We start from the raw sequence: 57,671 nt of genomic DNA, 5'->3' as shown, positions 1-57,671 counted from the left end.
CGAGTTGCTGAAAGCCGCGCGCATTGATGGCTGCAGCGAACTCGGCATTTACTGGCATATCGCCCTGCCGCTGATGCGGCCGGCCTTGGGCACCCTGGGCCTGATCACCTTCATCGCGTCCTGGAACAACTTCATGGCGCCCCTGGTGGTGCTGCGCAATGCCGACAACTACACCCTGCCGCTGGCCCTGCGCGGCCTGCAAAGCACCGTCAACACCGAGTGGGGCGCCATCATGGCCGGTTCGGCCATTGCGACCCTGCCCCTGATCGTCCTCTTCGTTATTTCATCCCGCCAACTGATCGCCGGTTTGACCGCCGGCGCTGTCAAGTAATGCAAGCCACTCACATGCACCAGCAATTTCCCGCCGACTTCCTGTTTGGCGTCGCCACCAGCAGCTTCCAGATCGAAGGGGCCGTCCATGAGCACGGCCGGGGCGAGTCCATCTGGGATCGCTTTTGCCGCCAGCCCGGCGCCATCGCCGATGCCAGCAATGGCGACATCGCCTGCGACCATGTGCATCGCCTGGAAAGCGACCTCGATCTGATCGCCTCCCTGGGCGTCAACTGCTACCGCTTCTCCATCGCTTGGCCGCGGGTGCAAGCCCTGGGCCAGGGCGCCTTCAGCAGTGAGGGCATGGACTTTTACAAGCGCCTGGTTGACGGCTTGCTCCAGCGCGGCATCAAGCCCGTCGCCACGCTCTACCACTGGGACCTGCCACAAGCGCTGCAAGACCAAGGCGGCTGGGCCAACCGCGAGACGGTGCACCGCTTCGTCGACTACGCACGCCATGTGCAAAAGCAGCTGGGTGACCGCCTGCACATGATCTCCACCCACAACGAACCTTGGTGCGCCGCCACCCTGGGCCATGACATCGGCATCCACGCGCCCGGCATCAAGAACCGCGCGATTGCGGCGCAGGTCTCTCATCACTTGATGCTCAGCCACGGTCTGGCGCTGCAGGCCATGCGCGCCGATGGCGCCACCGCCAATCTGGGCATCGTGCTGAACATGGGCCCCAGCGTGCCCGCCTCGCCCATGCCCGAAGACATCGCCGCCGCCCGCCGCGCCGACGCCCTGAGCCGCCGCTGGTACAGCGATCCCTTGCTGCGCGGCCTGTACCCGCAAGAGATCATCGAGGAACTGGGCGCCGACGCGCCCAAGATCGAAGCCGGTGATATGGCCGCCATCCAGACGCCCATGGACCATATGGGCATCAACTACTACACACGCCATGTGGTGCGCGCCTCGGGTGAACTCTGGAGCGCACGCGCCCACGGCCTGCCCGTCTCCGAGATGGAGTGGGAAATCTACCCCGAAGGCCTGACCGACATCCTCTGCCTGATGAAGGCCGACTACCCGCATCTGCCGCCGGTCTTCATCACTGAGAATGGTGGCGCCTTTCCCGATGCAGCCATCGCCGACGGCCATGTGCAGGACCTGGATCGCAAGCGCTATCTGCAAGAACATATTGCCGCCCTGGCCGTGGCGCGTGAGCGCGGTGTGCGCATCGATGGCTATATGGTCTGGAGCCTGATGGACAACTTTGAATGGGGCTATGGCTATGCCAAACGCTTTGGCATCGTGCATGTCGACTACGACACCCAACAGCGCACACCCAAGGCCAGCGCGCTTTGGTACCGCGACTTTCTGAGCCAATGGCGCGGGCTGAAGCCGCTGAGCGGCCAAGCATGATGCAAGCGTCCCGGCTTCCCTCGCACGCGCCGAGACTGCTGCGCCCGTTGATGCCTGCTGTGCTGGCCGTCTTGGTCGGCTGCGGTGGCGGCAGCGTGGGGGCAACGCCGCAAGGCACTTCTCCAGCCATAAGTCCCGCAACAGCCACTTGGGCCCTGATCTGGTCTGATGAATTCGATGGCCCGGCAGGCAGCGGCCCCAACCCGGCCTTCTGGAGCCATGACCTGGGCAACCAGGAGAACAATGGCTGGGGCAACCACGAACTGCAGTACTACAGCGCCTCGACCCGCAACAGCTTTGTCGATGGCAAAGGCTTTCTGGTTTTGAAGGCCGAGCCCAGTGCCGACGCCGGGCCTTGCTGGAACAGCAAGCCTTGCGCCTACACCTCCGCTCGCATCCAAAGCCAGGGCAAGTTCACTTTTACCAACGGCAAGATCGAGGCCCGCATCAAGGTGCCCAGCGGGCAAGGCCTGTGGCCTGCTTTTTGGAGCCTGGGGGCAGACAAGCTGCCCTGGCCGGAAGTGGGCGAGATCGACATCATGGAGTTTGTCGGCAAGACGCCCAATGCCGCCTACGGCACGGCCCACGGCCCCGGCTACTCGGGCGCCCAAGGCATAGGCAAGCCTTTTGAATTCAAGCAAGCGGTGGCGGAGGACTTCCATGTCTTCAGCATCATCAAGCGGCCGAATGAAATCATCTGGTTGATTGACGGCCAGCAATACCACCGCCTCACCCCCTCGAGCTTGCCGGCCGGTGGCAGCTGGGTGTTCGAGCGCCCCTTCTTCTTGATTCTGAACCTGGCAGTCGGCGGCGACTGGCCGGGCTCGCCCGATGCCAGCACCGTATTCCCCGCTCAGATGAGCGTGGACTGGGTACGCGTCTACAAGGAAAACTGAATGTGCCCCCATATCTTCAGCAGCTTCCCGCATCTCGATAGGGGCAGCAATTGAGCCAAGTTCGCATCCAGAATCTGAACATCAGCTTCGGCGTCCATACCGTCATCCCCAAACTGGACCTTGAGGTGCAAGACGGTGAATTCCTCGTGCTGCTCGGGCCCTCTGGCTGCGGCAAGTCCACGCTGCTGCACAGCATCGCCGGCCTCATCGCCATTACCGGCGGCAGCATTCATATCGACGGCCAAGACATGAGCCACGCCCAGCCCAGCGAACGCGGCCTGGGCATGGTGTTTCAGAGTTATGCGCTCTACCCGCATATGAGCGTGCGCGACAACCTGGCCTTTCCGCTGCGCATGGCCGGCCAGTCCAAAGCCGAGATGGACAGCCGCATCGCCAAGGCCGCCACCATGCTGCAGCTGGAGCCCTTGCTGGATCGGCGACCCGCCCAACTCTCGGGCGGCCAACGCCAGCGCGTGGCCATCGGCCGCGCCGTGGTGCGCGAGGCCGACTTGCTGCTGCTGGACGAGCCCCTGTCCAATCTGGACGCCAAGCTGCGCACCGAGCTGCGCCGCGAGCTCAAGCAGCTGCATGCACGTCTGGGCAATACGATGATTTACGTCACCCACGACCAAGTCGAGGCGATGACGCTGGCCACGCGCATCGTCGTCATGCACCAAGGCGAGATCCTGCAAATTGGCAGCCCGGCCGAGGTCTATGAGCGGCCGCGCAGCCTGCGCGTGGCCAGCTTCGTGGGTTCACCGACCATCAATCAATTCCGGGGTGAGTTGCACCAGGGTCAGTTCAGCGCCGGCCCGCTGCGGCTCGGTGGCCCCAAGGCAGTGGCGGAGTCTGGGCAAATCAGCCTCGCCGTGCGCCCGGAAGATGTCTTGATCGGCGCCGATCAACCCTTCAGCGCCAAGGTCGATCTGGTCGAGCCGCTGGGTAACCAACATCTGCTGTGGATGTCCGCCGGCGAGCTCAGCCTGTGCGCGGTCTTGCCCGGGCAGGCCACCCTGGCCGCCGGAGATGCCGTTCGTTTTGGCTTCGATCCGCAGCGCCTGCATTGGTTTGACAGCCAGGGTCAGCGAATCGGCAATTGAGCGCAGGGCTGGCTGGCAATGACAGCGGTGGCATGATGCGCGGCCCTGCCGCCCACTTCATGCCCCGCTAGCGCCCGATGCCACCCCACGCCAACGCCCTCACCACAGCCCATACGGGCACCCGCCTGCAAGGCCTGGACACCTTGCGTGCCCTGGCCATTTTTCTGGTCTTCGCCGCCCATTACATGAACTTCGTCACCGGCCGGCCGACCTTCGGCTGGGCCAGTGAGGTCGGATGGGTCGGGGTGGATCTTTTCTTTGTCTTGAGTGGCTACTTGATCGCCAACCAGATCTTTGCGGGCCTGGTGCGCGGGCAAAGGCTGTCGCTGAAGAACTTCTACGCGCGCCGCTTTCTGCGCACCTTGCCAGTCTTCTATCTCGTGCTGGCGGCCTACTTTGCCTTCCCCGCCTTCATGGGCGGCAAAACGCCGCCGGACTTGTGGCGCTTCCTCAGCTTCACACAGAACTGGCAGTTGCAGCCCGGCACCGCCTTCTCGCATGCTTGGTCGCTGTGCGTGGAAGAGCAGTTCTATCTGCTGCTGCCCGCCGCCGTTTTGCTGGCACGGCGCTGGGGCAAGGGCCGACTGGGTTTGGCCTGGCTGGCGATTGCGGGCTTGATTGGCCTGGGCATGCTGGCCCGCCACATCTTGTGGGGCCGCTATGGCCTGGAGGCAGGTGGCGCCGTGCAAGGCTACTACCCCAATCTCTACTACGCCACGATCGCGCGAGCCGACGCGCTGCTGCCCGGCGTGGCCGTGGCCCTGCTGAAAAACTACCACCCCGGCGCCTGGGCAGGGGTGCAGGCACGCGGCCAATGGGTGCTGGCGGGCGGCCTGCTGGCCTGCAGCGCGATGACGTATGGGCTCTTGACGGGCTATTACATCGAGGGCTATGGCTACGGCTGGGCCATGAGCACGTTTGGCTATTCACTCAACGCCTGCGCCTTCGCGATTCTGTTGGCCGCTGCCCTCAGCCCCGTCTCCAGCCTGGCGCGCCTGCGGGTGCCGGGGGCGGCGTCCTCGGCGCTGTGGTCCTATTCGATCTACCTCACCCACAAGGCGGTGATGTTTGCCTTGCCCAAGCAGCTGCAACCCTTGGGGCTGGAGCGGCAATCGGGCCTGATGCTGCTGGCGGTTGCGGCCGTTTCGGTGGGCCTGGGCTGGCTTTTGTATCGCTGTGTTGAGCTGCCCTTTATGCAATGGCGTGACCGGCTGGTGCCCAGCAGCTTTGCCGGCCCGCACCTTGATGAGATGACGGGCAGCAGCACCCCACTGAGTCAAAGCCGCATGGCCTGAGTTGGCCCATCCGCACCGGCAACGTTCTATCCGTCCGAAGGTGCAGTTGGTCGCTCAGGCGCTGGCAGATTTGCTCATCACTCGGACACTGGCAGCCTTTCGGGTCGCAAGACCTGACCCCACACTTATCCGAGCGACATCACCATGACTCTTCTGCACCGCGCCACAGCCAAAAAATCGAACACGTCGTCGACTCTGCGCCAAGCCCTCAGCCGACACCTCGCCATCGTCGCAGGCGCCAGCCTGGCCCTGCTGAGCGGCTGCGCCGTGATCGTGGCCCCCGACCATAATGGCAATATGAAGATGCGCCACATCGGCGGCAAGACCAAATTCGAATGCCGCCAAAGCGGCAGCGGCGAGTGCCATTACGCGCTCTACACCAGCCAGTGCAAAACCAGCGAGAGCAATAGCGGCAAGCCGGCCACCACCTGCACGCATCAGATCGTCGAGCAGTTCAAGCTCAGCGAAGGCCAGACGCGTGAATTCAGCGATCTGCCCAGCGGCTATAAGCAGTGCATGAAGACCAGCGAAGCGCCGGACGTGCCTAACTGCAACTGAGGCCAACGAGGCACCTGAGGCACTAAGGCCTCAGGCACGCAGCCTCATTCAATCAATCACCCAGGCCGACGTAGACGTTCTGCACATCGTCGTGCGCGTCGATGGCGGCCAAAAAGGCTTCCACTTCTTCCATTTCCGCCGCACCCAGGCTGAGCGGATTCTTGGGCCGATAGCCCAGCTTGGCGGAATGCACGGTGAAGCCGAAGTTGGGCAGGGCGCGGCTGACCAGATCCAGATCGGTCGGCTCGCTCAGGAACAGGAAGGCACCCTCCTCGGCCGGCTGCACGTCTTGCGCGCCGGCTTCGATGGCAGCCTCTTCCGCGTCCACGCCGGCGCGGCTGGGTTCGGCTTCAATCATCCCCACATGATCGAACTCCCAGGCCACTGAGCCGGATGATCCCAGCTGGCCCTTGCGGAACAGCACGCGGATCTCGGACACGGTGCGGTTGATGTTGTCGGTCAGGCATTCCACGATCACCGGCACGCGGTGGGGGGCATAGCCTTCGTAAGTGACGTGGTCGAAGTGCACCGCCTCACCCAGCAGGCCGGCACCTTTTTTGATCGCCCGCTCCAGCGTTTCACGCGGCATCGAGACCTTGCGGGCCGCTTCCACCACCATGCGCAGACGCGGGTTCATATCGGGGTCGGCGCCGTTACGGGCCGCGACCATCAGCTCCTTGCTGAGCTTGCCGAACAGGCGGCCGCGTGCGTTGGCGGCCAGGTCTTTATGTTTTGCTTTCCACTGTGCGCCCATTTTGGCGACTCCTGCGTCTTGTCATTGAATGGACGCAACTGTAAGTGATGACGCGCGCCCGGGCCTGCCGCTCAGCTGCGCAAGACCTGGGCCTCGCCACGCCAGCGCCCCGGCGCCGCCGGGAACACCTCGGCCAGCGCAGCCTCGCTCAAGCCTAAATGGCTTTGCAGAATCGGCCGCAAGACCTGGCGGAAGTCCACCGCCACGGCCAAGTCGCGCCCGTCCACCAGGGCCGAGCTTTCCAGCCCCGGCCATTCCCCCAACATACGCCCGCCCGCCACCGGGCCACCCAGCAGCCAGATCACATTGCCACGGCCATGGTCGCTGCCCAGGGTGCCGTTTTGATGCACGGTGCGGCCGAACTCGCTCATCACCACGATCACCGTGTCTTGCAAAGCCGGGCCCAGGCCCTGGCTCAGCGCCTGCAGCCCTTCGCCCAAGGCCTTCAGGCGATTGGCCAGCTGGCCTTGCGCAGCACCTTGATTGATATGGGTGTCCCAGCCGCCCACCGAGGTGAAAGCGAGCTGGGTTTGGCCGTCCTTGCGGATCAGCTGCCCGAGCCGGCGCGCATCGGCCGCGAAAGAGCGCGCCGAGGGCGCACCCGCATCGCCGCTGGCGTTCATGGCCGGCTCCCGCTCCCCGGCCATGCTGCGCTGCATTTGCCCGCGGCCCGCCAGCGCGGCCTGAAAGCTGGCACCCAGCTTGGCGTCTCCGGCGTACAGGCGCTCCAGGCCCTGCTGCAGATCGGCTTGGTCAATGGCTTTGCCGGCCAAGGCCTTGGGGCCAAGCCCCAGGCTGGCCACAGCGGCGGGGCCTGCAAAAATGCGCGGCGGCGTCGCACCCATGGCCACGCCACGCGTCGGGCTTGCCGGCCCGGGCAGTTGACCAAGCAGGCGATTCATCCAGCCGCTGGGCGTGCTTTTGAGCCCGGGCGTGCCGGACTCCAGATAGTCTTGCGCGTCGAAGTGCGAGCGCGTGGGGTCAGGCGAGCCGCTGGCGTGTACGAAGGCCAAGCTGCCTTGATCCCAGGCGGGCTTCAAGCTCAGCAAGGCCGGGTGCAACGCGAACAGGCTGTCGAGCTTGAGCGCGGCGCCCTCTGCGCTGCCGGGCGGCGCCAGGGCCAGGTCCGGGCGCGCTGGGGCGTAATTGCGGTCCCCTACCGGCGCTACGACGCTCAGGCCATCCACCGCGCCGCGCAGCATGATCAACACCAGCTTGCGCTGGCTCAGTGGGCTACCGGCCGCAGCGCCAGCCCAGGCCTGGGGCAAGCCGGCCAGGGTCCAGCCGGCGGCCAGGGCGCTGGCTTGCAGAAAACGCCGCCGTGGGCTGGGGGTTGGCGTTTGATCGTTCAAGTCACTCTCCTCGTTCGTCTTTGCCTGTTCGCTGCCTGCAAAGAAATACTCAGCACCGCATGAAGTCGGGGCTGCCCAAGGCCAGGGCCACTTGCATCGCCACAGGCTCTTTGGCGATGGCCGTGCGCGTGCCGGCACTGAGCTGCGCGAACAAGCCGCCATGCGCGGCCAGGCCCGCCGCATCGCCAGATCGGGACAAGCGCTTCGCCAGGTTGCCGGCCAACTGCACCCGCTGGGCCAGGGCGTCGGCATTCATCCAGGCGGCCGCCACGGCCTTGTAGCCGTCCGGCGTCTGCGCGCCGTACAACGGCATGCCCGCCTGCGCCAGCCAGCCCAGCAAGGGCCCGACTTCGGGCGCATTGACACCCAAGGCACGCAAGCTGGACAGCAGGTATTGGTAAGGCGTCTTGAACTTGGCGCCAATGCTGGCGGCGTGCCAGAACTCCTCGGCCTCCACCAAGCTGCGCATCAGGGCGCGCAAATCACCCCGGCTCTCCAGAAAGCGGGCCTGCAGGCGCTGCACCAGGGCGGGCGGCGGCGCATCGGCCACAAAGGCCTGGGCCAGCTTGAAAGCGATATGGCGTGCGGTGGCCGGGTGAGCCGCCAAGACGTCCAGGGCCATCTCGCCTTCCGCCCGGCCAGCGGGCGGCACGCTGCGGCCCAGCAATTGCTTGCTGCCGCCGTCATGGCGGCGCGGGTCGAACTCAAACAGGTCGGCGTCACTGGCGCTACCGCCTCCATTCATCGCCCGGCGGTAGTTCACCGTCCAGCCTGTGAAGATGCGGGCCAGCTCGGTGACATCCCGCTGGCTGTAGCCACCGTCCACGCCCAGCGTGTGCAGCTCCATCAATTCACGGGCGTAGTTTTCGTTCAGGCCGGTGGGGCGGGCGGCAGCAGGGGTGGCTCCGGGGGCGGATTGCAGGGCCCGCGCTGGCGGGCGGTAGCCGGGGGCCACGCTCAGCACATTGTCCAGATAGATCAGCATGGCCGGATGCTTGGCCACCGCCCCCAACATCTGGCGGAAGTTACCCAGCACATGCGGGCGGATGGCCTCGCGCTCGTAGCTGCCCACCAAGACACTCACCGGCCCCTTGCCAACAAAGACATTGAAGTGGTTGAACCAAAAGTCCACCAGCACTTCCTCCAGCTGGGCCGGGCTTTGCAGGGCCCGCCAGATCCGCTGACTGCTGGCCTCCAGCACCACGGGGCGAACGAACTCGCGCCGGGCGTTCTGTGCCTCGGCCGGCTCGGCCTTGTTAGCTTGCTCACCAGCGCCTGGCGCGGCCGCCTGGCGCTTGGCCTCGCGGCCTGCCTTGGCGGCTTGGCGAAAGCGGCCCAGCAGCTCGGCCTGGCTGAGCTGCAAGGTCGGCATGGCGGCCAATTGGCCCTGCAGTGCGGGCGGCAAACTGAGCGCGGAGCCACCCAGTTGTTGGGTGAGGAAGTCTTGCAGCCAGGCCTGCGGGCCCTGGCTAGCGATGGCCGAGACGTCCACGGCTGTTGGGCCGAAGCCCAGGCGATTCAAGGCGTGCAGCGCGCCCTGCTGGCCCGCATGTGCCTGACCGGCGAGCGGCACCGCCGGGTTTGTGAACTTGGCGCCCATGCTGCCCTCGACCCGCAAAGCCAGACTTGGCAGCAGACTCATTCCTGCCAGCGCTTGCAGGCCTTGCCGTCGGTTCAACATCCTGCCTGTCCTTTCATGTGATGGCCCCCAGTTGATGGCACCCAGTTGATGTCCCCATTCGCCCGGCCACCGGGCGGGGTCACGTCATGCTGCGCATCTTGCCGGCCTAAGCTTCACTCAATGTTTCCGAAGCGCAAAGCTTTTCAAACAGAACAAAAGCTGCACGTAAAAACCGCAGCCACACCGCCATGCGCTTGAGGCACACTCATGCCTACAAGGAGACATGAGCGATGACTGATCCACAAGAACTGCTTCAACGCGAACAAATCGACGCCGTCCTGGCGCTGGCCGCCAAACACCCCCACGCGGCCCAGTACAAAGGCATGCTGGAGAGCTTTGGCCGCGAGTATTTCGCCCGCCTCGACCCGGACGATCTGCTCAGCCGCAGCCCGGAAGACCTGCTGGGCGCCCTGCTCTCGCATCTGCAATTTGGCGCGCAGCGCCAAGCGGGCCAAACCCTGGTGCGTGCGATGAGCCCCTCGGTGGCCGAAAACGGCTGGGCCTCGCGGCACACGGTGATCGACATCGTCAACGATGACATGCCCTTCCTGGTCGACACCACGACCATGGAAATCAACCGCCACGGCCTGACCCTGCACCTGATCGTCCACCCCATTTTTGCGGTGGAGCGCGATGACAAGGGCCAGCTGCTGGCCATCCACCCACGCAGCGAGTCCGGCAGCAATGCCGCACTCAAGCGTGAGTCCTGGATGCATATCGAAGTGGACCGCATGGTCGACGCCCAAACGCGCGCCGACCTGGTGGCGGGGATCGAGCGCGTGCTGGCCGATGTGCGCGTTGCCGTGGGCGACTGGCAGGCCATGGTGGCCAAGCTGCGCGCGGTGACCGCCGAGCTGGATCAAAGCCTGCCCACCGTGCCGCCCGAGCAAGTGCAGGAAAGCCGCGCCTTCCTGGAGTGGCTGGCTGACGACCACATGACCCTGTTGGGCTACCGCTGCCACGACCTGATCAGCCACGAAGGCCAAGACGCCCTCAAGCTGCAAGCCGGCAGCGGCCTGGGCCTGCTGCGCGAAACCGCGCAAGAAAAGCTCTCCAGCAGCTTTGCGGCCCTGCCGGTCAATGCCCGCGCCATGGCACGCGCGGCCCAGCCCATGCTCTTGATCACCAAGGCCAATACCCGCTCCACCGTGCACCGGCCGGGATACACCGATTACGTCGGCATCAAGCGTTACGACGCGGCCGGCCAGGTGATCGGCGAACACCGCTTTATCGGCCTGTTCACCTCCACCGCCTACAGCGCCCGCGTCTCCGAGACCCCGCTGCTGCGCGGCCGCACCCAGGCCATCACCGAACGCGCCGGCCTGCCGCCGGGCGGCCACCTGGCCAAGGCTTTGCAGCACATTCTGGAGACCTATCCGCGCGACGACCTCTTCCAGATCTCGGACGACGAGTTGTTCGAGACCTCCCTGGGCATCCTGGCCCTGGGCGAGCGCCAGCGCCTGCGCCTCTTTGTCTGCCATGACCCGTTTGAGCGTTTTGTGTCTTGCCTGGTCTATGTGCCACGCGAGGCCTACTCCACCGATCTGCGCATCAAGTTCCAGGCCATTTTGATGGCGGTGCTCAAGGGCAGCAGCGCCGAGTTCGATGTGCAACTCAGCGACGCCGTGCTGGCCCGCATCCACTTCACCGTGCGCACCACGCCGGGCCAAACGCCCAGCTACGACCGCAAGGAAGTCGAAGCCAAGCTGGCCGCCGCCGCGCGCCGCTGGGATGACGATTTGCGCGACGCGTTGATCGACGCCGAGGGCGAGGCCCGCGGCATCGAGCTGTTCAAACGCTGGGCCGGCGGCTTCCCGCTGGGTTACCGCGAGCGCGTCAGCGCCCGCGCCGCCGTGCCTGATGCGATCAAGATCGCCAGCCTGACGGCTGAGCAACCCCTGGCCCTGGCGCTCTACCGCCCGCTGGGCGCGCAGCCCGGCACCTTGGGTTTCAAGGTCTATCACCGCGGCGCGGCCGTGGTGCTGTCCGACAGCCTGCCCATGCTGGAGCACATGGGCGTGCGGGTGCTGAGCGAGCACAACCACCGCATCAGCAGCGGGGACGAATCCGCCGCGCTGATCTCGGTGCATGACTTTGAGCTCCAAGCCCAGGTCTCGGACGAGATCGAACCCGAAGCCCTGGCACGCCTGTTCGAGGACACCTTCGCCCGCGTCTTCAAGGGCGAGGTGGAGAACGACGACTTCAACCGCCTGGTACTGCGCGCCGGTTTGGCCAGCGACGAGATCGTGGTGCTGCGGGCTTATGCCAAATACCTGCGCCAGATCGGGTTTGCGCTGTCGCAGTCGGCCATCGAAGCCACGCTGGCGGCGCACCCACGCATTGCGCGCATGCTGGTGACGCTGTTCAAGCTGCGCTTTGACCCGCATGCCCAGGATGATCTGGGCGCCACCGCCCAGGTCAACGGCATTGAGCGGGCGCTGGAGAAGGTCAGCAATCTGCAAGAAGACCGGGTGCTGCGCCAACTGCTGGCTTTGATTCAAGCCACGCTGCGCACCAATTTCTGGCGCACCGGGGTGGGCCATAGCGGCGACGCCGGGCCTCGCCGCAGCTTCCTGGCCTTCAAGTTCGACTCCGCCGCCGTGCCGGGCTTGCCGGCGCCGCGTCCGCTGTTCGAGATTTTTGTCTACTCACCGCGCTTCGAAGGCATCCATCTGCGCGGCGGCAAGGTGGCTCGTGGCGGGCTGCGCTGGTCGGACCGGCCGGAAGACTTCCGCACCGAGGTGCTGGGTCTGGTGAAGGCACAGATGGTGAAGAACACCGTCATCGTGCCGGTCGGCAGCAAGGGCGGCTTTGTGCTGAAGAAAGCACCGCCTTCGTCCGACCGCGAAGCCTTCATGAAAGAAGGCGTGGCTTGCTACCAAGACTATCTGCGCGCCCTGCTCGATTTGACCGACAACCTCGCCGGGGGTCAGGTCTTGCCACCGCCGCAGGTGGTGCGCAAGGACCAGGACGACCCCTATCTGGTGGTGGCGGCCGACAAGGGCACGGCTACGTTCTCCGACTTCGCCAACGCCGTCAGCGCCGAATACGGCCACTGGCTGGGCGATGCGTTCGCCTCCGGCGGCAGCGTGGGCTATGACCACAAGGCCATGGGCATCACCGCGCGCGGCGCCTGGGAAAGTGTCAAGCGCCATTTCCGCGAACTCGGCGTGGACACACAAACCACCGACTTCACCGTGGTGGGCGTGGGCGATATGTCGGGCGATGTGTTCGGCAACGGCATGCTGCTGTCCAAGCACATCCGCTTGCTGGCGGCTTTTGACCACCGCCATGTCTTCATCGACCCCAACCCGGATGCAGCGGTTTCCTTTGCCGAGCGGGAGCGCTTGTTCAAGCTGCCGCGCTCAGCCTGGACGGATTACGACGCCAGCCTGATTTCGGACGGCGGCGGTGTCTGGGCGCGTTCGGAAAAGTCGATCCCTATCTCGCCCCAGGCACAAGCCGCCTTGGGCATCAGCGTGGACCGCATGGCGCCCAATGACTTGCTCAGCGCCATCTTGAAGGCGCCCGCCGACCTGCTCTACAACGGCGGCATTGGCACTTACATCAAGTCGGCCAGCGAGGTGCATGCTGAAGTTGGCGACCGCGCCAACGACAGCTTGCGCATCAACGGCGCCGAGCTGCGCTGCAAGGTGGTGGGCGAAGGCGGCAATCTGGGCGCCACCCAGCGCGGCCGCATTGAGGCCGCATTGAACGGTGTGCGCCTGAACACCGACGCCATCGACAACTCGGCCGGTGTGGACACCTCCGACCACGAGGTCAATATCAAGATTTTGCTGGGCATGGCCATGGGCGACGGCGAGATGACGCTCAAGCAGCGCAATACCTTGCTGCCGCAGATGACCGAAGAGGTCGCCAGCCTGGTGCTGCGCGACAACTACTTCCAGACCCAGGCGCTGTCCATCGCGCACCGCCAGGGCGTGCAGATGATCGAGCAGCAGGCCCGCTTCATCCGCTTCCTGGAACGCAAGGGTCAGCTCAACCGCGCCATCGAGTTCCTGCCAACCGATGAGCAGATCGAAGAGCGCAAGGCACGCGGTCAAGGCCTGACCACGCCGGAGCTGGCCGTGCTGCTGGCCTATAGCAAGATGTGGCTGTCGGACGAGTTGATGGCCTCCGATCTGCCCGAAGACGGCTGGATTGGCGCGGCGGTAGAGCGTTACTTCCCCGTGCAGCTGCGCGAGAAGTTCGCCGGCTACATCCCGCGCCACCCGCTCAAGCGCGAGATCATCGTCACCCATGTGCTCAACAGCATGTTGAACCGGGTTGGCTCGACCTTTGTGCACCGTTTGAGTGAATCCACCGGCGCCAAACCGGCGCAAATCGTGCGCGCCTACCTGGCCACCCGCGAGGTGTTTGGCTATGTGCCGCTGTGGATTCAGATCGAGAGCCTGGACAACAAGGTTCCCGACGCGGTGCAGGCCGAGATGATCGAAGAGCTGGGCCGGCTGGGCAGCCATGCCACCACCTGGTTCCTGCGTTCACGCCGCCTGAACGAGCCGATGGAGCAGGTGTTTGCCCGCTTCACCCCGGCCGTGGAAGTGCTGCGCGCCCGCCTGGGTGACAGCGCGGGCCATTCCAGCCGCGCCCAAGCCTGGGTGGAGGCCGGTGTGCCCAGCGCCGTGGCCCAGGCCGTGCTGCAGGCCGAAAGCCTGTTCGCGGCTCTGGACATCGCCGAGATCGCCGACGCCACCGGGCGCCCGCTGCAAGAAGTGGCCGATGTGCACGCCAGCCTGGGCCAACGCCTGGGCCTGGCACGCCTGAGCCAGCAAATCGACGCCCTGCCCACCGCCAGCTACTGGCAGGCGCAGGCCAAGATGGCCCTGGGCGACGACTTGGCCGGTCTGCAGCGCGGCATTGCCAGCGATGTCTTGAACGGCAAGGCGCAGGGCGACGCGGCCTTGCTGCTGGGCGAGTGGGAGCAACGCAGCGGCGACGCTTTGGAGCGCGCCCAACGCCTGCTGAGCGAGCTCAGCGAGGCCAAGGGCGTGGATCTTGCTATGGTGTCGGTTGCCTTGAGAGAACTCAGAAACCTGGCCTAGTCGCGGCGCCCCTTCTTTTTTTAGGGGGGCGTCAAAGCGGGCCCAACTGAAAGCAGCCCGCCATGTCGACGCAAGAACCACGCAGCAGCCTTCCTCCCGATGACCCGCTGCGTGCGCTCTTACACAACGAAGTACACGCACGCCCTTCGGCGCGCATCCGCCTGCCGGCCCTGGTGGTCTGCGTGGCGGTGCTCAACGAGGGCGTGACGCGTGCCGACGAATGGGCCCACCTCAAGCGCCTGCCCGGCCAGCAAGACCTGACCCTCGATGCACTGAACGACAACTTCCTGCGTCTGCGGACCGGCGGCCACACCTTGAAGTGGGAACGCCACAGCGAGTTCACCCGCTATGCCGTGGTGCAAGCCCTGCCCCCACAGGCGGTGCTGGCGGCGCGCGCGGATGAGGTGGAGTGGCTGTCCAGCCTGGTGGTGGACGCCGAGTGGCTGAGCCAGATCCCCGGCCGCACGGTGGCCGCCGTCAAGCTGGTGATGCTGGAGCAAGACATCAGCGTGCCCCAAGCTGCCCTGGACCTGGCCACGGCCTGGTTTGGCGGCCGCACCGTGGTGGCCTCGCTGCTGGGCCACGGCCACTCGATGGTGGTGACCGACCTGGCCCTGCGCCCCAATGGCTTCGAGCGCATGCTGGTGATGGCGCCGCCCGGCACCTCGCCCGCCCGGACCGGCCGCATCTCGCAGCGCCTGCTGGAGTTGGAAATCTACCGCCTGATGGCCTTGCGCGGCCTGCCGGTGGCCAAGGATCTTGGCCCCTTGCTGGCCGAGGCCGAGGCCGGCCTGGCCGAGGTCACGCAAAAACTCGAGGCCCGCAGCGCCTCGGAAGCCGACCTGCTGGACACCCTGATCCATATCGCCGCCGGCGTGGAGCGCGCCACCGCAGAACACGCTTATCGCTTCTCTGCCACGCAGGCCTACAACACCCTGGTGATGCAGCGCCTGGTGGAATTGCGCGAGAAGCCGATTTCTGGGACACAAACCTTGGGTGAGTTCATGCAACGCCGGCAATCCCCCGCGATTGCCACCGTGGCCGCCACCGCGCAGCGTCTGGCCGGCTTGTCACAGCGGATTGAACGCAGCAGCGGCCTGCTGCGCACCCGGGTGGACATCGCCGCCGAGGCCCAGAACCAGCTGCTGCTGGCCAAGCTGACGCGCGGCCAAGAGTTGCAGCTCAGCTTGCAGACCACCGTGGAAGGCCTTTCCATCGCCGCCATCAGCTACTACATGGTCAGCCTGATTCATTACGGCGCCGAGGCCCTGCACAGCGCCGGCCTGCCGGTCAACCCCAACCTCACCGTGGGCCTGGCCATCCCCTTGGTCTTGGTGGGCGTGTGGAAGGCCACGCAACGGGTGCATGCCAAGTTGCACCAGAAGCTGCATTGAGGCCAGCCAGGCTCGCTTCATCATTCAAGCTAGGGATAGAGCGGGCAAGAACTGACCCCGCGAGGCCCTTCGAAGCGCCCGGCAGCGTGGCCGTGGAGCATGCCGTCGGGAGCCACGGCCGCCGAAGTCCCCAGGAAACACGCCAGTTCTCACAGCGCGCACCAGGCTAACCCAGCAGTTTGATGGCAACGCGAAAACCCATCTGCTGCAAACTTTGACAGCTTGACGGGCTAAGGCAAAGGCTTTTACGCTCGCCGCTCTAGCGCTGATGATGCGCTCAGGGGGCGGGGGACTCGATGACAGCTGCATTGCCAAATGCGCAGATGATCAGCGCCAACAGCTCGGGGGCCGCCTTGCTCATGGCGCCTGAGCACGTCCCCCAACTGGCACAAACCTTACACGGTGAACTGGCCCAGCTACTCAGCTTGGCCCTGATTCGGCTACGACTGCTGCGTGAGCAAGCGCCCAACTTCCGCACCGCCAGCGGCGGCCTCGACCAAGTGCAGCATCTGGTCCAACAAGCCCTGCAAACCACACGCAGCCTGCTACAGCGCCTGGAGGACTTGCCCGCACAAGAGCTGCCCCCGGTAGACGACTTGGCGCGTGAGCTTCAGCTCAGCGTGGCGCGGCTCAGCCAGGGCTGCGGCCAGGCCATCCGCTTGACGATTGCCACGCCCCTGGCCCGGCTGCCGCGAGAGGTCAGTCTGGCGCTGCTGGAGGTCGGCCAAGAACTGCTGCTCAACGCCTGCAAGCATGGACACCCCGGTAGCGTCGCGGTCAGCTTGATCGGCCATGGTCCGGGCTTAAGCCTGATGGTCAGCAGCCAGGGTCGGCGCGCCGAGCCTGAGCCGAATGGCTCAGAGTGGCCGCTCGCCAGCGCCCATCGGCCCATGGGCTTGAGCCTGGCGCAAGCGCGTTTGGCAAGCATTGGCGCGCGCCTGCGCTGGCGGCAGGCTGCGGACGGCAGCGTGCAAGCACGCGTCAGCTGGGCGCCTGCGGCTCTGCCAGCGGGCACGCCGCCATGAAGATCCGCGTCATCGTCGCGGACGATCATCACATCGTTCGCGAAGGTCTGATCTCGCTGCTGGAGCGTGAGTCCGATCTCGAGGTGGTGGCCCAGGCGCGCGACGGCATGGAGTTGCTGCGCCTGGCCCGCGAACTCGAACCCGATGTGCTGCTGATCGACATTGCCATGCCCTGCATGAACGGCATCGAGGCGATGCGCCGCATCCGCCAGGAGCAATTGCCTTGCAAGATGCTGTGCCTATCGGTGCACTCACAAATCTCCCAAGTCCGCGCCGCGCTGGACGCAGGGGCCAACGGTTATGTGCTGAAGGAAAACTCCTTCGACGAGCTGGCCCGTGGCATCCGCCGCGTCATGGCGCAGCAGCTTTTCTTGAGTGGCGAGTTGCTGGATGCGGTGCTCAAAAGCCTGCAACAGCCACAGACCCCCGATGATTCGTTGCAGCGCAGCAGCTGCGGCATGCTGACGCCACGCGAGCGCGAGATGGTGCAGCTGCTGTCCGAGGGCTATTCGGCCCAGGAGATCGCCCTGCACCTGCACCTCAGCGCCAAGACGGTGGCCACCCATCGCGAGCATGTCTTCGCCAAGCTCAAAATCCAGGGCATTGCCGAGCTGACGCGCTTTGCGCTGCGTGAAGGCTTGTCCAGCCTGGAAGCGGTGCGGCCGCGCTCGCGCCCGAACTGAGCCGCTACTGAGCCAGCGCCGAGTTCAATTCAGGGTTTACGCGATCAGCAATTTGCTGATGCAAATTCAGCCTGCAGCCGATGGCGGGCGGGACGCACAAGGCCTAGGCTAGTGCCCATCATGATCGATGCCGCACTCGGCCAAATGGCCGGCCAACTCAATCAGCATCTGCGCCTGCGCTACCAGGTGCCGGATGATCTGGCCGTGCTGTCGAATCTGCATGAGCAAAGCGGCGCCTTGGTGCCGCAAGTCGCCAACAAGCTGGTGCTGTTTCTGGCCGGTGTGGAGCGCGACACCATGGCCCACCGCGTTGGGCAGTCGGTCAGCATCAATAGCCAGTTACGGGGTGCCGACCCGGTGTATCTGAATCTGCTGGTGATGTGCGCCGCCAATTTCAGCGGCAACAACTACCCCGAGGCGCTCAAGTTCTTGTCCAGCGCGATCAGCTTTTTTCAGGGCAAACCGGTGATCGACCACCAGAACACGCCCGAGCTGGATGAAAGGCTGGAGCGCCTGGTGCTCAATATCGAAAACCTCAGCAGCTCCGAGATGCACAGCTTGTGGGGCATTCACAGCGGCCGCTATCTGCCTTCGGTGCTGTACCGGGTTCGCATGGTCAGCATGGATTCGCAGCAGATTGAACTGCGCGAAACGCCTATCCACCAAACCCAGACCCGGGGCCTGTCATGAGCGATCTCATCCGCGATCGCATGCTCAGCTACCAGGTGCTGGCCCAGGCGCAAGTGGCCCATCAATACTTCCCCGCCGGCCAGACCCGCGACCTCGAGTTCCGTCCCTGCGAATGCGCCCAGGCCCTGATCACCCGCCACCAGCTGGTGCTGCGCAGCAATGCTCAGTCACTCACGCTGCTGGCCCCCAGCACTAGTTTGCAGGCCATCTGGCAGGAGCGCCCCGCGCATGATTTGTGCTGGACCCTGGCCTCGCGCGACCGCCACTTTTCCAACTACAGCGAAGCCCTGCCCTTGCTGCAACTGCGATTGCCGCTGGTCAAGCCTGGCATCCAAGACTTCGAAGCCTGGCTGCAAAGCCTGGCCGACAACCGCCAGCAAGTCACCATCAAGGCCAGGCGCAGCATCTGGAAGTTCTTGCTCGTGGGCGATTGGAGTGACCACCGGCTGCAGTTGCTGGACGCCGATCAGCGCGTGCGCTTCGAGGCCGGCGCGCCCGAGCGCCTGCCTGATGGCCGACAGGCCCAAGTCTTTCGCTCGCGCAAGCGCTTGCTGATGTGTGAACGCCCGAGCCTGCGGCTCGAGCTACACGATGTCGGCGTGGACCCACCGCGCCGCTTGCTGGCACGCCTGCCCGGTGCCAGCCCACGCACCCTGAGCTATGAGTTCAACCGAGGCCACCGCTGGCCAGTCAGTGAAATCTTTGTACAGCGCTAAACAGTCGCCCGCCCACCGAACCAGGAGATCAAGATGGCTGCAATGAAGACGCCTGGCGTCTATATCGTCGAGAAGAATGCCTTTCCCAACTCCGTGGTCGAAGTGGCCACGGCCGTGCCGGCCTTCATCGGCTACACGGAAAAGGCCGATAACCACAACACGCCCCTGAGCATGAAGCCCTGGCGCATCAGCTCCATGGGCGAGTACGCCCAGTATTTCGGTGGCTCTCCCAAGCCGCTGTTTGAGGTCAAGGCCGTCGCCGCCGGCGAGGACAGCCACTTCAGCGCCGAGACCAGGGCTGACGACCCCAAAAGCGCCGCCGGCTACATGCTCAGCAAGGTCAAGGGCAGCAAGGGCGGGGACTACGGTCTCTACAACGCCCTGCGACACTTCTTCCAGAACAATGGCGGCGCCTGCTACATCGTCTCGGTCGGCAACTACACGCAAGAGCTTGATGCCGATGCCTTCACCGCCGGCATCGACGAGTTGCTCAAGGAGCAAGAGCCCACCATGCTGGTGATCCCCGAGGCGGTGCGCTTCGACCGTGACACCTGCACCGCCATCCAGCAAGCCATGCTCTCGCATTGCGGCGACCGCATGCGCAACCGGGTTGCCATTCTGGATGTCTGGGGCGGTGACAAGGCCCGCAACAGCCCGGAACCCGACGGCGACCCGGTGGCCAAATTCCGCAACAGCTTGGGCATCAACTTCCTCAACTTCGCCTCGGCCTACTACCCCTGGCTCAATACCGGTGTGGTGGGCGAGAAGGAACTCAGCTTTGAGAACATCGCCAACAGCAGCGCCGCCACCGTCAAGCAACTGCTACGCGCCGAGCTGAAACTGCCCGACGCCCGCCCGGACGCCAGCAAGCCGCAGCAGCGCTCGCTGTTTGACGCCATCGAAGGCATCACCGCCGATTTGGCCAAAACCGAACGCGCCGCCCTGCGCTACAAGGCCATCATCGAAAAAGCCAAGGCCGCACAAAAATCGCTGGACGAAGCCAAGGCGGCCCAGGCCGCACTGGCCGCTAAGACCGAACCCGCCCCCACGGCTGAGGAGACGAGTGCCGCCGACACCGCCGTCACCGAGGCCCAAGCCGCCCTCACCGCCGCCGGTGATCCCGAGGCCGCCAAGCTGGCCCTGAGCACGGTGGAGAACACCTTGCAAGACCCGGACCGCCAGGCCGCCATCGACAAGGCCAAAGCCGGCGGCGGCGACGCTGCCGCCCAAGACGCCGCCGCCAAGGCCTGGGACGAGGCCGAAGCCCTGCTGCCCTGTCCCTTGACGACGGCCGAGCTGGCCGCCGCGGTGGAATCGCGCCACGCCCTGCTGAACAAGACTCTGGCCAATGCCAGCGGCGTGTTCAACACCATCCTCACCGAGATCCGCCGCCAGCTCAACATCCTCGCCCCCAGCGCCGCCATGGCCGGGGTCTACACCATGGTGGATAACACCCGCGGTGTGTGGAAGGCACCGGCCAATGTCAGCCTGAACGGCGTGATCTCGCCCACGGTCAGCATCTCGGCGGTGGACCAGGAGGACCTCAACGTCACCGCCCAGGGCAAGTCCATCAATGCCATCCGCAGCTTCATCGGCGAAGGCGTGCTGGTCTGGGGCGGCCGCACCCTGGACGGCAATAGCCTGGACTGGCGCTACATCAATGTGCGCCGCACCATGATCATGTTGGAAGAGTCTTGCCGGCTTGCCGCCAAGGCCATGGTGTTCGAGCCCAATGTGGCCAATACCTGGGTCACCATCAAGAGCATGATCACCAACTTCTTGACCAGCATCTGGAAGCGCGGCGGCTTGATGGGTGCCGTGCCGGAAGACGCCTTCAGCGTGCACGTCGGTCTAGGCGAGACCATGACGCCCGACGATGTGCTGGAAGGCATTTTGCGGGTGACCGTGCTGGTGGCCATGGTGCGACCGGCCGAGTTCATCGAGATCACATTCCAGCAGCAGATGCCCAAGTCCTAAGACCCTGCACGGGCGCATGCGAGCTCATCCAAGGTTTGGCCGCCCGACCTGAGCGCGGCTGAGCAAGACGAGCCGCATAAGCCCCACAGAACAGCATTCAAGAAAACTTCGCGGAGCAAATCATGGCTGATGACGGAAGCAAGCAATCCACCAATGTCTGGCCCCTGCCCAAGTTCTACTTCCAGGTGAAGTGGGATTCAGCGGTGATGTCGTTTGAGGAGGTGTCCGGCCTGGACGCCGAAGCCCAGCCCATCGAATACCGGCATGGCGACAGCCCGGTGTTCTCGGCCATCAAGATGCCGGGGCTGAAGAAGTTCGGCAATGTCACGATGAAGAAGGGCGTGTTCAAGTCCGACAACAAATTCTGGGACTGGTTCAACTCCATCAAGATGAACACCATCAAGCGCGTGCCGGTGACCATCAGCCTGCTCGACGAAGCCGGCGCCCCCACCATGGTCTGGACCCTCAACAATGCCTGGCCCACCAAGGTCACCGGCACCGACTTGAAGGCCGAGGGCAATGAGGTGGCGGTCGAATCCATCGAGATCGCCCATGAAGGCCTGACCATCGCCAACGGCTGAGCCGCGCATGGCCACCAAGCCGTCCGCCGCCAAAGGCAGCGGTCCTGCCGCCTCGCTGCAGGACCTGCCGGTTGCCTTCGCCTTCAAGGTCGAGTTCTTCGGCCTGCCCGAGGCAGGCTCGGCCGTGCAGTCTTCCTTTCAAGAGGTGTCGGGCCTGGAACAAAGCCTGGAGACGGAAGACGTGGCCGAAGGGGGCGAGAACCGCTTCATCCATCAGCTGCCCACCGCCCCCAAAGCGCGCCGCCTCAAGCTCAAGCGTGGCCTGATCGACCGCCAGTCCCCCTTCGTCAAATGGTGCCGCAAGGTGCTCGAAGGCGGTTTGAACGAGCCGATCAAGCTGGCCAGCGTGAAGGTGCAATTGATCAACGCCGCCGGCGACCCGCTGCTGGTGTGGTGGTGCCGCAATGCCTACCCGGTGCGCTGGGACATCGACCCCTTCAACTCGACCAGCAATGAGGCCGCCATCGAGCAGATCGAACTGGCCTACCAGTACTGCAGCTCGACCTAAACCGCGTCACCGCGCAAGAGAAACCTTAGCAATTTCAAAGCCATGCCCATCGAAGTCCGCCAACTGCTGCTCAAGGCTCGCGTTGAAGCCCCGCAAGACTCGGGGGATGAGGCTGCGCCCAAGTCAGGCAGCTGCGCCGGGCAGGACACGCAAGGCTGCGACGAACGCGAACAACTCAAGCAAGAAATCCTGGCCGAATGCCGGCGCTGGCTGAGCAGCCATTTGCAAGAGCTGCGGGAGCGTTGAGCCCATGGCCGCCACCGCCCTGCCCGCCTCGGGAGCCAAGCAACCCCTGTCCATCACGCGGTGTTCGGTGGGCAAGGACGGCAAGGTCTATGTCGAAGACAAGAAGTTTTACAAGCTGGTGATCAACCCGGCCGAATTCACCCACCAGCGCAGCATTTGCTACAACACCACGCGCACGCCGGGCCAGGTGGGCAACCCCGGCCGCTTCAATGCGGTCAACCCCGACACCATCAGCTTCCAAGTGGTTTTCGACGGCACCGGCGTGGTGCCGCATCCGCAAGGCAGCGATGTGCCCAAAGATGTGGCCGGGCAGATCGAGGCCATGTCCCGCATCATCTACAACTACAACGGCGAGTTCCACGAACCCAACCATGTGCAGCTGCTCTGGGGCACGCTGATTTTCTACGGTCGCCTGCAGTCCATCAGCACCCAGTACACCTTGTTCAGCCCCGGCGGCGCGCCGCTGCGGGCCAGAGCGCAGCTGGCTTTTCTGGGCTTTGTCTCGGCAGCCGAAGGGCAGCTGCGCGCCAACCGCTCCAGCCCCGACCTCAGCCACGCGGTGGAAGTGGTGGAAGGCGATACGCTGCCCTTGCTGTGCCTGCGCATCTACGGCGACAGCCGCTACTACCCGGAAGTGGCCCGCTTCAACGGCCTGCGTGAGTTCCGCCGCATCGCCCCGGGCACCCGGCTGCACTTTCCGCCGCTGGCCTGAAGCAAAAGCCCGAGCCCCAGCATGAGCGCGCCCTCGCCCCTCCTCGATGCCGAAGGTCCTCTGCGCATCAGCGTCAGCTGCGCAGGAAAAGCGCAGCAAGACCTGGCCCTGATTTCTTTGAGCGTGCGCCATGCCCTCAATGCCCTGCCCTGGGCGCGCCTGGTGCTGGCCGACGGCGATATGGCCAAGAACGAAAGCCCGCTCAGCGATGGCGAGCTGTTCAAGCCGGGCACGGCCATCCAGATCAGCTGCGGCTATGGCGACCAGGAAGCCTCCATCTTCAGCGGCATCGTGGTGCGCCACGGCCTCAAGATCAGCAGCAGCAACGACTGCCGCCTGGTGGTTGAATGCCGCGACGCCGCTTGCAAGATGAGCCTGGACCGCCGCAGTGCCAACTATGTGGAGCAAAGCGACGCCGACATCTTGCAAAGCCTGATCAGCAATGCCGGCCTGCAAGCCGATGTCAGCAGCAGCGCGATCACCCACAAAGAGATCGTGCAATACCACTGCAGCGACTGGGACTTCATGCTGGCCCGCGCCGATGCCCTGGGTTGGCTGGTCAATGTGCAGGCCGGCAAGGTCAAGGTGGCGCCGCCCGACACCAGCAGCGCGCCGGTGATGTGCCTGACCTGGGGCCAAGACCTGATGGAGCTGGACGCCGACATCGACGCCCGCCGCCAATGGAGCGCCGTACAGTGCAGCGCCTGGGACCCCAAGGCGCAAGCCCTGGTGCAAAGCGATGATGCCAAGCCCCAAGCCCTCAATGCCCAGGGCGATCTGGACAGCAAGACCCTGGCCAAGGTGGCCTCCCCAGCCACGCTGGCGCTGCAGAGTTGCGCACCGCGTAGCCAGGACGAATTGAATGCCTGGAGCAAGGCGGTGCAGAGCAAGGCGGGTCTGGCCCGCATCTGCGGCCAGATGCGTTTTCAGGGCAGCGCCCTGGCCGTGCCAGGCAGCTTGATCACCCTGGCGGGCGTTGGCGCGCGCTTCAATGGCGATGTCTTCGTCAGCGCGGTGCAGCATGACTTGAGTGATGGCAACTGGATCAGCAGCGCCGAGTTCGGCCTGGCGCCCACCTGGCATGCCAGCCGCCCCGATGTGATGGACATGCCCAATGCCGGCCTGCTGCCCGGCGTCAGCGGCTTGCAAACCGGCGTGGTACTCAAGCTCGACGGCGACCCGGAAGGCGAGAACAAGATCCAGGTCAAGCTGCCCACCCTGCAAGCCAGCACCGAAGGCGTGTGGGCGCGGCTGCTGCAGTTCCATGCCTCCAGCGGCTTCGGCAGCTTTTTCTTGCCCGAGGTGGGCGACGAGGTGGTGCTGGCCCACTTCAACAATGACCCCAGCCACCCCGTGGTGCTGGGCAGCCTCTACAGCAGCAAGCACGCCCCGCCCTACGCCCTGGCCGCTGAGAACAATACCAAGGCCTTGGTGACCCGCTGCAAGCACAAGTTCGAATTCAATGAGGAAGACAAGATCATCACCCTCAGCACCCCGGGCGGCAACCAGATGGTGCTGGACGACAAGGACAAAAGCATTCTGCTCAAAGACCAGAACGGCAATACCGTCAAGCTCTCCAGCGCCGGCATCGCGCTCGACAGCCCCAAGGACATCACCCTCAAGGCCACGGGCAATATTCAGCTCACGGCCACCCAAGGCGTCAGCATCAAGGCGGACATGGACGTCAAGCTGGCCGGCATGAATATCAGCGCCGAAGCCCAGGTGGGCGCCACCCTCAAGGGCACGGCCACCGCCGAGCTATCGGCCAGCGGCCAGACCACCGTCAAGGGTGCCATGGTGATGATCAACTGACCCACGATGGAGCCAAGCCAAACCATGCCACCCGCCGCCCGCCTCACCGATATGCATGTCTGCCCCATGCAGACGCCTGGCCTGCCGCCGATTCCGCATGTCGGCGGGCCGGTCATCGGGCCCGGCGTGCCCACCGTGCTGATCGGCAAATTGCCGGCGGCAGTGGTCGGCGACAACGCGGTTTGCGTGGGCCCACCGGACAGCATCGTGATGGGTTCCACCACGGTCATGATCGGCTCCAAGCCGGCCGCCCGGGTCGGCGACCCCACGGCCCATGGCGGCAATGTGGCGCTGGGTTGCTTCACCGTCATGATTGGAGGTTAGTGATGTCGTTTCTAGGCCGCGGATGGAGCTTCCCGCCACGCTTTGACGCCAAGCGAGCGGTGCTGATGGTGGAAGACCTGGCAGACATTCAGGAAAGCCTGCGCATCCTGCTCGCCACCCGCTGCGGCGAGCGCGTCATGCAGCCCAGCTACGGCACCTATCTGCACCGCCTGGTGTTTGCCGAACTCAATGAGCAGACCCTCACCGAAGCCAAAGACATGCTGCAAAAAGCCGTGATGTTTTTCGAGCCCCGGGTCGAGCTGGAGCAGATCGACGCCCATATCTCCGAGCAGGACTGGGCCTGCCTGCAGCTGCAGCTGATCTACCGGGTGCGCAGCACCAACACCCGCCACAACCTGGTCTACCCGCTCTATCTGGACCAGGCCTCCAACCCGGTGCGGGCGGTCTAAGCCGCCAGCACGCACAGCATGCGCGCGGGCACCCAACAAGACGAGCGGCTCAGCCCCGCACTGCTGCCCGGCTATTTCCGCCCGGATGAGTGGCCGCTGGCGCTGCGCTTGCGACTGGCTTTGCTGCAGGCCGGGCAGCTCGCCTTTGCCGATGGCCGTGGCCATCTCGGCGGCAGCTGGGCCGAGGCGCTGGCGCAGGACAGCAGCTTCATCCTGGCCGAGATTGCCGCCTTTCAGATCGAGCGCCTGGAGGCCCGCGTGCTGGCCGACTTCGCCTGGATCGCACCGGCCCAGCAGTGGCAGCATTGCCTGAGCCTGATCCAGCAAATCAACCGTTGGTGCCACAGCCTGCAAACGCAAGCGCCCGAACTGGCGCTCAACCAGGCCATGCAGCTGCGCATCAGCGTGGACCTCGGGCCCTTGCTGGCCGCGGCCCTGGCGCACACCGAGTTGCAGCAAGCGCCTGGGGGCGAGGCCGAGTCCGCGCTGCTTGCGCTCCACCCCAGCTGGCAACGCAACTGGCCCGCCATCAGCAAGCCGCCGGCCAACGCTAGCAGCAGCGCCAGTTCAGCGCAGCGCGATCTGCGCCAGCTCTGGCTGGGCTTGTGCCGGGCGCTGCGCCAGTTCGCCCGCCTGGCCGAGGCCGCCCTGCCCGCCAGCTTGTGCAGCGGCCGACATGAGCCCGCCATGGGCTTGCTGCTGGCGCATCTGCAACTGATCCAACGCAGCCGCGCGCCGCTCAATCGCTTTGGAGAGCGGCTGACCGATTTCTACTACCGCGAGCGCCTGGGCTTTGCGCTGCGCCCGGCCGAGCCCGACCGGGTGCACCTGATCCTGAGCCGTGACCCGCGCTTCGCCAAGCCGGTGGAGATCACGCCGGACACGCTCTTCGTCGCCGCCAAGAACGCCGCCGGCCAGGCCCCGCTCTTCCGGGCCGAGCAAGCCCTGGAGTTGAGCAATCTGCAAGTGGCGCGCCTGCTGACGCTGCGGCTGGAGAGCAGCCCCATGATCTCGCCCGAGCTGGAGTTCGGCTACGCCACCCGCGCGGTGGCCACCGACATCCCACCGCCTAGCCCCAGTGATGCCGCGCAGCCGCGCGCGCCAAGCTGGCCGGTGCTGGGCGGCGCCAAGGGGCCGGGCGCGGCTGATGCCCGCCAAGGTTTGGCGATTGCTTCGCCCTTGCTGGCCCTGAGCGAAGGGCAGCGTGACATCGAAGTGCGCTTGCGCCTGCGCCACCCGGCGCAAAGCGAGGGCGGACTCGCCGCGCTGCTGGCGCGCTGCCATGCGTGCGAGCAAGCGCCCGAGCTATACCAAGCGCTGGGCCGCTTGCTGGCCGCCTGGCTATGCGACCCGGGCATGGCGCTGGCAGGCACGGACTTGAGCGAGCTGCAAGCGCATGTGCGCAAGGTCTTGGCGCAAAGTGCGCGCGCCGAGGTGGATGTGGACGATCCGCTTTCGCTGCTTTTCCCCTTGCGCACGCGCGGCGCCGGGGCGCCAGGGGATTCTGCTGAAACGCCATCTGGCGCTAGCGCGCTGGCGCCAGCACCGCAGCGCGAACTGATCTTTGAGCGTCTGCTGCGCGGCATGTGGCAAGCCCAGGTCAGCGTGCCCGAGGGCTGGCTGCGCATCGATGACGAGTTCTTCGTCGGCCTGCAGCCCGCCGAACACAAGAAGCCGGAGGGGGAAGCGAAAGCAAAGACGACAAGGCCCCAGCAGCCGCCAGGCGCGGGCCAAATCTGCTTCACCCTGAGCTTGCGCCCCGATCAGCCGCCGCTGTGCGCCTGCGTGCCCGAGCAGCATGGCGCCGGCTGGCCCACACTGCCGGTGCTGCAGCTGCGCTTGCAAAACCAGAGCCGCATGTTCGGCGCCAGCCTGATGCAGCAGTTGCAGCTGGACTTGGTGGACTTGCAGGTGCAGGCCAGCGAGCTGCGCAATTTGCAGCTGCACAACCAGCTCGGCCGGCTGGACCCCAGCAAACCCTTCCAACCCTTCGGGCCCTTGCCCAAGCACAGCGACTATCTGGTTTTCATCCACCGCGAACTGCTCAGCAAGCCCCTCGACAGCCTGACACTGAAACTGCACTGGAGCGGTCTGCCCAGCGTCGGCAATCGGCTGGATCTGGCCGCGCACTACCAAGGCTATCCCGAAGGGCCTTGGGATGCGGAGCGCTTCAAATGCCAGCTCAGCGTACTCTCAGGTGGGCGCTGGCGAGAGGCGCTGAGCCCGCCGCAATGTCTTTTTGGCCCGACGAGCAATGCAAGCCTGGCAGACAGTTCGGGCAACGCCGCCAACCTCGACTTTGCCGGCGCAGATCTCATGCTGGCCAAGGCCGATCTGCTGCGCCTGCATCGCCCGCATCCGCTGGCCGCGGGCCAGGAGTTCGTCTACAAGCTCTCCAGCCAGCAAGGCTTTTTCCGCCTGAGTCTGGCCGAGCCGCCGCAAGCCTTCGGGCACGCCCTTTACCCCCGCCTGCTGACCGAGGTGCTGAGCCAGAATGCCCGCGCCAAGCTGGGCCGCGGCCTGCAGCCGGCGGCCCTGCCGGCCGAGCCTTACACGCCTTGCCTGGACGGCTTCAGCCTGAGCTATCGCGCCTGCGAAACCATCAACCCCGCCGCGGCCAATAGCGAGCTGATCCACCTCACCCCCTTCGGCATGAGCCCGCTGCGCCTCGGACTAGGTGGAAGCAAGGGCGGCAGCCCGGTGCTGCAACGCTGGGCCCACGCCGGGCAGCTGTTGATCGGCCTGGCCGCGCCGGCACTGGAGGGCGCTGCGCCCGAAGCCAGCGGCGTGCTGAGCCTGCTGTTCCAGCTGCAAGCCACCGCCGCGCAAGACAGCCCCGGCGAGCTGGCCGCGCCGCGCCAATTCAGCTGGGCCGCCTGGTGCAGCGAAGGCTGGCGCGAGCTGGAGCCGCACCGGGTTTTGCTGGACAGCACGCTGGGCCTGCTGCGCACCGGCCTGGTGATGCTGGATCTGCCCAGCGGCCTGAGCCAAGGCTGCCCCGATCTGCCGCCCGGCTTGTTCTGGCTGCGCCTGGGGGCCGACAGCCAGCTGGACCGCCTGGCCCCGTTGCAAGGCCTGTGGGCCCAAGCCATCAGCGCCCGCCGTGTTGTGCCGACACGGGACGGCCTTGCTGCAGCTGCATCCGCAGACAAGCCAGCCAGCGCTGAAGACACCAGCCTGCCCCCCGGCAGCATCAAAGCCAGCCAAGCGCCACTGCCCGGCCTGCAAAGCATCCAGCAGCCACTGGCCTCTTTCGGCGCCCGCCCGGCGGAAGACCTCAGCCAGCTGCGTACCCGGGCCGCTGAACGCCTGCGCCACCGCGGCCGCGCCAGCACGCCTTGGGATGTCGAGCGCCTGGTGCTGCAAGCCTTTCCCGAGGTCTTCAAGCTGCGCTGCCAGCCCCAGGGCCAGGCCGGCGCAGGCGCGGAGGCAGCGGGCTGCATCGTCGTCACCGTGGTGCCCGCGGCCATCGTCAACCTTGGCAGCGCTGCCGAGGACGGCACCGAAGCGCGCCGCCTCGACGCCGCCACCCTCACCCGTATCCAGCAATTCCTGGCCCAGCGCTGCGCGCCCGGCGCGCGCATCATCGTGCGCAATGCCAGTTACGAACGCATCCAAGTACGTTGCGCCCTGCGCCTGAAACGCGGCGTGCAAGCCGGGGACCGCTTGCGGCAGCTGAATCAAATCTTGCGCGACTACCTTTCGCCCTGGCGGCCCAGCGGCATCACCGCCCGCTTCGACTGGAGCTTGCGCAGCGATGAGGTGGAAGCCCATCTGCGCGCACAAGACGCGGTCGACACGGTGGGCCAGGTCTCGCTGCTGCAAATCGTGCGTGACGACAACGGCCGCTACCAGTTGCGTGACACCGCCGCGCAAGCCGCGAACCAGGTCGTCAGGCCTTTCAGAGACTGCAGCCTGGCCCTGCCCACCCGAGGCCACCAGCTCGATCTTGAGCCCGAGCCCGGCCACCGCGGCCCGCAAGTCAGCGGCCTGGGCCGGCTCAGCCTGGGTGGCAGCTTCATCATCGGGAGGGCCGGTGCATGAAAGGCAAGAACCGCGAGACCCTGAAGAACTACTTCTCGGACGGCAAGCTGCCGACGCAGGAGCATTTCGCCGAGCTGATCGACTCGATGCTGAATATGAGCGACGAGGGCTTCAGCAAATCCGTCAAGAACGGCGATGAGATCTACGCGCCCTACGGCTACCACCACCTACAAAGCTTCTACCGCGAGCAAGACCCCGCCATGCCCCGCTGGCGCGTCAGCCTGAGCAAAGATGCCGACCAGTTGCTGCTGCACAGCGGCAATGAAGAGCAACCCCAGCTCTGCCTCAACCGCGAGCAAGGTGTTGGCATCGGCACCCTGCAGCCCCAGGCCGCCCTGGATGTGCAGGGCGCCGTGCGCAGCAGCGGGCGGGTCGGCAGTTACGCGGTCAAAACAGCGCTTGCCAATGGCAAATGGCAGCCTTTGACCGAAGAACTCGAAGGCTGCCAGGGCTTTGAAGTGGTGGCCGGCGCCGGCCTCTTGGGCAGTGGTCATTTCGGCCTGCTGCACGCCATCGCGCTGAACGCCTTCAACCCCGGTGGTGGCTGGTTTGGCGGCCGCTTTGACGAGTTTTTCGACTGGCTGCGCGGCCGCTTCCAATGCCGGCGCGGCATCCGCCAGACCCAGGCCTGGTGGGGCCGGCGCTGCGACCGGCTGGAAGTGCGCTGGAAAGGCACGAGTGGTGAGAATGCCCGCTACCGGCTGGAAATCCGCAGCGCCTGCAACTTCGGCAAGGGCCGCCAGATCAAAGTGCAGCTGACCCAGCTTTGGTTCGACCCGCTGATGGGCGGCAAAGCGCCCGACGCGCCTGCAGGGCAAGCAAGCGCGGCAGAAGCAGGCCAGCACGGAGCCACGCCATGACGCGCAGCCTCAGCAGTATCGCCAGGCTGGCGCCATGGTCACGCCAGACCGAAGCGCCGCTGGGCGAGCTGGCTGCCAATTTCGCCTCGACCCCAAGCCCCGCCGACACCACTGACCCCAGCGCGCTGAGCTTCGATGGGCTGCGCCAGCAAGCCATTGCCCATGCGCAGGCCGCCAGCGGCGAGCTGTGGACCGATTACAACCTTCACGATCCCGGCGTTAGCCTGCTGGAAGTGATGTGCTATGCGCTGACCGAAGACATCTACAGCAATGAGCGCAGTGTGCCCGAACTGCTGGGCTTGGATCAGGCCGCCAGCGCCCAAGACTGGCAAGACTACGCCCTGCACCCGGCGCCTGCCGTGCTGCATTGCCGCCCCTGCAGCGAAGACGACTACCAGCGCAGCCTGCATGAGATGTTGCCCGGCGCCCGCCAGCTCAATATCCGCGCCCTGCGTGACGCCAGCGGCACCGGCCTGGGCCTGTGGCGCTTGAGCTTGCTGGGCAGCGCGGCGCCCAAACCTTCAAGCCCAGGCGCAGCCATGCCCACTGCGCCCGACCAAGCCCATGCCCAAGCCAGAAGCCTGGCGCGCGCCTATTGGTCGCAACGCAATCTGGGCGAAGATCTGCAAGGCATGCCGCAAGCCCTGCGCCCGCGCTGGCTGGAAATCGACCTGCAGATCCAGGTGCAAGGCAGCCGCGACCTGCTGGATCTGCTGGGCGAAGCCATGCTGCGCTGCGACGACCTCATCGCCGCCCGCCCGCAGCGCCAAGCTGTCAACGCAAGCAAGGGCTTGCGGGATCCCGATGACGAGGGCGGCCCACCGCAAAGCCTGGGTCGCATCGACGATGCCACGCTGCAGCAAGGCCGCGCCCCTCAGCTCTACCTCAGCGATCTGGCACGCCGGCTCAGCGCCCTGGAAGGCGTGGCGGGCCTGCCCCGCCTGAGCCTGCGGGTGGACGGCGCTACGGTGACAGACGCCATGCTGGACTGGCGCGGCAGCGACTGGGCCCTGGCCCTGCGCTGGCCCAGCAGCCCGGCCGATCTGCAAGGCTGGCGCGTCTATCGCCAAGGCAGCGCATCCAGCGCAGGCAGTCCCGGCAGCGATCAGTCCTATTTGCGCGAAGAGAACCGCGTCCAAATCCCGGTCGACGCCTTGCTGCGGCATCTGCGCGATGTGCAAACGGCGCGCCGGCCGCTGCAAGCGCTGCAGCCGCTGGCTGCGCAGATAGCCGGGCCTAGCGCGACGCCCCCATCGGCATTGCGCGCGCAAGCCCATGCCAGCTACTACCCGGCCAGCCAGCAGCTGCCCTATATCTACCAACAGCAAGGCCCGGGCCGGCTGCAGTGGACGGGTTATCTGGCCTTGCTGGAGCAATGGCTGGCGCAGGCCAAAGCGCAGGCCGAGCACCTGCCGCAGCTCTACGCCATCAGCGCCGCGACCGACAAGGAGAAGTCGGCCAAGCACGGCGGACACAGCCACATGAGCGGGGCGCAGCCCAGCTACTGGTGGGCGCTGCTGCGCGATGCAGAGTTGCCGGGCATGGATTCGCTCTACCTCGACTCGCCCGAGGCGCTGGAAGCGCAGCTCAGCGCGGCGGCTGACGACAAACATGAGCGCCAGATGCGGGTACTGAATCATCTGCTGGCCCTGCACGGCGAGGCCCTGGATTTCAGCGAGTTGCAAGGCCTGCCCTGCTACTTCGGCCCCGAGGCCTGGGCCGCCCATCTGCTGAGCCGCAAGCAAGAGATGGCCGCCCATGTGCTGCGCTTCACTGCCAGCCGGCATGCGGCCTTCGACTATAGCCGCCGCTCCATCGCCCAGGGCACTGACAGCAACACCAGCAGCAATACCAGTGTCTTGCAGCAACGCCTGAGCCTGCAGCTGGCCTTCGCCCACAGCCACAGCCGCCCTTTGTGCGGCGCGCTGGCGCCGCTGGAGGCCCTGGGCCTGGATTTCAATGAGGCCGCCGCCACCCTCACCCTCAAGCTAAACCGTCAGCGCCCCACGGCCAGCAGCACGCGCAGTCATCACGGCCCCCAGTTGCGCGCGCAAGATCTGCGCCTGAGCCAAGCGCCCGACTGGCCCGCCCTGATTCAGCACATCCCGGCCTTGCGTGGCCCCCAGTTGCCCGCCGTCTTGCGCGCCGCCGTGTGGCCCGAACACTTTGAGTTTGCGAGCACGGACCAGGGTGCTATCAGCCTGCTGCTGCAATTGCCCGATGAACAGCTGACGCTGGCCCAGGCCAAGGACCTGGCAGCCGCGCAGGACCTGGCCCTGCAACTACATTCCGCCGACTGCCAGCTGCAGCGGGACTGCGAGGGCCTGCATCTGGTCGAGCATGTGCTTTTGCGCCCCGAGCAAGACGCTGAGCTCGACAAGCTGCCACCCTTCTTCAGCCACCAAATCAGCCTGGTCTTCCCGGCCTGGACGGCGCGCTGCGCCGATGCACGCTTCCGCGCCCTGGCTCGCCAACTGGCGATGCAAGCCGCCCCTGCGCATTTGCATTGCCGCCTGCTGTGGCTGAGCCTGGCGCAGATGAAGCAGTTCGAGCGCCTCTACCAAACCTGGCTGATCGCCAAGATCGACCACTGCCAGGCGGCGCTGGCCAGCAGCGAAGACCCTGCCAGGCAAGCCACCGCCAGCGTCCGCCTGAATCAACGCGCCCAAGCATTGGCGGAGTTCCTGCAAACTTGCGAGGCGGCGCCATGAGGGCATCCACGCATCGCATCGAAACCCTGTGCTGGGAGGCTGACTTTGCCAGTGCCCGCTCGGCCTGGGCCGAGCAAGATCGCCTGGCCCGCTTCCTCAAGACCGACGCATTGGCGCAAATCAGCCACGCCTTCGACCGCTGCCTGGGCCAACACGGCCAGCCGGGCCAGGTCTGGCACATCGACAAGCTGGCACTCGATCTCGGCACCCTGCGCTTGCAAGACGAAGAATCGCAATGGGCCCAGCAGTTGCAGCAGGCCCTGGACTTGGCGCTGGACCGCTGCCGCCTGGCAGAGCCGGGCCAGGCTGGGCTCAGCACCCACAGCGCGCCGGCCCATGAGTTGGCGCAGTTCCTGCATTTTGTTCAGCATGGCCATGCCCACTGGGCAATGAGCGGCCAGGCCGCGCGCAGCCTGAACGACACCGTCTTGCATCTGGTGCGCAGCCAAGGCCAGCAGTTCTGGACTGCCTTGCAGGCACTGCCTGAGGCCGCGGCGGTGCAGGCCCGGCTAGCCAGCATTGCGCCGCTGAGCGGCTTGCAAGCCCTGTTGGCACAGCGCGACCCGCAACTGGCCCATAGCTTGCTGCTGCTAGACCAACACTGGCTAGCGCCCTTGCATGCCAGCGGCAAGCTCAGCAGGGGCCAGCAGCGCCGCTTGCAACAAGCCAGCCGGGTAGCCGCCTTGCAAGCGCTGTGGGGCAGCAGCGGCGGCGGCCTCAAAGCCAGCCGCCGGCGCGCCTTGCTAGCAGCCTTGCGACAAGCGCAAGCCCAGGGGCTGGGTGATAGCGCGCCCGCCGGGCCAACAGCAGCAGCCGAGCCCGGTCGGGTCCGCCAGGACAGCGCGCGAATGGCCAGTTCGGCGCCAGATTCGGCCCTTGCCCTGCAGGATCAGCCGCTGGCCCGCTACCTCTTGCAAGGCCTGCAGCAAGGACCGGGCCGAGACAGCGACGGCCAAGCCCGCCCGCTTGCGCCCGACCCAAGCGCCGCACCGCCCCACACCTGGGACGCCGCCCTGGCACGGCTGCGCTTGGGCCTGTCACGCGCGCGCAGCCACCCGGCGGAGCAAGCGCGCATGCGCGGCCTGCTAATGCCCCTGCTGCGCATCCGCCCGCAGGCCTTGCGCCAGGCAATGCAAAGCTGGGCCCAGCAAAGACAGAGCCGCCGCCAATGGAGCCTGGCCCTGGACGCGCCGACGCTGTGGGAAGTGATGGCCTTGTTGGCCCAAGCCGACACAGGCCCAGCGCGCACAGCCAAGAGCATCAGCCCAGCCTCCGTCCCGCAGCCCGCGCCACCGCAATGGGCCGACTCCTTGCGCCAGACAGCCTTGCGCATGCTCAGTCAATGCCCCGCTGCCGGGCGCCCGGGCCTGAGCCAGTTGCAGGCCTTGCTGCTGGAAGCCAGCCTGGCCCATGTGGCCAGCGGCCGCCGTATGCCGGACTCGCACAGCGGCTGGCAAGCCCTGTGGCAATCCGCCTGGCAGGCCTGGCAAGGCGAGGACGCGCCGAGCCAGCCATCAGGCGCAGCGCCCACCGCAGTGCCAGTAACCGCGCAAGCCAGCGCAAACTCAGCCAAGGCTGCCGCCAGAAAGAACGCCACCGCGCCCCCGGTGCCTGCACCACCGCCCCAGTCCGCGGCACAAGGCAAGCGCCCGCGCAACAGCACCGACACCATCCTGCAAGACCTGGCCCAACGCCTGCAGCACCAGCGCTGGGGCTGGTGTGAACGCCTGCGCCTGGCACGGCTGCTGGAAACCCGGCCGGCCTGCGAGCGCTGGTTGCAGCTTTTTGACGAGCCACAACGCTGGCGCTTCCTACAAGCCCAGTTCGGCCCCGCGGCGCAAAGCCTGCGGCAACGCTCGACCCGCTTGCTGCAAGTACTCAGCCACAAGCTGCAAGCCCCCGTGCGCGCCCTGCAAAGCCATTGGCAAACACTCTGCAAGGCCTTGTTCATCGACGGTCTGGGCGCCGACCGGGCGATGCTGCGCAAACACCAGGCTTTGCTGCTGGCCGAAGCCGGGGCGGCTGGCACTGCGCCGCCACCCGCCAGCTCACCCACATTCGCGCCAAGCCGCCAGCGCCAAGACAAAGCCGGCGGCAATAGCCAGGAAAGCGAAGTCATCTGGGTGCGCGACGGGGGTCAGGTCTTGCTGGCCGTCTACGCCGAGCGCCTGTTCGGCCACTTGGGGCTGACGCAAGCCCGGCAATTCATCGACGAAGCCGCACGAGCACGAGCGGTACTTTGCCTGCAGGCCCTGGTGCATGGCCCGGGGCAGAGCGAGGAACCCGATTGGGTGCTGTCCAAACTGTTGTGCGGCGCGGCGCCGGGGAGCTTGTTGCCGCTGTGCGAACCCATCGATGCGGCGCAGGAAGAGCTGCTGAACGGTTTGCTGGGTTCGGTGATTGAGCATTGGAAGGCGCTGGGCAAGACCTCGGTGCAAGGCTTGCGTGACAGCTTTTTGCTGCGCGAAGCGCGGCTGCAAAGGCTCAAGCCCGCCGAAGGCGATGAAGCAAACCCCAGCCTTGGCGCGGGGCAAGCATGGCGGCTCAGCGTTGAGCCCCGTGCCTACGACATGCTGCTGGACCGCCTGCCCTGGAGTTTTTCCCTCATCAAGCTGCCCTGGATGGGCGGCGCCTTGCATGTGGACTGGCGCTGATGGCCATGGACAGCAATCCCATCCACGCCCAGGCCTTGAGCCAGGAACTCGACTGGTTCGGCCAGGTGCTGACTCTGCGTCTTGAGCAGCATTTTCAGCAAAGCGGCGCCGGTTTGGCCCAGGCGCCCGAGCCCCCGCAGCTGGACCCTGCCAGCCAGCTGGCCCAGCTGATCACACAACTGGCGCTGGACAAGGCCGAGCGGGCGCTGCTGGCCCTGGCTCTGTGCCCCCATCTGCGCCCCGCCGCGCTGGACCTGCTTTTCATGCGCAACCAAAACCTGGACCGCGGCTTCACCGAGTTTGGCGGGCAAAAGGCCCTGGGCCATGGCGGCTTTTTGCCGACCGGCGAAACAGCGGCTTTTGTCATCGCCGGCGAAGACCTGGCCGCGCGCTTGGCGCTGCTGAACCTGTTCGACCCACAGCACGCCTTTGCCCGCCATAACGTGCTGCAGCTGCTGACCCCGGCGCCCGCCGAGCCACAGCTCAGCGGCGCGCTAGCGCTCAGCGCCGAGACTCTGCAGCTGCTTTGCACCGGCCACAAAGACAAACCAGACTTCAACGCCCAGTTTCCCGCCAAGCTCATCACCAGCCCACTGACTTGGGATGATCTGGTGCTGGCCCCCGAGGTGATGGACGAAGTCTTGCAGCTGACGGCCTGGATGAATTGGGGCAGCAGCTTGATGCAGGACTGGGGCCTGGCGCGCAGCCTCAAGCCCGGCTACCGCGCGCTGTTCTACGGCCCACCTGGCACCGGCAAAACGCTGACCGCCACCTTGATCGGGCAGAAGTGCGCGGCGGATGTTTACCGGATTGATCTGTCCATGGTGGTGTCCAAATTCATCGGTGAGACGGAGAAGAACTTGGCCCGCGTGTTCGACCAAGCCGAGAGCCGCAACTGGATTCTGTTCTTCGATGAGGCCGATGCCTTGTTCGGCAAGCGCAGCGCCGCCAACACCGCCAACGAGCACCATGCCAACCAGGAGATTGCCTATCTCTTGCAACGCATCGAGGACTTCCCCGGCATCGTCATACTGGCCAGTAATTTGCGCGGCAATCTGGACGAAGCCTTCTCGCGCCGCTTCCAAAGCATGGTGTACTTCCCCCTGCCCGATGCGCCACAGCGCCTGCGCCTGTGGCGCAATATGCTGGCGGCGGACTACCTCAGCCCCGAGTTGGATCTGAAGCAGGTGACGGAACAGTACGAAATCTCGGGCGGGGCAATTGCCAATGTGATTCGCCATGCCGCCCTGAGCGCTAGGCGCCAACAACGCAACAAGATCTTGCCGGCTGAATTGCGCGCCAGCTTGGCCAAAGAACTGCGCAAGGAAGGCAAGACCTTATGAACCACCGGCTGCCTCGACCCATGGCCGCCCTGCTGGGCCTGGCGCTGGGATTGCTTGGACTGCCCTTGGTGCCCGCTTCCACGCCAGTGCCTGCGCCAGTGTCCTCGCCAGCATCCACCGCGACATCCGCGCCGGCAACTGCCGGCACGGCCTCGTCTGCCGTGGCCTCGACCAGCACTAAGCCGGCAAGCCTTGCGCCCGCATTGCCAGCCTGTAGCAGCGACGCCTCAGCCTCCGCTGCAAGCTCGGCCAAACCCGCCACAGCCAACTGCCTGCCCAACCCCACCTTCAATTTAGACATCAGCACGGCACGCCTGCCCTCGGCCCTGGTGGGGCGCCAGTATCTGCACCAAATCCTGGCCCTGGGCGGACAAGCACCGCTGAGCTTTGCCCTCGCCCAGGGGCAGTTGCCGTTAGGCCTGAGCTTGAGCGAGACCGGCGCCATCTTCGGCAAGCCCAGCCAACCCGAAACCCAGGCCTTTGAGGTCAGGCTCAGCGACGCTGATGGGCGCAGCGTGACCCAAGCCTACACACTCAAGGTCAGTGGCGCACCTGGCGCCACCAAACCCTCAGCAGCGGCAAGCAGCGCGTCCGCGCCCAAGCCAGCACCGCCGCTGAAAACGCTCAGCGCGGCGGACGCCCAAGGCCTGACGCCGGAGCCGCCGCACACAGCCATCACCACCTACCAGCTGCCCGCCAATTTTGTCGAGCAGTTGACGGCAGCCGCCGAAGCTGCTCAAGCGGCGGAGGCCGCGGCTGCCGCCGAAGCGGCGCAGCAAGCCGCCCAGCAAGGGACTGAGCCCCTACCCAGTAGCGAACCCAGCGTTTCCGCAGCATCAACAGCAGGCAATGCGGCCACCGCCCGCCCCGCAGCCGGTGCGGCAAGTGCAAGCCCCTCCTCCTCCACCGCAGCCACCGCCGCCGCAGAGGACATGCCTGTGCTGCCCGCCGCGCAGCTCAAGCAGATTGAGAAAATCCTGCAGCCGCTTTTGGGCGTCGAATACCCGACCCGCCATCTCTTCGAGGCCGCGCTGGACGCACAGCTATGCCAATTCAGCCGTGCTTTGCTGAACAGCAGCGCCGCCAAAGAAGGCAAAACGCCTCCCAGCGACAGCGAATTCGCCCGCGCCTGCCCGCCCGACTGGGCCGCACTGGCGCGAAAGCCCCCAGCACCGGCCCAGGCCAACAAACCCCTGGCTTGGCAAGACCTGGCCCCCAGCATCTTGCCGCCGGACTTGCGGCGCACCGTGATCAACTTGGCCGCGGCCAAGCCGGCACACCCGGTCGGCATTCAAACACCCATCGTGCTGGACGGTGCCGACTGCGCCTGCCTGCGCGATGACCTGACCCAGCCGATCATCGCCTTCTACCCCGCCTGGCTGGCGCCCGCACCGGATGCGAACAAGCTCGACTTCAGCATGATCAACCGCATCAACTTCTTCGCCCTGGGCTTCGCTGGCGAAAGCCTGGCCGATGCCCGGCCGCAAGACTGGCCGGAATCTCACACCCAGTTCATTCGTGAGGCCCGGCGCCACGGCAGCAAGATTGACTTCACCATCTACCGCAATGACTGGCAATTTCTGGCCACCGAGCCCGCCGGAGAGCGCGCGGCTTTGACGCAAAGGATGCTCGACCAAATCCCGCCGCAGGCGCGCGCCTTGATCGACACCGCGATGCAAGACCTCGCCTCCCGCGCCAAAGCCGCCATGCCGGGCTTTGGCGAGGTACAGACCTTGGGCGACGGCATCACCCTATTCTTTGATGAAGCGCCCGCCGGAACTGATCCCTTGCGCCCGCGCTTCGAGGACTTCTTCCACCGCTTCGTACTGGCCATGGCGGCGGAACTCAAAAAGGGCGGCCGGCCCTATGCGCTCAACATCGTCGTGCCGGATCATCTATTGGGCCTCACTGGCAGTTATGACATCGCTCGCCTGTTCGACTTCATCAAGGCGGTGGAAGAGCCGCGCATGGAAGAAGACCGCATCGCCGAATCGAAAACTCCCAGCGGCTACGAGCCCAGCAGCCAGGTCACGCTGCGTTTCATCGTGCTGCTCTCAGAACCCAGCAAGCTGAACAAAAAGAGCCTGCGCGCCCTGATCGAGAACGCGCCCGAACTGCACGGCAATAACCGCCGCATCTTCTTGCGCAAGATCGTTCCCCTGCTGTCGCTGCCACAAGCCGATGAGCAGCAACTCGACGATGACCTGATTTACGCCGAAGACAATTTCGGCGGCATCGCCTTCTGGCCCTTGCCGCTGGCAGGCCAGTACTGGTCACCCGAGGCGGCCAAGAGCTTGCTGGCGGTATTCAGCAGCCAAGCCGGCAATAGCCTGGACAGCGCCATCTGCAGCTTCGTCTGCATCCAGCGCTGGTGGGTGCGCCTGGCCTTTGAGGTTTTGCTGCTGATCGGCCTGCTGAGCGTGCTGCTCTTGCAACTCAGCTGCGAACTGCGCGCCAAATACGGGCGTTACGCCCTGCTGGGGGGCGTCCCCACGCTGATCGTCGGCGCCATGCTGCTGCACTGCGACCCGGCGCTGGCCCGAGTCCGTGAAGGCAGCGGGCAGACCATTGTCATGCTGGGCCTGCTCTTGGCGCTGGCCTTGTGGACCCTGTTCAAGCCCAAGGTGAAGCCGCCATGAAGCAAAGACAAAACGCCCCAGTCAACCACGCCGAGCGAGAGCCCTTGCAAGCCGCAGCCTTGAGCAGCGCAGCCTCGGTGCGAAGCGAGAGTTTTGGCGCCAGCACAGAGGCCAACAACAGCCCCCGCCAGCTGGCTCAAGGCGCCTTGATGACCCAGCTGATGGCCGGCCCATCCCCTGCTAGCACCGCGCCAGCTGCCGCGGCGGGTCCGGGCGCCACCGTTCAACTCAAAGGCCGCATTGACCTGAGCAAGATTGACGACGAAGAGAAGCGAAAACGCATCGAGGTGCTGATCAAGCAAGCCCGCGAACAACGCATCGCGGACAAGCAAGTCGCCAGGCAGACTTGGCTGCCTGATCGCCACAAGGACCAGGCCGACACCATGGACAGCGCCTACAACAGCAGCATGGAGGCCGCCCGCAAGAAATACGGTCTGACGATACGCGGACTCAAGGAGAAGGAGGGACTCAGCGATGAGCAATACCTGGATGGCGAACGCTATTACGGGGCGGAAGAAGACGGCGTCTTCAAGCGACCGGACAATGGCAAGCATTACGTCAAGGGCCACAATGGTGTCTTCATGTCGCGCTTTGTGCGGCGCGAACTCAATCAATACGACATTGCCGCCTTGGGGCCGGACGACGCCCGCAAAGATCTGAGCTCCACGGGCATCAGCACGCACTCACAGGTTGACATCGGCCGCAAGAAGCCGCGCCTTTACGGCGATGGCGGCAAGCTGGGGCAGGACCTCGGCACGCCGGAGCGCGAGTTCCTGCAGCAAAGCTATGGCGGCGGCGGCAATCAGTTCGCCTTCAGCCACACGGCCACCCAGCACCCGATTCTGAGCAATGACCATCTCAATTTCGGTGTCAAAGGCAGAAAGGACACCAACACCACGCCTCATGCCCGCATCGTCACCGATCTCTCCAAACTCAATCCGGAGCACCGCCGCGCGCAGTGGGCCATGGCGCCGGAGGAAGAAGGCGGTCACATCATCCGCCGCCCCGAGACTGACTTCGACGAAGAGTGGATGAAAGCCCGGCGTAGCAAGGTCATCCAAAGCGGCTACCGCAACAAGGAAGTGTTGAGTTCCACCATTCCGGCAGAGGCCGTGGTGGCGATTGAGAATGGCTGGGAAACAGGCGATTACACGGGCGGGGTGTCTGCCGCCGGGCAGTGGTTTGGCGGTATCAAGAAGGACAAGGAAAAAGGAATCTGATTCTTTGACTCTCGGGAGCAGCAGCATGAAAGCACGCGTCAAGCATGAACTTCCTCACCAGCACAGCCAGGAGAGCGCGCCAACCGCACGCGGCCCGGCCCTGGCTAGCGAAGCCGTCGACCGCAGTTCACGGCAAAGCACCCAGCGCCAGACGATGGCGCAACTCAAGGCCGCCGCGCCTGCCGGCCATGGCAGCGCGTTGCCAGCCCCGCTGGCCAGTGGCATCAGCCAGTTGAGTGGCGTGGATCTGGGTGGCGTCAAAGTGCATCGAAATTCCGCCAAGCCGGCGCAGCTCAATGCACTGGCCTATGCCCAGGGACAGGACATTCACCTGGGACCCGGCCAAGAGCAGCACTTGCCTCATGAAGCCTGGCACTTGGTGCAGCAAGCACAAGGCCGAGTGAGCTCAACCCGGCAGCTCAAGGGCACCAACATCAACGACGATGAGGCACTGGAGCGCGAAGCTGATCAAATGGGCGAACGCGCCTTGCAGCAGGCCAGCGGCGCCCACGAAAGCGGCTGCGCTTGCGGCAGCTGCCTAAGCCCGAACTTCAGCGCATTGGCGTCCGCCCCGCCGCAGCAGGAAGCAGCGCAGCTGATGTGCGACCGGGGGCATGCTTTCCACAAAAACGGCCCTTGCCCTGATGGAAAAATACTGGATCGCACTCAAGCGCTAGGCGTCAAGCTAGGCGACAAGCACAAAGAAACATCAGCCCACCCGACTTCCAGCAAGTCCACTGCCAAAGTCGAGGAACGGCTCGAACGCCAAATCAACGCAGCAGCCCAGAACCAGCCTTCCAAAGCGACTTATCAAGGAAGAAACGGGAATAACCTCGTCTGGAATGTCGAGCGTGCGACTGCTGAAAAGCAAAAACGTAAAGGCTCACGGCGTGTGTTTCAGCATTCCGGAGGCGGCGGCCAGGGTGATGCGCTGGACTTCTTTGAAGACGGGCTTGGCAACCACTCGGACACAGACGACTCCGACACCGACTAAGCTTCACGCAGACCCGAAATGGTCAACGCGAAGCGCCGCCTGCGCTTTATGACTTCGCCAACTTCACCGGCTCAGCCAACGCATCCAAGCTCTGCCCCTGCGCCGCCAGCAACTTCTCCAGCGCCGGCAGCAAAGGACCCAGCTTTTCTTCCAGCGCATCCCGCACCGTGTCCACAAAGACCTGGGTTTGGCGCTCGATCTCGATATTGAGCGCTGCGCCCTCGGCCTTCTCGCCGAAGGTGGTGGCGCGCAGGGTTTCGGGGATCAGCCAGACTTCGAACCAGCCGGCCTTGCGGTCGGCCTCGGCCACCGTCAGGCTGGCGCCGTTGATGGCGATATAGCCCTTGCTGAAGATGTAGCGCATCCAGGGTGCGGGCACTTGAATGCGCAGCACATGGTTGTTCTCGGGGCGGCGGATGCTGGCCAGCGTGGCCATGAAGTCCACATGGCCCGACAAGGGGTGGCCACCGATTTCGGCGCCGTCGCGGGCGGCGCGCTCCACATTGATGCGGCTACCGAGTTGCAAGCCGGCCAAGGTGGTGAGGGCCAGGCTTTGCTGCATCACGTCGAACTCGGCCTGGTTGGCGTCAACAAGCCGGGTAACCGTCAGGCAAACGCCGTCGCAAGCCACGCTGGCGCCGATTTCCAGCCCCTCGCAGAAGCCCGGCGCGAAGGCCAGGGTGAAGCTGCGCAGACCGGGTCGGTCAGTGAGGGCCGCGACCTGCGCGATGCCTTGAACAATGCCTGTGAACATGGGAAGAACGATGCCAGAACGAAAACAAGGCGCTGAGCTTACCAGCTGACCTCACGCTCGGGCGTGGCGCCGATCTTGTGGATGGACAGGTCGGCACCGTCGAACTCTTCTTCCTGGCTCAGGCGGATACCGACAAAGTGCTTCAAAGCCCCGTAAACCAGCAAGCCGCCGAGCGCGGCCCACACCACGCCCATCAAGGTGCCGATCAACTGCGCCATCAGGCTGACGCCACCGATGCCGCCCGCCCAGCTGCTGCCGAAGATGCCGCAGGCAATGCCGCCCCAGGCGCCGCACAAGCCATGCAGCGGCCACACGCCCAGCACATCATCGATCTTCCAACGGTTCTGGGTCAGGGTGAACATCTGCACAAAGATGATGCCCGCCACCGCGCCCACCACCAGGGCGCCCACCGGATGCATCAGGTCGGAACCCGCGCACACCGCCACTAGGCCGGCCAAGGGGCCGTTGTAGGCGAATCCGGGATCGTTACGGCCGGCCCAGGTGGCCGCCAACGTGCCGCCCACCATGGCCATCAAGCTGTTCACCGCCACCAGGCCGGAGATCTTGTCCAGGGTCTGGGCGCTCATCACATTGAAGCCGAACCAGCCCACCGCCAGCACCCAGGCGCCCAGGGCCAGGAAGGGAATGCTGCTGGGCGGATGCGCACTGATGGCACCATCTTTTTTGTAGCGATTCATGCGCGGGCCCAGCAGCATCACGGCCGCCAGGCCGATCCAGCCGCCCACGGCGTGCACCACCACGCTGCCGGCGAAATCGTGGAACTCTGCGCCAAAGCTGGCTTTGAGCCAGGCTTGCACGCCAAACGCCTGGTTCCAGGCCACGCTCTCGAACAAGGGGTAGATCAGGCCGACGATGACCGCCGTGGCGACCAGCTGCGGGCCGAAACGGGCGCGCTCCGCAATGCCACCGGACACGATGGCCGGGATGGCCGCCGCAAAGGTCAGCAGGAAGAAGAACTTCACCAGCTCATAGCCGTTCTTGGCCGCCAGGCTCTCGGCGCCGGTGAAGAAATGCGTGCCGTAAGCCACCCCGTAGCCAACCAGGAAATACGCCACGGTTGAGACCGAAAAGTCCACCAAGATTTTCACCAGGGCATTGACCTGGTTCTTCTTGCGCACGGTGCCCAGCTCCAAAAAGGCGAAGCCTGCGTGCATGGCCAGCACCATGATGGCGCCGAGCAAAATAAATAGCGCATTCGCGCCTTGACTGAGGGTCTCCATGAAGCTGCGTGGCCTTTTCTCTCGTCTGGCTGAAGGGGAAAGACCCCGAGCCGGCGCGGCAAGCTGGACAAGAACTGCCGCAACCACGCACCAAGGACGGGATCCACCGCACCGAAACAGCAAGAACGATGCCCACATTGGCGCAGCGAAGGACCGCAAGCCAGGGCGCTATTCGCACCAATACACAGCACAACGCACAAAAACAGTGCCGCTACGCCTCAGAGTGGCGCAATGCGACGCTCAGTCTGAGGCGGCCCGCTCAGAGGCTCAGAGATACTGCGCGAACAACTCCGGCTTGAAGCTCAGGCTGAGGTGCCCGTCGGCCCATTCCACGATGGGGCGTTTGATCACACTGGGCTGGGCCAGCATCAAGGCCAGGGCGCTGGCGGCGTCCACCACACCGGCCTTGTCAGCCTCATCCAGCTTGCGCCAGGTGGTGCCGGCGCGGTTGATGACCGACTCCCAACCCAGCTCGGCCAGCCAGCGCTGCGCCTGCTCGGCCGGCACGCCGGCTTTCTTGAAATCGTGGAATTCATAGGCCTGACCATGCTCGGTCAGCCAAGTACGCGCCCGCTTGACGGTGTCGCAGTTCGGAATGCCGTAAACAATAATTGTCTTCATGCTGCCAGTTTAGGGCAGGCCCTTGCCACGGCCGGCCGCCAGCCCACCGCCAACCGCTACCATGCAGGCAAGATGATTGACTGGCTTGACGACTCCACCCTAACCTTCCCGCCCAGCAGCCGCGCGCTGGGGCCGGATTCCGACGCGCCGGGCCTGCTGGCCGCTGGCGGCGACCTCCGCCCCGCGCGCCTGCGTGCGGCCTACTCACAAGGCATCTTCCCCTGGTATGGGCCGGGCCAGCCGCCGCTGTGGTGGGCGCCAGATCCGCGCATGGTTTTGCAGACGGCCAACTTCAAACTCTCACGCTCGCTGCGCAAGACGCTGAGCCACTTCGTGCGCTCGGCCGATTGTGAGATTCGCGTCGACAGCGCCCTGCCCGAGGTGCTGGCCGCCTGCGCCGAGGCGCCGCGCGAGGGCCAGTCTGGCACCTGGATCCTGCCCGAAATGCAGGCCGCCTACCTGGCCTGGGCCCAGCAAGACGGCTGTGTGCACAGCATTGAAACCTGGATGAACGGCGAATTGGCGGGTGGGCTGTACGGCGTCAACCTGGGCCGCATGTTCTTCGGCGAATCGATGTTCATGCGGCGCAGCGATGCCTCAAAAATCGCTCTGGCCGCGCTGATCTGCCTGTGCCGCTCGCATGGCATTACATGGATTGACTGCCAGCAAAACACCCGCCACCTCGCCTCCATGGGCGCGGCCGAGGTGCCGCGCACGGCCTTCGAAGCCCATCTGGCACAGGCCTGCCCACAAGCTGCGCCGGCGGCATGGCACTATCATCCGGCCCTGTGGACCCAGCTCGGCGGCAGCTTTGCCGACGAGTGCTAAGGCCCAAACCCCACTGACCCGCCACGCCGTGACCTACCCCAAGGATCTCCCGCTCGCCAAGCTGCAGTTTTATGCGACTGCAACCTATCCCTGCAGCTATCTGCCGGGGAGGCAAGCGCGCTCGCAAGTGGCAACACCCAGCCATCTGATCCACGCCGATGCCTACTCGGGCCTGGTTTCTGCCGGCTTTCGGCGCAGCGGCCTGTTCACCTACCGGCCGCATTGCGATGGTTGCAAGGCCTGCGTGCCGATGCGCATCCCGGTGCAAGAGTTCCGCGCCACGCGCAGCCAGCGGCGCGCCTGGACCCAGCATCAAAACCTGCAAGCCCGGGTGCTGCGCTTGGGCTATAGCCAGGAGCATTACGAGCTCTATCTGCGCTACCAGACCGGCCGCCATTCAGGCGGCGGCATGGACAACGACAGCGTTGACCAATACACCCAGTTCCTGCTGCAAAGCCGCATCAATTCGCGCCTGGTGGAATTCCGCGAGCAGCAGGCAGACGGCAGCAGCACGCTCAAGATGGTGTCGATTCTGGACATCCTGAGCGACGGCTTGTCGGCCGTCTACACCTTCTACGAGCCCGATGAAAATGCCAGTTACGGCACTTACAACGTGATGTGGCAGATCCGCCAGGCCAAGGACTTGCAGCTCTCCCACCTCTACCTGGGCTATTGGATCGCCGAAAGCCCCAAGATGGCTTACAAGGCCAAGTACCGCCCGCACCAGCTGCGCCTGGATGGGCAGTGGGTACAGCAGGACTGAATCTAGCGGCGCCGATGGGCGCCTCGCTCAGTCCCGCCGTCGATCAAAGGTATTTGAAAGCGGCAGCCGCCACCAAGGTCGGCAGCAAGGCCGCCATCAACAAGCCCAGGGGATTGACGGCCTGGTGGTCGAAATGCGGCCGCAGAATCGCAATGCCCGCCGGGTTGGGTGCGTTGGCAATGATGGTCAAGCCACCACCCGTCACGGCACCCGCCACCAACGCGTACTTAAAGCCTTCTGAAAGCCCCTCAACCAGAGAACCCAGATAGGTCAGCGCCGCGTTATCGGTCAACGCGGTCAAGAGCGTGGCGCCAAAAAACACGGCCTCGCTGCTCATGCTCATCAAAACCGGCTGCAACCACCATTGCTGCTGCCCGCCCAGCACCACCAAGCCAGCCAGGAAGAAGGCCACCAACAAACCCTCACGCAGGATCAGCCGATCCTGATGCCGCTGATAGGCCGTGGCCACGCCGAGGAAGAACAAGAACAAGCCCATGAACACCGCCGGATGGTGGGCAAACAGCACCACGCCGGCCAAGAACATCAGGTGCACCAGCACCAGGGCCTTGGGCACCGGCGGCGCATCGGTGGCCGCCGCCTCTTGCAAGGGCAAGCGCGCCAACTCCTTGCCGAATATCAGGGCCACACCGGCGGTGTTCACCGCAATTGCCACCGCCGCCTTCCAACCGAAGGTGGCCAGCATGAAGCTGCTGTCCCAGCCCCATTTCGCGGCCACCATCAAGACCGGCGGCGCGGCAAATGAGGTCAGCGTGCCGCCGATGGAGATGTTCACGAACAGCACGCCCAGCGTGGCGTATTTCAAGCGTGTTGAGATTGGCCGGGCGAAGAAGTTCTCCGCCAGCATCAAGGCGGCCAGCGTCATGGCCGCCGGCTCGGTAATGAAGGAGCCCAGCAAGGGCACCAGCACCAAAACCAGCACATACATGCCCACACTGCCCGGCAGGGGCAGGAAGCGCGCAATCATGCGCACGGCCGCCATGGCGGATTGAAGAATCGGCCGCGTGCCTGCGATCACCATGATGGCGAACACAAACATCGGCTCGGTGAAATTGCGGCTTTCGAGGTAGGTGATGGCCTGATGCTCGCCCTGCACGGCAAACATGAACAGCATCAGCACCATGGCCCAGAAGCCAAACACCACCTCGACCTCGCCCAGCAAATGCCACAGCCCCGCATGGCGGGGGCGGCTGTGCGCGAGGTTCTCGAAAAACTTGGTGGAAAAAGTGTGAATCAGCGCGACGCCGAACACGAGGGCAGCAAACACCTCGGTGGCGTGGCTGGCAATAGCGGGAGGGATCTGGAACATGCTCGCACAAAATTGGCGAGGCGGCCCGACCTTCGCTGTTCACCTGCCGAGCCGCCCATTGCGGCCCAAGCACCCAGAGGCATTTTACCTGCCGGGTATCAAGGCAAGGTCAAAACAAGGCGCCGAGCTCCAGCCCGGTCCAGCGGGTCAGGAACGCCAGTCCGCGCTGCGCCACATCCACCAGCACATGGCCCATCATCAGCGCAAAGGCAAACGCGCCCGAGCCCACCACCGCCGCTGCCAGCAAGGCCAGACCATCGCGGAACATCCAACCCAGGCTCAACAGCACCAGGCTGATGCTGGGCAGCACATTGCCAAAAGGCACCGGCAGCAAGATCAGCAAGCCCATCAGGGCGATCCACAGGCGCCAACCCTTGTGGGTGCGGCGATGGCTGGCCCAGTGCCAGCGCGCCTTCATCAAGCGATCCGACAAGCCATACATCCAGGCCAGGAATTTCAGGCAGCGGCGTGACCACTGGGCATTCAAGCGCACCCGGCTGAGCCGCTCGGGCACGATGCGCTCATCCAGCGCCGTGCTCCAGCGCCACGCCAGGGCGAAGATCACAAAACTCAGCAGCGTGCCCACCCCGGCCAGGGGCATCACACTCAGCACCGCCATCAGCAGCAAGAGCACGGCGGCCGAGGCCTCACCGTGCAAGCGCAGCAGATCGGGCAAGGACAGATCGCGCACGCCGCCCAAGACCTTGGCCTCGGCAGGCGCTGCCGCCGCGTGATCGTGAAGATGCTCCTGCGCGGCGCGGCGAAAGGACTCGGCCAGTTGCTTGGACATGGGCTAACTAATTCTTCGCGTGGATCAGATGCCGGCCTGCTGGCGCAGCTGCTGCACGCTGGGCACACGACCCAGCAGCAAATGGGCAGCGCCCGCCAAGACCAACATCACCACCAGGCCGAAGAGCCACAGCAGCCAAATCACAGGCTCCAACCAACCCATGGCCGAGCCCAGCAGCGGCAGCACATCGCGCGCGCTGTTGAGCAACCACAGCACACCGTCCTGCGCCAATTTGACAGTGGCCGGATCAATCCACAGCGCCAGGGCCGGTGGCAAAGGCATGGTGGCTGCGGCCGTACCCAGTTGCTCCGCTTGACCCGAGGCCAGCAGGCCGGCTGCCCATTCGCTGACCGTCACAAACAACAGGGCAGCACCGGTCCACAGCGCGGCCAGCAGGGCGAAAACAATCCAAACGGCAATCTTCATCGGGTAACTTTGTGCTGCGTCTGCAGCGTTGGCAAGCGTCAAGGGTGGCGAAGCAAAGTCGAGCAGGGCCGCTTCGAACAGGCTTGCAGGATAGGTTTCGGCCGGGCTCTTGCAAACCATGCCGAGGCTGAATGACGCTGCGCTTTTTTCGAACAGTCCGCAAGCAAGCCCATAGCATTTGCATTGATTGGCGCGCTCAGCGCACAAAAGCGCATCGCGCAGATTCGCTCAAGGCGCACGCCCGAACCGGCGGCAGCCCATATGCGGCCAGGGCATGAGCATGTGCGAACGCATTCCTTGGCCCGCGCGCAGGCCCTCCTTAAGCTGGCGGCACGCAATCAGAGGAGGCTCCATGAGCATCACCGCCATCAATGTCCGCAACCAGTTTCGCGGCGTCATTAAGGAAGTCATCGAAGGCCCAGTCGTGTCCGAGGTCGATGTGCAGACGTCCAGCGGGCAGATCGTCACCTCGGTCATCACCACCCGCTCGGTGAAGGAGTTAGGCCTGGTGGTGGGCCGCGAGGTGGTGGCGCTGGTGAAGTCCACCGAAGTGTCGATCGCCACACTCTGAAGTCCAAGAAGGAGCGCCCGCCATGCTGAGCAATCCCTACCGCAGCCCACGCTTATTGATCGTCCCTGGCTTGCACGACAGCGGCCACGGCCACTGGCAAACCTGGCTGCAACAGCAGTTCCGCGACTCACGCCGGGTGCAGCAGCGCGATTTCAGCCAGCCCGATCTGCAACGCTGGGCCGACCGCATCAAGACCACGCTGGACGCCGCCGGCCCCGGCGAATGGATTGCGGTGGCCCATAGCTTTGGCGCCTTGGCCTTGGTGCGCCATTTAGCGGACCATGCCGACAGCCCCATCCGCCAAGTGCTGCTGGTGGCCCCGGCCGAGCCCGACAAGTTCGGCCTGGCCGAGTCTTTGCCGCATCACCGCCTGCCGGTGCCCAGCAGCTTGATTGCCAGCCAGAACGACCCCTGGATGAGTGCCGCCTCGGCCCTGCGCTGGGCCTCGCGTTGGGGATCGAGCTTCAGCAACCTTGGCGCGGTCGGGCATATCAACACCGAATCCGGCTTTGGCCCCTTCCCTTTGGCCAAGCGCTGGGTGGAGGCCGCCAAGGCCCGCTCGGCGCGGGAGCATCGACCCAGCCATGCGAACTTCAGCGAATGGTCGTTCGCGGTTTGAGGCCTCGCGGTCTCCATGCTGCAGGCACCAAGAAACCTAACCCTCATTTCACCTGCACCCAAAAAAGGAAATACAAGCATGCCAAGCCTGCGCCTGGGCGACCTCGCCCCTGACTTTGAACAAGCTTCCACCGAAGGCCCGATCAGCTTCCACCAATGGCTGGGCGATAGCTGGGGCGTGTTGTTCTCGCACCCGGCCGATTTCACGCCGGTCTGCACGACAGAGTTGGGCCGCACAGCCAAGCTCAAGGACGAGTTCTCGCGCCGCAATGTGAAGGCCATCGCCCTGTCGGTGGACCCGCTGGACAAGCATCTGGCCTGGATCACCGACATCAACGACACCCAGGGCACCGAGGTGAACTTCCCCATCCTGGCCGATGCCGACCGCCGCGTCAGCGAGCTTTACGACCTGATTCACCCGAATGCCTCGGCCACGCTGACCGTGCGCTCACTCTTCATCATTGACCCGGCCAAAAAGGTGCGGCTGATCATCACCTACCCGGCATCCACCGGCCGCAACTTCAACGAGATCCTGCGCGTCATCGACTCGCTGCAGTTGACCGAGTACCAAAGCGTGGCCACGCCGGCCGATTGGCAGGACGGCGACGACGTCGTGATCGTGCCTTCGCTGCAAGACCCGGAACTGCTCAAACAGAAGTTCCCGCAGGGATTTGAAGCCGTGCGCCCTTATCTGCGCTACACCACCCTGCCCAAACGAGCCGCTTGATCCTTGTGAGGGCGGCATTGCCGCAATTGCTCATATCGTTAGCAGAAATGCTTGGAGGACAAGCGCAGCCTCTTTCTCTAACAATGGAAATCAAATAGCGACTGAGGCTGAGCGTGAATTTCCAACAATTGAGATCCGTCCGAGAAGCGCAGCGCCGCGGCTTCAACCTCACCGAAGTGGCCCTGGCGCTGCACACCTCGCAGCCGGGCGTCAGCCGCCAAATCAGGGAGCTGGAAGACGAGCTGGGCATTGAGATTTTTCACCGCGCCGGCAAGCGCCTGACCGGCCTGACCGAACCGGGCCGCAATGTGCTGCCCATCGTCGAGCGTTTGCTTCACGAAGCCGACAACCTCAAACGCGCCGGTGATGACTACGCCCAGGCCGGCAGCGGCACGCTGCGCATCGCCGCCACGCACAGCCAGGCTCGCTACGCCTTGCCGCCGGTGGTGCGCGACTTCCGCGCCGCCCATCCCGATGTCACCTTGCACCTGCAACAAGGCTCGCCGCAGCAAGTGGCGCGCCTGCTGCTGGACGGCGAGGCCGATGTGGGCATTGCCACCGAAGCATTGACCCAGTACACCGAACTGGTCGCCCTGCCCTGCTACCGCTGGACCCACAACATCATCGTCCCGCTGGGCCACCCCTTGGCGGCAGAGGCCGAGGCACTGGCCGCCGAGGGTCAGGTCTTGAGTCTGGCCCGCTTGGCGCAGTTCCCCATCGTCACGTATGAGAGCGGCTACACCGGCCGCGCCCACATCGACGATGCTTTCAGCAAGGCCGGGCTGGAGCTCAATGTGGTGCTCGCCGCCATGGACGCCGATGTGATCAAGACCTATGTGGATCTGGGCTTGGGTGTGGGCATCGTCGCGGCCATTGCCTACGACGAGCAACGCGACCAGCATCTGAGCGCCATCGATGCACGCCATCTGTTTACCGACAACTTGACCCGCTTGGCCGTGCGCCGTGACGCCTATCTGCGCGACTACATCTACGCCTTCATCGCCACCTTTGCCGCGCCACTGGACCGCGCCACCGTAGATCAGGCGCGCAGCGGGCACGGCGACTGAGAGTCCGGAGGCCGCGCCAGACCAAGCCTTGCGCGGCCAAAACCGCTCGCATTCAACTCGGGTACCTTGCGTCTGCATGACTTCCCGCCCGTGTTGGGCTAGCGATTAGCATCATGGCTTCCAAACCGATTGGGGCCATCACCATGCACCGTCAGCTTGTACTCGTCACTGCGCTCGTCACCGCCCTGCACGCCTTGAACGCTCAGGCCGACAACACGCCGGCCGGCCACACTTACACGCCGCCGGATGCATTCACGGTGAGCCAGACCGGGCCGCAGCTGCGCCTGACCGCGCCCGAGGGTGATGCCAGCATCGTCATGGTGGAACTGGCTGCCGCCAAAGATGCCAAGGACGCGGTGGCGCAGGCCTGGGCCCAGGCGCAACCCGATTTCAAGCGCAGCCTGCGCATTGCCACCCCGCGGCCAGCACGCAATGGCTGGGTCGACCAGCAGGTGTTCGAGTACGAAACCTCGCCGAATGAAAAGCTGGTGCTACAAGCCATCGCCCGCCGCGCCAGCACAGGTGCCGGCTGGGTGGTGCTTCTGCTGCAAGCCTCCGAGGCCACGCTGGAAAAGCGCAGCAGCCCGATCGGCAAATTCTTCAGCAGCCTGCGGCCCCAGGGCTATGAGCGCGAGAGCTTCGCAGGCCGTACCCCTAAGCCGCTGACGCCCGAAGTCGTCGAGAAACTCAAGGCCTTTGTCGCCGATGGCATGAAGCAGCTCGATGTGCCCGGCGTGGGCCTGAGCTTCATCAGCGAAGGCAAACTGGTCTGGGCCGGTGGCTTGGGCGTGCGCCAGTTGGGCAAGCCAGCCCCGGTTGACGCCGACACACTCTTCATGGCCGCCTCCAACACCAAGGCCATGACCACCGCCTTGATGGCGCGCGCGGTTGACGCAGGCAAGCTGAGTTGGGATCAGCCGGCCAACCAAGCTTATCCAGGCTTCAGACTAGCCGAGCCCGAGGTCAGCAATAGCGTGCGGGTCAAGCACCTCGTCTGCGCCTGCACCGGCATGCCGCGCCAGGACTTGGAGTGGCTGTTTGCAGACGGCAAAGCGCCCGCCAAAATCACCTTTGATCAACTCAGCGTGATGAAGCCGACCAGCCAGTTCGGTGAGGTGTTTCAGTACAGCAATTTGATGGTCAGCGCCGGCGGCTATATCGCAGCCCATGCGCTCAAGCCCAATCAGGAAGTGGGCGCCGCTTACGACAGCGCCATGCAAGAACTGCTGTTCCGCCCGCTGGGCATGACGCGCACCACGTTCGACTACAAACAAGCACAGAGTGGCAACCATGCCAGCCCGCACGGTGATGCCTTGGACGGCAGCACCCGCCAAGCCGCCATGGATCTGAACTACACCATCATTCCCGGCCGCCCGGCAGGTGCTGTGTGGACCAGCCCACGCGACTTCAGCCGCTGGGTGTTGATGGAGCTGGGCAAAGGCAAAACACCTGAGGGCCAGCCGCTGATTTCAGAAGCCAACTGGGCTGCCCGTTATGCCCCGCAGGTGATGGTGGGCGAAGACATCAGCTATGGGCTGGGCCTTTTCGTCGACAAGCAATACGGCATCACCGTGGCCTCGCATGGCGGCGATATGTTGGGCTACCACTCCAATATGATTTGGCTGCCCGAATCCGGCATGGGCGTGACGATTCTGACCAACTCCGATGCCGGCGTGCTGCTTCGCGGGCCGCTGCAACGCAAGCTGCTGGAACTGGTGTTCGACGGTCGGCCCGAGGCCGACGAACGGCTGCAAGTCGCCATCGCCAACCGCAAAGCCGAAGCCGCCAAGACCCGCGAATTGCTGACCCTGCCGGTGCCCGCCGAGGCGATCAACAAGCTGGCCGCCCGCTACCACAGCCCGCAGCTGGGCCACATCAAGGTCAGCCGCAAAGCCGGCAAAGTGGAGTTCCAGTTTGATCACTGGCGCAGCGAAGTTGCGCTTCGCAAGAACGAAGACGGCACGCAGAGCTACATCACCATCTCGCCCGGCATCAGCGGCATCGAGTTTGTGCGCGACGACAAGGCCGGCAAGCCCACGCTGATCCTGCGCGATGCGCAGCACGAATACCGCTTCGAACAGGCGCGCAAGTCCTGAGGGCAGACGGGTCTAGCGAGGTCTACCGAGGTCTAACGGGGTCCAACAGGGTCTAACGCTTAGCGGAATTTGGCAAGGGCGGAAGGCCTGGGCGATTGCGCCTCAACTTCCGCCGCATTGAAAAGCCCTCAGCGCTCAGGCTTGGGCGTCCCCGCTGCCTTGCGCATTGAACTCGCCGCTCAGCAACTCCGGCAAGCGGGCCACGTCCATCCTGAATCCACAGGCTTGAGCATGGCCACCGCCGCCCAGGCTCTCGGCCAAGGGGATGCAATCGAAATTGCGCTGCGAACGCAGCCCGCATTTCACCGCGCCACCGCTGCCGGCACTCCACATCAAAGCAAAAGTGCCGGACTTGGCCGACAACAAATCGCCGACAAGGCTATGGAACATGCCCGGTGCATTGACCATCAAACCGGTGATGCCGTTAAAGGTCAGCGGCTGCGCGCCCTCTGCCAGGTCGGCGCATAGCTTGCGATACTTCTCGTCCATCGCCGAGCCACGCGCCATGAAAGCTGCCGTTTCGTCCGGGCTGAAGGCGGCGATTTCTTGCCAACGAGCAAACTCCTTGGCTTCCATGTCCAGCGCCGACAAGTAGGCGCCGCTTTCGGGGTATTGCCAGGCCCAGATGTCGCGGTCTTCGATGAAGCGCACCAGATCGGGCAAAGGCTGCTCGGGCAGGAAGAACTCCCAAGCCAAGCGCGCGCCGGACTTGCTCATATCGAAATGCACCACACCACAGCGGCATTGGAAGCCGCCGAGCTTTTCAGCCGCGCTCTTGTGATGATCCAACATCACCAACTTGGCCGCTGCCGAATCGATGGCGCTGAGGATCTCCGCCGGAAACGAGAAGTCGAGGATGTAGACCGCACGCCCGTCGACCGGCGGCAGATCGGCCAGGCTCTGCACCTGCCCATGATCGAGCCCCAGGAACTCGGCTTGGCCGCCATAAAACAGCCAGGCCGCCAGCGCCGCAGCAAATCCGTCAGGACAGCCCTTGCCGTGATATAGCACCAGTGGGTTTGGATCCTCAAGCGAGGGGGCAAGCAAAAGTTGCAAAGGGAGAATGGATTTCATAGGGATCGAATTGTCCCCGCACTTTTCTGCCCCGTCCGATGTCATCTCGAAATAAGAACCTGAAGGGTGCCAGTGCTGTCCCCCGAAAAGGCGTCGCGCAAAAATGCCATTTGGCGCCATCAAATGACAAAAAAGGCCTGAGTCATTGATGACTCAGGCCTTTTTGCCTTCATAAAAATGGTGGAGCCGGCGGGAATTGAACCCGCGTCCGCAAACCATCACCGGGCAGTTCTACATACTTAGCCTTCTGATTTGAATCTCACGGGCCAGAACGCGCAGGGGCACGCTTTCTTTCCCGCCAGTCACTAAATCTCGTTCTGTACCGAGTAACCCGATCCAAAACCAGCCCATGTGAATGACTTCTCAGCCTGTTGTCTTGCGACTTGGGCCCGGCCCATGGGCCAACCGTTGAGAAGCTCACGCGCAATTAAGCGGCGAGTGCGAACGTAGAGTCGTTTGCAGTTACTTTGTTTCCAGTGGTTTTACGAGCGAACTGGTGCTCGGTATGCCCTACTCCGGATCCGCATCCACGTCGAAACCTGGTCGGCCCCAGAACTTTGTATTTTAGGCCAGTCCGAGCACTTGCAAGAGCTCCGCAGGGCTAGAAAGCACAATATCTGCCCCCCAAGCGCTCACTGGCAGCCCATTTCCCAGATATCCCCAGGCCGCAGCGGCAGTTTGCATGCCGGCGGCGCGCCCCGCGACGATGTCGCGCTCATCGTCACCGACGTAAATGCAATGCTCGGGCAGCACGCCGGCACGCCTAGCCGCCTCCAGCAAAGGGGCCGGGTGCGGCTTGGCGTGCGGCGTGGTGTCACCACCCACCACCGCCTTGGCAGCGGCGCGCAGACCCAACGCTTCGGTCAAGGGCAAGGCAAAACGCTCGGCTTTGTTGGTCACCACACCCCAGCCTAAGCCAGCAGCATCCAAGCCCAGCAATAGCTGCTGGACCTGATCGAAGAGGGTCGTTTCTTGTGCCAGCCTAAGTTCGTAGCGATCCAGGAACTCGGTCTTCAAGGCCTCGTAGTCGGGGTGATGGGGGGCAATATCCAAGGCAGCACCCAACATGCCACGGGCACCCGCGCCAACCAAGGGCCGCAACACGGCCAAAGCCAAAGGCGGCAGGCCCCGGTCGTGGCGCATCTCATTGGCCGCACCCGCCAGATCGGGCGCGCTATCCACCAAGGTGCCGTCCAAGTCGAACAGCACCGTGGTCACCCGGCTAGGGCTAGGTAGACGCAGCTTTTCAGTCAGTACGGCGCTCATGCGGGCTTGCGGCAAGCCAGCAGATAGTTGACGTCGGTGTCGCTACCTAGGCTGTAGCGCTGGGTCAAAGGGTTGTACGTCAGGCCGCGGCTGGCCTGCAATTCCAAGCCGGCGTTGCGGCAAAACTGAGCCAATTCGGACGGGCGCAGAAAGCGCGCATATTCATGCGTGCCAGCCGGCAGCATCTTGAGGATGTATTCCGCACCAACAATGGCCAAGGCAAATGATTTGGCATTGCGATTGAGCGTGGACAAGAACACCCAACCACCCGGTTTCACCAGATCGGCACAGGCTTGCACCACAGAGCCTGGGTCCGGCACATGCTCGAGCATTTCCATGCAGGTCACGGCATCAAAGCTGGCGGGACGCTCTGCGGCCAGGGCCTCGACGGCAATCTCGCGGTATTCCACGTTCTCGGTACCTGCCTCCATCGCATGCAACTGAGCGACGCGAAGAGGTTTGGTCGACAAATCAATGCCCAGGGCGTTGGCGCCGCGGCGGGCCAAAGAATCGGTCAGGATGCCACCACCACAGCCCACATCAAGGACAGTCTTGCCTGCCAAGGGGCAATAGCTGGCGATCCAATCAAGCCGCAGCGGATTGATTTGGTGCAGCGGCTTGAATTCGCTCTCAACATCCCACCAACGATGGGCCAGGTCGCCAAATTTGGCTAGTTCTTGGGGGTCTGCATTGATCATGGCTGGAATGGTAATAGCTACTGACAAACAGGGGCGAAAACAGGGACGAAAAAAAGCCCCGCACAGGCGGGGCCTTCTCGCACAAAGCGCCCGAGGGCGCTTGGCAATTACTTAGCGCGGGTACCGACGACTTCGATTTCCACGCGGCGGTTCTTGGCGCGGCCTTCGGCAGTCTTGTTGTCAGCAACAGGAGCCTTCTCGCCCTTGCCTTCGGTGTAAACGCGGTTCTTCTCAGCACCGGCGCCAACCAAATAGGCCTTGACGGCTTCAGCACGCTTGACCGACAGCTTCTGGTTGTAAGCATCGGTACCAACGCTGTCGGTGTGACCGACGGCGATGATGACTTCCAGGTTGATACCCTTGGTCTTGGCCAGCAGGTCATCCAACTTGGCCTTGGCTTCAGGCTTCAGAGTTGCCTTGTCAAAGTCAAAGAAGGCATCAGCAGCGAAGGTGACCTTCTCGCTGACCGGAGCCGGGACGGGCTTCGGAGCAGGAGGAGCAGGAGGCACCACCACAGGAGGAGCAACGGGAGCTGGAGCCGAAGCCTTGGGGGCCGGCTTCAGTGCGCCATCGCATTCGGCCGCGGCAGTTGCCGGGGTCCAGTTGGCATCGCGCCAGCAATATTCATTGGTGCCGTTCTTCCAAACGGTGCCATCAGTTGCACGCCAGTTGTCGACCGTCTGCGCGAAAGCGCCGGACGATGCGAAGGCAGCGACCACAGCGACGGACATCAGCGACGCCACTCGATTCAATTTCTTCATGATTCTCCTCTCAAGGAATGCCGCAGTTGCCCTGCGAGTGCCCAGTAAGTGCTTGAACAAAACCTTAGATAGATCCCCGAATGCGGGTTTCTCCTAGGGACTCATCGAT

At 64.7% G+C, this 57,671-nt stretch carries 48 protein-coding genes and 1 other RNA gene (1 of these 49 cut by a window edge); 35 read left to right on the top strand and 14 right to left on the bottom strand.

What is annotated here, in order from left to right; genetic code table 11:
- The 6 genes from AABB87_RS08465 to AABB87_RS08440 form a co-directional block, all read left to right on the top strand.
- Nucleotides 1-331 carry the end of a carbohydrate ABC transporter permease gene (locus tag AABB87_RS08465; RefSeq protein WP_058719380.1) on the top strand. Its footprint begins 491 nt before the window's first position, so only the last 331 of its 822 coding nucleotides appear in the window; its start codon lies beyond the left edge, outside the window; its stop codon occupies nucleotides 329-331.
- A gap of 14 nt (nucleotides 332-345) precedes the next feature.
- The gene (locus tag AABB87_RS08460; RefSeq protein WP_341970824.1) at nucleotides 346-1,692 is read left to right on the top strand and encodes a GH1 family beta-glucosidase; all 1,347 of its coding nucleotides are present in this window, start codon (nucleotides 346-348) and stop codon (nucleotides 1,690-1,692) included.
- A gap of 50 nt (nucleotides 1,693-1,742) precedes the next feature.
- Nucleotides 1,743-2,588 (top strand): glycoside hydrolase family 16 protein, encoded by an 846-nt coding sequence (locus AABB87_RS08455; protein WP_341970823.1) that lies wholly within the window; start codon nucleotides 1,743-1,745, stop codon nucleotides 2,586-2,588.
- Between the two features lie 50 nt (nucleotides 2,589-2,638).
- Entirely contained in the window at nucleotides 2,639-3,688 is a 1,050-nt protein-coding gene (locus AABB87_RS08450; protein ID WP_341970822.1) for an ABC transporter ATP-binding protein, read from the top strand.
- 77 nt (nucleotides 3,689-3,765) lie between these two features.
- Entirely contained in the window at nucleotides 3,766-4,983 is a 1,218-nt protein-coding gene (locus tag AABB87_RS08445; protein WP_341970821.1) for an acyltransferase family protein, read from the top strand.
- Between the two features lie 144 nt (nucleotides 4,984-5,127).
- The gene (locus AABB87_RS08440) at nucleotides 5,128-5,541 is read left to right on the top strand and encodes a hypothetical protein (protein WP_341970820.1); all 414 of its coding nucleotides are present in this window, start codon (nucleotides 5,128-5,130) and stop codon (nucleotides 5,539-5,541) included.
- A gap of 52 nt (nucleotides 5,542-5,593) precedes the next feature.
- On the opposite strand, the gene AABB87_RS08435 is transcribed toward AABB87_RS08440, so the two are convergent.
- The 3 genes from AABB87_RS08435 to AABB87_RS08425 all read right to left on the bottom strand — a co-directional run bounded on the left by AABB87_RS08435 (nucleotide 5,594) and on the right by AABB87_RS08425 (nucleotide 9,328).
- Nucleotides 5,594-6,295, bottom strand: coding sequence for a YebC/PmpR family DNA-binding transcriptional regulator (locus tag AABB87_RS08435; protein WP_058719375.1), 702 nt, complete (start codon nucleotides 6,293-6,295; stop codon nucleotides 5,594-5,596).
- Between the two features lie 71 nt (nucleotides 6,296-6,366).
- A complete protein-coding gene (locus AABB87_RS08430) occupies nucleotides 6,367-7,647 on the bottom strand; it encodes a DUF1501 domain-containing protein (RefSeq protein ID WP_341970819.1) in 1,281 nt (426 codons plus the stop codon).
- Between the two features lie 49 nt (nucleotides 7,648-7,696).
- Entirely contained in the window at nucleotides 7,697-9,328 is a 1,632-nt protein-coding gene (locus tag AABB87_RS08425; RefSeq protein WP_341970818.1) for a DUF1800 domain-containing protein, read from the bottom strand.
- A 230-nt stretch (nucleotides 9,329-9,558) separates the two neighbouring features.
- Here AABB87_RS08425 and AABB87_RS08420 point away from each other — a divergent pair, with 230 nt between their 5' ends.
- The 22 genes from AABB87_RS08420 (at nucleotide 9,559) to AABB87_RS08315 (ending at nucleotide 41,934) form a co-directional block, all read left to right on the top strand.
- Complete coding sequence (locus AABB87_RS08420; RefSeq protein ID WP_341970817.1) at nucleotides 9,559-14,391, top strand: NAD-glutamate dehydrogenase; 4,833 nt, start codon at nucleotides 9,559-9,561, stop codon at nucleotides 14,389-14,391.
- Between the two features lie 62 nt (nucleotides 14,392-14,453).
- Nucleotides 14,454-15,785: a DUF3422 family protein gene (locus tag AABB87_RS08415; RefSeq protein ID WP_341970816.1), complete on the top strand. Its 1,332-nt coding sequence runs from the start codon at nucleotides 14,454-14,456 to the stop codon at nucleotides 15,783-15,785.
- Between the two features lie 323 nt (nucleotides 15,786-16,108).
- On the top strand, nucleotides 16,109-16,810 hold the full coding sequence (locus AABB87_RS08410) for a sensor histidine kinase (RefSeq protein ID WP_341970815.1): 702 nt from the start codon (nucleotides 16,109-16,111) through the stop codon (nucleotides 16,808-16,810).
- Entirely contained in the window at nucleotides 16,807-17,493 is a 687-nt protein-coding gene (locus AABB87_RS08405; RefSeq protein ID WP_341970814.1) for a response regulator transcription factor, read from the top strand. The genes AABB87_RS08410 and AABB87_RS08405 overlap by 4 nt, the downstream gene beginning before the upstream one ends.
- Before the next feature lie 120 nt (nucleotides 17,494-17,613).
- The gene (locus AABB87_RS08400; RefSeq protein ID WP_058719368.1) at nucleotides 17,614-18,183 is read left to right on the top strand and encodes a DUF4255 domain-containing protein; all 570 of its coding nucleotides are present in this window, start codon (nucleotides 17,614-17,616) and stop codon (nucleotides 18,181-18,183) included.
- Complete coding sequence (locus AABB87_RS08395) at nucleotides 18,180-18,899, top strand: hypothetical protein (protein ID WP_341970813.1); 720 nt, start codon at nucleotides 18,180-18,182, stop codon at nucleotides 18,897-18,899. Before AABB87_RS08400 ends, AABB87_RS08395 begins: the two co-directional genes overlap by 4 nt.
- Nucleotides 18,900-18,932: 33 nt before the next feature.
- Nucleotides 18,933-20,876 carry a phage tail sheath C-terminal domain-containing protein gene (locus AABB87_RS08390; RefSeq protein ID WP_341970812.1) on the top strand — a complete coding sequence of 648 codons (1,944 nt, stop codon included), beginning with the start codon at nucleotides 18,933-18,935 and terminating at the stop codon, nucleotides 20,874-20,876.
- Between the two features lie 122 nt (nucleotides 20,877-20,998).
- The gene (locus tag AABB87_RS08385) at nucleotides 20,999-21,457 is read left to right on the top strand and encodes a phage tail protein (RefSeq protein ID WP_058719365.1); all 459 of its coding nucleotides are present in this window, start codon (nucleotides 20,999-21,001) and stop codon (nucleotides 21,455-21,457) included.
- A gap of 7 nt (nucleotides 21,458-21,464) precedes the next feature.
- Nucleotides 21,465-21,965, top strand: a complete 501-nt coding sequence (locus AABB87_RS08380) for a phage tail protein (protein ID WP_341970811.1) — start codon at nucleotides 21,465-21,467, stop codon at nucleotides 21,963-21,965.
- Nucleotides 21,966-22,007: 42 nt separating this feature from the next.
- The gene (locus tag AABB87_RS08375) at nucleotides 22,008-22,211 is read left to right on the top strand and encodes a DUF5908 family protein (RefSeq protein WP_341970810.1); all 204 of its coding nucleotides are present in this window, start codon (nucleotides 22,008-22,010) and stop codon (nucleotides 22,209-22,211) included.
- A 4-nt stretch (nucleotides 22,212-22,215) separates the two neighbouring features.
- A complete protein-coding gene (locus tag AABB87_RS08370) occupies nucleotides 22,216-22,923 on the top strand; it encodes a CIS tube protein (protein ID WP_341970809.1) in 708 nt (235 codons plus the stop codon).
- A gap of 21 nt (nucleotides 22,924-22,944) precedes the next feature.
- Nucleotides 22,945-24,735 (top strand): type VI secretion system tip protein VgrG, encoded by a 1,791-nt coding sequence (vgrG, locus tag AABB87_RS08365; RefSeq protein WP_341970808.1) that lies wholly within the window; start codon nucleotides 22,945-22,947, stop codon nucleotides 24,733-24,735.
- 24 nt (nucleotides 24,736-24,759) lie between these two features.
- Nucleotides 24,760-25,059, top strand: a complete 300-nt coding sequence (locus AABB87_RS08360) for a PAAR domain-containing protein (protein WP_295076437.1) — start codon at nucleotides 24,760-24,762, stop codon at nucleotides 25,057-25,059.
- Between the two features lie 2 nt (nucleotides 25,060-25,061).
- On the top strand, nucleotides 25,062-25,469 hold the full coding sequence (locus tag AABB87_RS08355) for a GPW/gp25 family protein (protein ID WP_341970807.1): 408 nt from the start codon (nucleotides 25,062-25,064) through the stop codon (nucleotides 25,467-25,469).
- 18 nt (nucleotides 25,470-25,487) lie between these two features.
- Nucleotides 25,488-29,513: a hypothetical protein gene (locus AABB87_RS08350; RefSeq protein ID WP_341970806.1), complete on the top strand. Its 4,026-nt coding sequence runs from the start codon at nucleotides 25,488-25,490 to the stop codon at nucleotides 29,511-29,513.
- On the top strand, nucleotides 29,510-30,373 hold the full coding sequence (locus AABB87_RS08345) for a hypothetical protein (protein WP_341970805.1): 864 nt from the start codon (nucleotides 29,510-29,512) through the stop codon (nucleotides 30,371-30,373). The genes AABB87_RS08350 and AABB87_RS08345 overlap by 4 nt, the downstream gene beginning before the upstream one ends.
- Nucleotides 30,370-33,084, top strand: a complete 2,715-nt coding sequence (locus AABB87_RS08340; RefSeq protein WP_341970804.1) for a hypothetical protein — start codon at nucleotides 30,370-30,372, stop codon at nucleotides 33,082-33,084. Before AABB87_RS08345 ends, AABB87_RS08340 begins: the two co-directional genes overlap by 4 nt.
- Nucleotides 33,081-35,738 carry a contractile injection system tape measure protein gene (locus AABB87_RS08335; protein WP_341970803.1) on the top strand — a complete coding sequence of 886 codons (2,658 nt, stop codon included), beginning with the start codon at nucleotides 33,081-33,083 and terminating at the stop codon, nucleotides 35,736-35,738. Before AABB87_RS08340 ends, AABB87_RS08335 begins: the two co-directional genes overlap by 4 nt.
- Nucleotides 35,739-35,743: 5 nt before the next feature.
- The gene (locus AABB87_RS08330; RefSeq protein WP_341970802.1) at nucleotides 35,744-37,081 is read left to right on the top strand and encodes an ATP-binding protein; all 1,338 of its coding nucleotides are present in this window, start codon (nucleotides 35,744-35,746) and stop codon (nucleotides 37,079-37,081) included.
- Nucleotides 37,078-39,720, top strand: coding sequence for an Ig domain-containing protein (locus tag AABB87_RS08325; RefSeq protein ID WP_341970801.1), 2,643 nt, complete (start codon nucleotides 37,078-37,080; stop codon nucleotides 39,718-39,720). The genes AABB87_RS08330 and AABB87_RS08325 overlap by 4 nt, the downstream gene beginning before the upstream one ends.
- Nucleotides 39,717-40,940: a hypothetical protein gene (locus tag AABB87_RS08320; RefSeq protein WP_341970800.1), complete on the top strand. Its 1,224-nt coding sequence runs from the start codon at nucleotides 39,717-39,719 to the stop codon at nucleotides 40,938-40,940. Before AABB87_RS08325 ends, AABB87_RS08320 begins: the two co-directional genes overlap by 4 nt.
- Nucleotides 40,903-41,934, top strand: coding sequence for an eCIS core domain-containing protein (locus tag AABB87_RS08315; protein WP_341970799.1), 1,032 nt, complete (start codon nucleotides 40,903-40,905; stop codon nucleotides 41,932-41,934). The genes AABB87_RS08320 and AABB87_RS08315 overlap by 38 nt, the downstream gene beginning before the upstream one ends.
- Nucleotides 41,935-41,980: 46 nt before the next feature.
- Here AABB87_RS08315 and AABB87_RS08310 read toward each other — a convergent pair whose 3' ends face one another.
- From AABB87_RS08310 to AABB87_RS08300, 3 genes are all read right to left on the bottom strand, one after another.
- A complete protein-coding gene (locus AABB87_RS08310) occupies nucleotides 41,981-42,688 on the bottom strand; it encodes a riboflavin synthase subunit alpha (protein ID WP_341970798.1) in 708 nt (235 codons plus the stop codon).
- 38 nt (nucleotides 42,689-42,726) lie between these two features.
- Nucleotides 42,727-43,929: an ammonium transporter gene (locus tag AABB87_RS08305; protein WP_341970797.1), complete on the bottom strand. Its 1,203-nt coding sequence runs from the start codon at nucleotides 43,927-43,929 to the stop codon at nucleotides 42,727-42,729.
- Between the two features lie 267 nt (nucleotides 43,930-44,196).
- Nucleotides 44,197-44,550 carry an ArsC family reductase gene (locus AABB87_RS08300; RefSeq protein ID WP_341970796.1) on the bottom strand — a complete coding sequence of 118 codons (354 nt, stop codon included), beginning with the start codon at nucleotides 44,548-44,550 and terminating at the stop codon, nucleotides 44,197-44,199.
- A gap of 72 nt (nucleotides 44,551-44,622) precedes the next feature.
- Here AABB87_RS08300 and aat point away from each other — a divergent pair, with 72 nt between their 5' ends.
- Nucleotides 44,623-45,378, top strand: coding sequence for a leucyl/phenylalanyl-tRNA--protein transferase (aat, locus tag AABB87_RS08295; RefSeq protein WP_341970795.1), 756 nt, complete (start codon nucleotides 44,623-44,625; stop codon nucleotides 45,376-45,378).
- Nucleotides 45,379-45,406: 28 nt separating this feature from the next.
- Nucleotides 45,407-46,141: an arginyltransferase gene (locus AABB87_RS08290; RefSeq protein WP_341970794.1), complete on the top strand. Its 735-nt coding sequence runs from the start codon at nucleotides 45,407-45,409 to the stop codon at nucleotides 46,139-46,141.
- Between the two features lie 43 nt (nucleotides 46,142-46,184).
- Here AABB87_RS08290 and AABB87_RS08285 read toward each other — a convergent pair whose 3' ends face one another.
- The 3 genes from AABB87_RS08285 to AABB87_RS08275 form a co-directional block, all read right to left on the bottom strand.
- Nucleotides 46,185-47,468 (bottom strand): putative Na+/H+ antiporter, encoded by a 1,284-nt coding sequence (locus tag AABB87_RS08285; RefSeq protein WP_341970793.1) that lies wholly within the window; start codon nucleotides 47,466-47,468, stop codon nucleotides 46,185-46,187.
- Between the two features lie 109 nt (nucleotides 47,469-47,577).
- Nucleotides 47,578-48,258, bottom strand: a complete 681-nt coding sequence (locus tag AABB87_RS08280) for an exopolysaccharide biosynthesis protein (protein ID WP_341970792.1) — start codon at nucleotides 48,256-48,258, stop codon at nucleotides 47,578-47,580.
- A 24-nt stretch (nucleotides 48,259-48,282) separates the two neighbouring features.
- Complete coding sequence (locus tag AABB87_RS08275; RefSeq protein ID WP_341970791.1) at nucleotides 48,283-48,684, bottom strand: hypothetical protein; 402 nt, start codon at nucleotides 48,682-48,684, stop codon at nucleotides 48,283-48,285.
- 352 nt (nucleotides 48,685-49,036) lie between these two features.
- Here AABB87_RS08275 and AABB87_RS08270 point away from each other — a divergent pair, with 352 nt between their 5' ends.
- The 5 genes from AABB87_RS08270 (at nucleotide 49,037) to AABB87_RS08250 (ending at nucleotide 53,763) form a co-directional block, all read left to right on the top strand.
- Complete coding sequence (locus AABB87_RS08270; RefSeq protein ID WP_341970790.1) at nucleotides 49,037-49,255, top strand: TOBE domain-containing protein; 219 nt, start codon at nucleotides 49,037-49,039, stop codon at nucleotides 49,253-49,255.
- A gap of 22 nt (nucleotides 49,256-49,277) precedes the next feature.
- Entirely contained in the window at nucleotides 49,278-49,874 is a 597-nt protein-coding gene (locus tag AABB87_RS08265) for an RBBP9/YdeN family alpha/beta hydrolase (protein ID WP_341970789.1), read from the top strand.
- A gap of 78 nt (nucleotides 49,875-49,952) precedes the next feature.
- Nucleotides 49,953-50,600, top strand: coding sequence for a peroxiredoxin (locus AABB87_RS08260; protein WP_058719342.1), 648 nt, complete (start codon nucleotides 49,953-49,955; stop codon nucleotides 50,598-50,600).
- A 113-nt stretch (nucleotides 50,601-50,713) separates the two neighbouring features.
- A complete protein-coding gene (locus AABB87_RS08255; protein WP_341970788.1) occupies nucleotides 50,714-51,667 on the top strand; it encodes a CysB family HTH-type transcriptional regulator in 954 nt (317 codons plus the stop codon).
- 113 nt (nucleotides 51,668-51,780) lie between these two features.
- Complete coding sequence (locus AABB87_RS08250) at nucleotides 51,781-53,763, top strand: serine hydrolase domain-containing protein (RefSeq protein WP_341970787.1); 1,983 nt, start codon at nucleotides 51,781-51,783, stop codon at nucleotides 53,761-53,763.
- Between the two features lie 135 nt (nucleotides 53,764-53,898).
- On the opposite strand, the gene AABB87_RS08245 is transcribed toward AABB87_RS08250, so the two are convergent.
- From AABB87_RS08245 to ompA, 5 genes are all read right to left on the bottom strand, one after another.
- Complete coding sequence (locus AABB87_RS08245; RefSeq protein ID WP_341970786.1) at nucleotides 53,899-54,837, bottom strand: DHH family phosphoesterase; 939 nt, start codon at nucleotides 54,835-54,837, stop codon at nucleotides 53,899-53,901.
- A 178-nt stretch (nucleotides 54,838-55,015) separates the two neighbouring features.
- Nucleotides 55,016-55,388: a transfer-messenger RNA gene (gene ssrA / locus AABB87_RS08240) on the bottom strand.
- A 13-nt stretch (nucleotides 55,389-55,401) separates the two neighbouring features.
- A complete protein-coding gene (gph, locus tag AABB87_RS08235) occupies nucleotides 55,402-56,103 on the bottom strand; it encodes a phosphoglycolate phosphatase (RefSeq protein ID WP_341970785.1) in 702 nt (233 codons plus the stop codon).
- Nucleotides 56,100-56,801 carry a bifunctional 2-polyprenyl-6-hydroxyphenol methylase/3-demethylubiquinol 3-O-methyltransferase UbiG gene (gene ubiG / locus AABB87_RS08230; RefSeq protein ID WP_445944848.1) on the bottom strand — a complete coding sequence of 234 codons (702 nt, stop codon included), beginning with the start codon at nucleotides 56,799-56,801 and terminating at the stop codon, nucleotides 56,100-56,102. Before ubiG ends, gph begins: the two co-directional genes overlap by 4 nt.
- Nucleotides 56,802-56,908: 107 nt before the next feature.
- Nucleotides 56,909-57,562, bottom strand: coding sequence for an outer membrane protein OmpA (ompA, locus tag AABB87_RS08225; protein ID WP_341970962.1), 654 nt, complete (start codon nucleotides 57,560-57,562; stop codon nucleotides 56,909-56,911).
- Between the last annotated feature and the right edge of the window lie 109 nt (nucleotides 57,563-57,671).

Source organism: Roseateles sp. PN1 (assembly GCF_038419725.1).
Taxonomy (GTDB): Bacteria; Pseudomonadota; Gammaproteobacteria; order Burkholderiales; family Burkholderiaceae_C; genus Paucibacter_A.
This window is presented reverse-complemented; position numbering and strand designations above follow the sequence as displayed.

Bases quoted from the DNA above. Each gene is read 5' to 3' on its own strand.
- AABB87_RS08390 (WP_341970812.1), top strand. From the start codon at position 18,933: ATGGCTGCAATGAAGACGCCTGGCGTCTATATCGTCGAGAAGAATGCC.
- AABB87_RS08460 (WP_341970824.1), top strand. From the start codon at position 346: ATGCACCAGCAATTTCCCGCCGACTTCCTGTTTGGCGTCGCCACCAGC.
- AABB87_RS08360 (WP_295076437.1), top strand. From the start codon at position 24,760: ATGCCACCCGCCGCCCGCCTCACCGATATGCATGTCTGCCCCATGCAG.
- AABB87_RS08330 (WP_341970802.1), top strand. From the start codon at position 35,744: ATGGACAGCAATCCCATCCACGCCCAGGCCTTGAGCCAGGAACTCGAC.
- vgrG (WP_341970808.1), top strand. From the start codon at position 22,945: ATGAGCGCGCCCTCGCCCCTCCTCGATGCCGAAGGTCCTCTGCGCATC.
- AABB87_RS08350 (WP_341970806.1), top strand. From the start codon at position 25,488: ATGCGCGCGGGCACCCAACAAGACGAGCGGCTCAGCCCCGCACTGCTG.
- AABB87_RS08415 (WP_341970816.1), top strand. From the start codon at position 14,454: ATGTCGACGCAAGAACCACGCAGCAGCCTTCCTCCCGATGACCCGCTG.
- AABB87_RS08410 (WP_341970815.1), top strand. From the start codon at position 16,109: ATGATCAGCGCCAACAGCTCGGGGGCCGCCTTGCTCATGGCGCCTGAG.
- AABB87_RS08260 (WP_058719342.1), top strand. From the start codon at position 49,953: ATGCCAAGCCTGCGCCTGGGCGACCTCGCCCCTGACTTTGAACAAGCT.
- AABB87_RS08245 (WP_341970786.1), bottom strand. From the start codon at position 54,837: ATGAAATCCATTCTCCCTTTGCAACTTTTGCTTGCCCCCTCGCTTGAG.
- AABB87_RS08435 (WP_058719375.1), bottom strand. From the start codon at position 6,295: ATGGGCGCACAGTGGAAAGCAAAACATAAAGACCTGGCCGCCAACGCA.
- AABB87_RS08280 (WP_341970792.1), bottom strand. From the start codon at position 48,258: ATGTCCAAGCAACTGGCCGAGTCCTTTCGCCGCGCCGCGCAGGAGCAT.
- AABB87_RS08305 (WP_341970797.1), bottom strand. From the start codon at position 43,929: ATGGAGACCCTCAGTCAAGGCGCGAATGCGCTATTTATTTTGCTCGGC.
- AABB87_RS08270 (WP_341970790.1), top strand. From the start codon at position 49,037: ATGAGCATCACCGCCATCAATGTCCGCAACCAGTTTCGCGGCGTCATT.
- AABB87_RS08310 (WP_341970798.1), bottom strand. From the start codon at position 42,688: ATGTTCACAGGCATTGTTCAAGGCATCGCGCAGGTCGCGGCCCTCACT.
- AABB87_RS08285 (WP_341970793.1), bottom strand. From the start codon at position 47,468: ATGTTCCAGATCCCTCCCGCTATTGCCAGCCACGCCACCGAGGTGTTT.
- gph (WP_341970785.1), bottom strand. From the start codon at position 56,103: ATGAGCGCCGTACTGACTGAAAAGCTGCGTCTACCTAGCCCTAGCCGG.
- AABB87_RS08445 (WP_341970821.1), top strand. From the start codon at position 3,766: ATGCCACCCCACGCCAACGCCCTCACCACAGCCCATACGGGCACCCGC.
- AABB87_RS08400 (WP_058719368.1), top strand. From the start codon at position 17,614: ATGATCGATGCCGCACTCGGCCAAATGGCCGGCCAACTCAATCAGCAT.
- AABB87_RS08375 (WP_341970810.1), top strand. From the start codon at position 22,008: ATGCCCATCGAAGTCCGCCAACTGCTGCTCAAGGCTCGCGTTGAAGCC.
- AABB87_RS08275 (WP_341970791.1), bottom strand. From the start codon at position 48,684: ATGAAGATTGCCGTTTGGATTGTTTTCGCCCTGCTGGCCGCGCTGTGG.
- ubiG (WP_445944848.1), bottom strand. From the start codon at position 56,801: ATGATCAATGCAGACCCCCAAGAACTAGCCAAATTTGGCGACCTGGCC.
- AABB87_RS08320 (WP_341970800.1), top strand. From the start codon at position 39,717: ATGAAGCAAAGACAAAACGCCCCAGTCAACCACGCCGAGCGAGAGCCC.
- AABB87_RS08370 (WP_341970809.1), top strand. From the start codon at position 22,216: ATGGCCGCCACCGCCCTGCCCGCCTCGGGAGCCAAGCAACCCCTGTCC.
- AABB87_RS08250 (WP_341970787.1), top strand. From the start codon at position 51,781: ATGGCTTCCAAACCGATTGGGGCCATCACCATGCACCGTCAGCTTGTA.
- AABB87_RS08265 (WP_341970789.1), top strand. From the start codon at position 49,278: ATGCTGAGCAATCCCTACCGCAGCCCACGCTTATTGATCGTCCCTGGC.
- AABB87_RS08405 (WP_341970814.1), top strand. From the start codon at position 16,807: ATGAAGATCCGCGTCATCGTCGCGGACGATCATCACATCGTTCGCGAA.
- aat (WP_341970795.1), top strand. From the start codon at position 44,623: ATGATTGACTGGCTTGACGACTCCACCCTAACCTTCCCGCCCAGCAGC.
- AABB87_RS08325 (WP_341970801.1), top strand. From the start codon at position 37,078: ATGAACCACCGGCTGCCTCGACCCATGGCCGCCCTGCTGGGCCTGGCG.
- AABB87_RS08455 (WP_341970823.1), top strand. From the start codon at position 1,743: ATGCCTGCTGTGCTGGCCGTCTTGGTCGGCTGCGGTGGCGGCAGCGTG.
- AABB87_RS08345 (WP_341970805.1), top strand. From the start codon at position 29,510: ATGAAAGGCAAGAACCGCGAGACCCTGAAGAACTACTTCTCGGACGGC.
- AABB87_RS08425 (WP_341970818.1), bottom strand. From the start codon at position 9,328: ATGTTGAACCGACGGCAAGGCCTGCAAGCGCTGGCAGGAATGAGTCTG.
- AABB87_RS08300 (WP_341970796.1), bottom strand. From the start codon at position 44,550: ATGAAGACAATTATTGTTTACGGCATTCCGAACTGCGACACCGTCAAG.
- AABB87_RS08440 (WP_341970820.1), top strand. From the start codon at position 5,128: ATGACTCTTCTGCACCGCGCCACAGCCAAAAAATCGAACACGTCGTCG.
- AABB87_RS08395 (WP_341970813.1), top strand. From the start codon at position 18,180: ATGAGCGATCTCATCCGCGATCGCATGCTCAGCTACCAGGTGCTGGCC.
- ompA (WP_341970962.1), bottom strand. From the start codon at position 57,562: ATGAAGAAATTGAATCGAGTGGCGTCGCTGATGTCCGTCGCTGTGGTC.
- AABB87_RS08420 (WP_341970817.1), top strand. From the start codon at position 9,559: ATGACTGATCCACAAGAACTGCTTCAACGCGAACAAATCGACGCCGTC.
- AABB87_RS08380 (WP_341970811.1), top strand. From the start codon at position 21,465: ATGGCCACCAAGCCGTCCGCCGCCAAAGGCAGCGGTCCTGCCGCCTCG.
- AABB87_RS08335 (WP_341970803.1), top strand. From the start codon at position 33,081: ATGAGGGCATCCACGCATCGCATCGAAACCCTGTGCTGGGAGGCTGAC.
- AABB87_RS08385 (WP_058719365.1), top strand. From the start codon at position 20,999: ATGGCTGATGACGGAAGCAAGCAATCCACCAATGTCTGGCCCCTGCCC.
- AABB87_RS08340 (WP_341970804.1), top strand. From the start codon at position 30,370: ATGACGCGCAGCCTCAGCAGTATCGCCAGGCTGGCGCCATGGTCACGC.
- AABB87_RS08355 (WP_341970807.1), top strand. From the start codon at position 25,062: ATGTCGTTTCTAGGCCGCGGATGGAGCTTCCCGCCACGCTTTGACGCC.